The organism is Streptomyces sp. NPDC037288, assembly GCF_055603265.1.
The window spans coordinates 1-54,644 of sequence record NZ_JBVJVY010000046.1 but is presented as its reverse complement, the minus strand read 5'-3'; the positions used below and the strand labels follow the sequence as shown (position 1 = coordinate 54,644).

The window sequence follows — 54,644 nt, the reverse complement described above, 5'->3', positions numbered from 1 at the left end:
CCCCCCCACCCCCCCCCCCCCCCCCCCCCCCCCCCCCCCCCCCCCCCCCCCCCCCCCCCCCCCCCCCCCCCCCCCCCCCCCCCCCCCCCCCCCCCGCTGCTGTGCCCGGTGATCGGCCTCCGGCGAGGGGACATCACCGCATAGGCGGGACCCCACGCCGACCACCGCGCACCACCGCGTGCGGCGATGTGCGGCCCCCTGCCGGGCGAACCACCCGACTCCTGCGCCGTGTCGGCCCCGGCGTCCGTCGGGGCGGGCGGATGAGCTGCGCGAACGGTGTGCCAAGCTGCGGGGGTCGACTTGCGCACGATGGAGGGAGCAGCGCGATGGCCATCATTCACCACACCACGCTCAAGCCCACGAAGCTGGAGCTGCTCACCGACTGGCTGCCCACCCGCCCCTGGTACCGCGGCGGCCCGGACGCCCCGGTGCTGACCAAGTCCGGCGGCTTCCGGCTGGAGGACCCCGAGGGCGAGGTCGGCATCGAGTTCATGGTGGCCACGGACACCTCCACGCCCGAACCGACCGCCTACCTGGCCGTGTTGACCTATCGCGGCGCGCCGCTGGAGGGGGCGGAGCGCGCTGTGGTCGGCACGATAGAGCACGGTGTGCTGGGCAAGCGCTGGGTCTACGACGGCTGCCACGACCCGGTGCTGGTCGCCCAGTTGCTGTCGCTGATCGAGGGCGGGGCGCAGGCGCACGCCCAGAGCATCGACGGCGCCCTCGACCCCGAGGTGGTCCGCTCCTACACCGGCGCCCCCTTCAGCCCGGGCGGCTTCACCCCCGAGCCGGCCGACGACCAGGACGGCACCCACCTGCGCACCCCGCACGGCACGGTCCTCCACCTGCACCGCGTCCTGAACCCCGTCCCCGGCGACCCGCCGCCGCGCCCCGAGGGAGCGATCGGCCACGTGGCGCGCGGCTGGCAGGACCCGCAGGGCACCCCGCTGACGGCCGTCTTCGTGACACTGCGCGCCTCCTGACCGGCACCTGACCCGGCACTCTCACACAATGCGCCGCACCTTCTGGCATGGTCCGGTCAAATCTGGCACTCTCTCGAACGTCCGGCAGTCCGCGCCCTGACGCCTGTGAGGGCGCGGCGCACCGCTCGGTGCAGCGATCGCGCAAGCCCCGTCCGTGGCCGTCCCGGCTCACCCCAGCCGGCCCGGCGGCCATCGAGCAGGCCGGGAATCCCGGCCGCCGCAAAGGAGTAGCGTGTGAGACCGACCCCCCACAAGGCCCTCGGCGCCGGTGCGCTCACCGTCGTCGCGGTCGCCGCCCTCGTGCTCCCCGGCACGCCCGCCGCGGCCCGCCCGGCCACGGCACCCGCCGCCTGCACTCCGGCGCAGGTCGTCGGCAACGGCGGCTTCGAGAGCGGGACATCGCCCTGGTCGACGTCCTCCTCCACCGTCATCACCAGCCGCTCTGGTGAGGCCGCCCACGGCGGCAGCTCCTATGCCTGGCTGGATGGAACCGGCAGCACCCACACGGACACTCTCGGCCAGAGCGTCACGATCCCGGCCGGGTGCGACGCGGCCACCCTCACCTTCTGGCTGCACATCGACACCGACGAGACGACCTCGTCCATCGCGTACGACAAGCTCACGGCCAAGATCGGCAGCACCACGCTGGCCACCTACTCGAACCTCGACGAGAACACCGGGTACGTCCGGAAGTCGGTCGACGTGTCGGCGTACGCCGGGCAGACCGTCAGCCTCTCCTTCGCCGGGACCGAGGACTCCAGCCTCCAGACGAGCTTCGTGCTCGACGACATCGCGCTCGACACCTCCGGCGGCACCACACCACCGCCGGGCGACTCCACCCGCACCCCGGCCGCACCCTCGTACACCGTCAGCCTCAGCAGCGACACGAGCGGCACCGCCTGGACCGGGCACGAGAGTGTGACCTTCACCAACGCCTCGGCCACCGCGCTGAACGAGGTCTACCTGCGGCTGTGGGACAACTACCACGGCACCTGCGACGCCATGCCGATCCGGGTCACGGGCGTCACCGGCGGCAGCGCGGGCGCGCTCTCCGTGGACTGCACCGCGCTCAGGATCGACCTGCCGGGCCCGCTGGCCCAGGGCCAGAGCGCCACCATCGGCTTCGACCTCGGCATCACCGTGCCCAGCGGCGCCGACCGCTTCGGCCACGACGGCGCCTACAGCTTCGTCGGCAACGCGCTGCCCGTCCTCGCGGTCCGCGACAGCAGCGGCTGGCACCTGGACCCGTACACGAACAACGGCGAGTCGTTCTACTCCCTCGCCGCCGACTTCAAGGTGACCCTCGACCACCCGAGCGGCCTGCTGGTCCCGGCCACCGGCACCTCCACCGACACCCCCGGCTCCAGCGGCCGTACCGTCACCACGGCGACCGCGTCCAGGGTCCGTGACTTCGCCTGGGCCGCCGGGCCCTTCAGCAAGATCTCCGGCACCTCGCCGGCCGGCGTCGCGGTGAACGTCTACTCCGTCTCGGGCATCAGTTCCTCCAGCGCCCAGTCCATGCTCAGCACCGCGAAGACCGCCGTCGACGCCCACGCGGCCCGCTTCGGCGCCTACCCCTACGGCGAGCTGGACGCCGTCATCGACAACAACTACTGGTTCGGCGGAATGGAGTACCCCGGTTTCGTCCTGGACCTGGTCAGCACCACCGCCCTCACCCACGAGATAGGCCACCAGTGGTGGTACGGCATCGTCGGCGACGACGAGTACACCAGCCCCTGGCTGGACGAGGCGTTCGCCGACTACGCCACCGACCTCGCCCTCGGCAAAACCGGTACCAACTGCTGGAACAGCGTCTCCTGGGCCTCCAGCGCCGAGAGGATCACCAACTCCATGGCCTACTGGGACGCGCACTCCTCCCGCTACTCCACCGTCGTCTACGGCTACGGCAAGTGTGCCCTGCACGACCTGCGCCGTGTCCTCGGTGACACCGCCATGGCCAAGCTGATGAAGGACTACGCGACCGCCCACTGGTACGGAGTGTCGGCCACGGCCGAGTTCAAGGCCGCCGCCCAGGCCGCCACGAGCACCGACCTCACCTCCTTCTGGACCCAGCACCGCATCGACGTCTGATCCGCCGCGGGCCGGTCACGGGAGCGCCCCGGGTGACTCCTTCGACCGGCCCGCCTCCGCGGACCACCCCGAGACGACCCCGAGGCCACCCGAACGGACCAAACGCGGCCCGCGATGCATTCGTTGGGCCGTACCCGAAGTGCGGCGCGGCCCGACCACGGGTCAGATGGTGTTCGTGCGAAGCGCCATGTCCCTCTCCCTCGGCCGCTCACGCCTTGTCGTCACGGGCGTCCTGACCGGCCTCCTGCTCTCTCTGCCCGGCCCCGCGGCCCAGTCCGCGTCGGCCCCGGACGTCCCTCCGCGCGGCAGCGCGTACATGGGCATCGGCGTCCTCGCCCACGACGGACGCGCCAGCGGCCCCGACGCCACGCCCGCCCCCGCCCGCGAGAACCAGATCGAGGGCGTCGACGTCTCCAGCTACCAGGGGAACGTCGCCTGGGCGACGCTGTGGGGTGACGGCGTGAAGTGGGCGTACACGAAGGCCACCGAGGGGACGTCCTACACCAACCCCTCCTTCAGCCAGCAGTACACCGGCTCCTACAAGACCGGCATGGTCCGCGGCGCGTATCACTTCGCGACCCCGGACACGGCCGGCGGCGCCGCCCAGGCCGACTACTTCCTGGCGCACGGCGGCGGCTGGTCCAAGGACGGCAAGACCCTGCCCGGCGTGCTCGACATCGAGTGGAATCCGTACGGCGGCTCCTGCTACGGCAAGTCGAAGAGCTCCATGGTCAGCTGGATCCGTGACTTCGTGAACCGTTACAAGTCCCGCACCGGCCGGGACGCGGTCATCTACACGGCGACCAACTGGTGGACCGAGTGCACCGGCAACTACTCGGGCTTCGGCAAGACCAACCCGCTGTGGATCGCCCGCTACGCCTCGACCGCCGGGACGCTGCCGGCGGGCTGGCAGTACCACACGATGTGGCAGTACACCTCGTCCGGCAAGACCGTCGGGGACCACGACCGCTTCAACGGCACCCTGGACCGGTTGAAGGCGCTCGTGAACGGCTGACCCGGCAACCGGGCGCGTGCGGCCGTGGCTCAGTCCACATCCACGTCCTCGAACAGCGCGTGCATCGCGCCGAGCACCCGCAGACACGCGTCCACGTCCGCCGGGGTCAGATCATTGCCCACGCGGCGCAGCAGCGCGTGCTCACGGGCCCGTACCGCGCCGATCGCGGCCCGGCCCGGGTCGGTGAGCCGGATGAGTGAGGACCGGCGGTGGGCGGGGTTCGCGACGCTCTCCACGAGCCCGAGCCGCGCGGCGTCGTTCACCATGCGCTGGACGAACTGCCGGCTGAGCGCCTGGGCCCGCCCCATCTGCGGCACCGTCAGGGGCCCCTGCGCGCGCAGCAGATCGAGTACGGCGCGCACGCCGACCGACAGACCCTCGATCGGCGCTGCCTGCTCCACCTTGCGGTGCACCCGCCGGTAGAGCGGACCGACCAGGTCGAACACCTCCGTGAGGCGTTCGGCCAGTTCGTCCGGGGAGGGCTCGCCGGTGACTGCGGTGCGGTGGTCCTTCATGGCACCAGGATGACACCTCGGTTGCCAACACGTGCAAGAAATGACACCTTGGTTGTCATGACCGTAGACTTCGCCTCCCTGCCCACCCGTTCGCTGCCGACCGCCGACGGCTCCCTCGCCTACCGCGAGGCGGGCTCCGGCGCGCCCTTGGTGTTCCTGCACGCCGGCTTCCTCGACCACCGCATGTGGGAGGAGCAGATCCGCGCCTTCGCGCCCCGCCACCGGGTCATCACCTACGACGCCCGCGGCCATGGCGGCTCGGCCAACGCGACCGGCCCCTTCCGGCACGTCGACGACCTCGCCGCGCTGCTGCGCGGCCTCGACGCCGCTCCCGCCGTGCTCGTCGGCGTCTCCATGGGCGGGGCCACCGCGGTCGACTGCGCGCTGGAGCACCCCGAACTGGTCCGCGCCGTCGTGGTCAGCGGCGTCGGCACGAGCGAGCCCGTCTTCGAGGACCCCTGGGCCCTGGACGTGTTCGCCGCCCAGCAGCAGGCCCTTGCGGCCGGTGACGTGCCCGGCTGGGTGGACGCCTTCCAACGCTTCACCGCCGGCCCGCACCGCGACCTCGCCGACGTCGCCTCCGAAGTCGTCCGCCGGATAGGGGAGATGGCCCACGGCACACTCGCCAAGCACACACCCGGGGAACCGGACCACCGGGTGCCCGTCACCGCCACCTGGGAGCGCGCCACGGGCATCACGGTCCCCGTGTACGCGATCAACGGTGCCCTGGACGCCGCCGATCACCTCGCCGCGGCCACCCGGCTGACCCGTCTCGTGCCCGGCGCCCGGGCCGCCACCGTGCCGGGTGCCGCGCACTACCCCAGCATGGAGGACCCGGCACGCTTTGACGCCGAACTGTCGGCGTTCCTGGAGCGGTTGCCCGACTAGGAGGCGTGTGCGAAGAGCATGCGAAGGGCGAGCGCGGTCATCACCGCGCTGGACGCCAGGGCCGTGCAGAGGCGCCCACGGCTGCCGGTCAGGAGCCGGCCGAGCAGGGCACCGCTGCCGGCCAGGAGCAGCTGCCAACTGGCGGACGCCGCGAAGGCGGCCACCACGAACACGGCCCGCTCCAGATGACCCGGCTCCGCCGAGGTCTGGCTGCCGAGCACCAGAGCCGCGAAGTAGAGCACGGTGAGGGGGTTCATCATCGTGACGCCCCACAGCCCGATGAAGGCCCGTGCCGGGTGGGGCGGAGCCTCGTCGCTCCGGGCGTCCGTCCGCGGCTCCCGGTAGTGGGCGATCGCCTGTGCTGCGCCGCGTACGGCCAGGACGACGAGCACCGAGCCGGCGATCCAGCGCAGGGGGTGTGTGACCGGTTCGAGGGCGTGCGCCAGCGCGGAGCCTCCGAGTACGGCGATCAGCGCGTAGAGGCCGTCAGCGGCCGCCACCCCCAGCGCGGCGCACGCGCCGGTCTTCCATGAGGTCCGGGCGGTCAACGCCACCAGATACGTCCCGACGGCCCCCACGGGTACGGCGATGCCGTACCCCGCCAGGAGCCCCGCGACCAGCGCCGCCGTCATGCGTGGACGGGCGTCGGTCTCCGTGATCGACCGGGCTGCTGCTGCCGGTCGCACACCGGGCGGTCGGCGGTGGTCGGCGGCAGGAAGACGGTCGGCGAGGTCATGCGCCGATCGTGGCGGCAGCCCGGCCGCCCGGACAACTCCTTTTCTCTCTGCTTCAGCGGCAGCGCGGCGCGGCGGGTCCCGTGTGGCAGGTGTGCATCCCGTTGTCGGCCGACCTGTCGTCGTGGGCCTGGGCCGTGGCACCGGCGTACACCACGACGGTGATCAGGAGGGCCATGACGAGCTGGCCGACGACGGTCGCGAACGCCCGGGCCCGGGCCGCGACCAGCGCCGCCACCAAGGCGAAGGCGGCGACTCCCGCCGCGGCGGTCAGATAGCCCCACAGCGGGTCGGCCTTCACGGTCTTGGCCTGGTCCAGATTGATCCCGGACAGAAACCACAGCCCGAAGTCGCACGCCAGCGCCGTCAGTTCCAGCAACACCAGGCCGCACCCGGCTCCGATGTCGGCACCGGTGTCGGCGCGGTCGTGCCGTCGGGGACCGTGGGTGGCGTCGAACGCCGGTGGGGCGACGGGAAGATTCATGGTCCTCACGCTGCCCGGCCGACGGGGCGGACACATGAGTACGGCTACTCAGCCTCCACCCGGCCGGGCACCGGATCCGCTCTCCCAGGCGCACCCCCGACGGCAGCGCCGCGGTGCGGGAGAGGCGGCCCCGCGTCGCCCTTGACCGCTCATGCGTAGGAGTCCCGAAGGCGGAAGCGCGCACCTCGTGGATGGGATCCACAGTGGGCGAACCCCGGCTGCGTGGCCCCGCGCGTACGGGCCATCCCCCTGCCCGCCATACGCGAACGCCGCTGTCACGGTGACGTACCCGTCCCACCCGGTGGTGGACTCCCTCTTCGAGTACCTGGGCGGGGTGCTCCCGGTCGCGCCCTGAGCGACGAGACCCGCATCCTGCGGCCGGCCTGCGGCTCGGGCAAGGTCCCGGGTGGCCGCGGTGCGGTACCAGCCGGCGGTGGCGGTGCGCCGCGCACTGGGCGCTGCCAGGCCGTACCCGGCCGACGAGCCGATGACCACGCAACCGGCCCGTGGCCGGTAGGCACTTCACGGCCGCAGACACAGGCAGAGGTCTCGTCCGGCACAACAATGCCGCAGCGATCTTGGCGCGTTCCACCACTTCCGGCTCCGCCAGCTCGGTGTCGGGGGGCTGACGAGTACGGCCCCCTCGGCTTGTTGGGTGTCACGTGCCCGAGGCGGCCAGCTGGTCGGCCAGCCGGTGTGCCTGGGCGAGCAGTGCGCCGTACGTGGCGACCTCGTCGGGGTCGTCCGTCGTGGCGCGGACCAGGTCCCGGCGTACCTCGTCCAGCGTCTCGCGCAACCGCGCGATGGCAGCGCGCAGTTCGTCGTCGCACGCCTCGTCGCCGAACCGGCTGTGGCTGTAGAGCCGCAGCGCGTGCGCGGTGCGGTGCAGGAACTCGGCGTAGCGGCGGGCGAGTTCGGGGTGCGGCCGGGGGGCCGCACGGTCCTCGGCGGCCGCCTCCAGCACCGTGCGGGTCACGCCCGCCGTGTGCACGGCCGCGTAGTCCAGCACCACGATCGCGTCGTCGTACCCCTGGCTGGGCGGTGGCTCGGCACGGGTGCGGCGGCGGCGCAGGTTGCCGCGCAGGCTCTCCCGGCTCCACGCGAGTGCGGAGCGGGCCTGCTCCACGAGCCGGTGCAGCCGCAGGGCCCGTTCGTGCCGGGCCCCGGCCTCCTCGGTGTCCCAGCGTCCCTCGGCCAGCCCCTGCGCCACGGCCCGCAGGATGTCGTGGGCCTCCTCGGTCGCGTCCTTGAGGACGGCCCGGCTGTCCCGCAGGTACAGCGGCGGCCGGACCAGGGCGTTGACCGCGATGCCGACTACGGCTCCGAACAGGGCTTCGGCGAGCCGGGCCGCGGAGGTGGTGACGGTGACGGACCCGTTGGTCAGGACGAACAGGGCGCCGGTGGCGGCGTAGATGCCCTGGCTGCCCAGGCGCCGCCACTGGCCGAGCAGCAGCGCGAGGGGCAGGACGACGGCCATCGCGGCCACCGTGGTGTGCAGTGGCAGCGCGACCGCGGTGGCCAGGATCGTGCCGGCCGCGATCGCCGCGAGCTGCTGCAGCCCGTGTGCGATCGACCGGTACACGGTCGACTCCACCAGGACCACCGCCACCCACGGCGCGACGAACGCCACCGGTGCGTGCAGCCACCAGCCCGCCACCGCCCAGGCCAGCCACGCGGCCAGGGCCGCCTTCATCGCCTGGACGGCCAGATCCCGCTCCCGGCACGGCCCCGCCCAGGCCCGTGCCGCGCCGCGCGCCGCGGCCCTCGTCTCACGCCGCAGCGCCTGCCACGTCACTCGCATGCCACGCACCGCGCCCGGGTGCCACCCCGGACACCGCTCCATGCCGGCCGCCCGTATCGCGGATGCCCCGGCCGCCCACGCACCGCGGGCTCCCAGGGGCCCGAGGGCCGGGGCAGCGCGGACGGGCCGCACGGCGGCCGAGCGGGAGCGGGCCTCCGGCCCGCCCGCACGTGTGCGGTCGGGGCATCGTCGTCGCCCAGTGTCCACGGGCTGTTCGTGGCGTGTCCGTACGGCACCCGGCCGACCCGGACCAGCACCGGCAGCCGCCGGTCAGGCGATCGGCCGTGCGGTGGCCGGTGCCGGGCGGCGGAAGGGCTACGGGGGACGAGCGCTGAGCACCCGGTCGGCAGGTCAACCGAGGTGGGGCGGCGTCCAGTCGGCGTGTCGCAGGATCGCCCGTGTCGTCGCCCGGGACGGGGCCAGCCGTAGCGCGCTGTTGCGCAGGGTGACGGCGAGCGGATGGGACAGCCGCTGACCCAGCCGGCCCGCCTGCCGGGCGGCACGGGCGACCGCCTGGGAGCGCGGGCGGCGCTCGGCGTCGTAGCGGGCCAGTGCCGAGCCGACCGACGGCTCACCGGCGAGCGCGGGGGCCAGCGTGACCGCGTCCTCCAGCGCCTGACAGGCGCCCTGGCCGAGATGCGGTGTCATGGCGTGCGCCGCGTCACCGAGGAGCGCCACCCGGCCCGCGACGAACGACCGCAAGGGCGTGGCCAGCTCGTGGATGTCGTGGTGGAGCACGACCTCGGGCCGGGTCGCGTCCAGGAGCGCGGGGATCGGATCGTGCCAGCCGCCGAAGCACCGGCGCAGCATGCCGAGCGGGTCGGCGTGGCGGACGCCGGCCGGGGCGGTGAGCACGGCGTGCCACTCGGCCAGGCCGTCGGCGAAGGCGATGTGCCCGAACTCCGCACCCCCGCCCCAGGACAGTTCGAAGTCACCGCTCAGCTCCAGCGGCCGGCCGGTGACGGCCCGCAGTACCGTCGAGCCGCCGTAGACCGGGCCGGGATGGCCGGGGAACAGCAGTCCGCGCAGCCGGCTGCCCACCCCGTCGGCCGCGACGACCAGGTCGGCGTCCAGAACGCCGCCCCCGACCGGCACTCCCACCCGGTCCGGGGTCGACCGGTCCAGTGCGGGCACGGTGACCCCGATGTGCAGGCACTCGGCCGGCAGGGCGGCGCGCAGCAGGCGGTGCAGGACCGCGCGCCGGATACCGACGATCGGTGTGCCCAGCGCGCGTTCCAGGGCGGCGCCGTCCATACGGGCCAGCCAGCGGCCCCCAGGGGTGCGGGTGCCGCCGCTGTACTGCGGTCGGGCCGCCGCGCGCACGGCCGCTCCGACGCCGAGCGCGTCCAGGGCGCGCAGACCGTTCGCGTGCAGCGAGATGCCCGCGCCCGCGTCGGCCAGGGTGGCGGCCCGCTCCACCACCCGTACCTCCCAGCCGATCCGGCGCAGCCCGATCGCCGCCGCCAGCCCGCCTATGCCACCGCCGACCACCACCGCCGTACCGCCCATGCCGCAGCCCCCTTCGACCCACACTCACCTGATCTTCTACAGCTGTAGAAGACCCTACGGCAGATGCTCTACAGCTGTAGAAGCGGGGTGTAGAAAGAGGGGATGTCCACAGACCGACGTACTGTCCTCGCCGACGCCGCCATCGCCGTCCTCGCCGACGCCGGGATGCGGGGGCTGACGCACCGCGCCGTGGACCGGGCGGCGCGGCTGCCTGCCGGTACCACCTCCGCCTACTACCGCACCCGCCAGGCCCTGCTCACCGCCCTGGTCCGGCGCCTGGTGGCACTCGACCAGGCCGAGCTGCAGGAGATCGGAGCCCGGGTGCCGGTCCCGCGCACCGTCGGTGACATGGTCGCCGGACTGGCGCAGTTCTCCGCGGCGCGGCTCACCGGGGAGGGGCGCAGGCGTTCCCTGGCGCGCTACGCGTGTGCGGTCGAGAGCGCGCGTCATCCCGAACTGCGCGAGATCCTGGTGCCGCGGGAGAACCGGGCGCGGCAGGCGGCACGCGACTTTCTGGCCGCTCAGGGCGTGGCGGACCCGGAAGAACGCACGGTGACGCTGCTGACCTGTGTGGACGGCCTCATCTTCGACCGGCTGGTGAACGGCGGAAGCGTGTCCGAGGAGGAGATCAGCGGCCTCGTGGCGGCGGCTCTGCGCTGAGCGCTACCGCGACGGCGCCGTTCCGCTCCGTCACGGCGGCACCGCGCGCAGTGCGCGCAGCACGGCCCACACGACCGAGACCAGCGGCACGGCCACCACCGCGCCGATCACCCCCGCGATGATGCTGCCGGCGATCACCGAGACCGCGACGACCAGCGGATGCAGCCGTACGGCCCAGCTCATCACCAGGGGGTGCAGCACGTGTCCCTCCAGCTGGCCGATGACGACGATCAGCGCCAGTACGGCCAGCGCCGTGATCGGCCCGCGTCCGGCCAGCGCTACGACCGTGGCGACGGCGAGCGCGACCGGCGAGCCCACCAGCGGCACGAACGCGGCGAAGAACTCCAGCAACGTCAGCGGCAGCGCGAGTGGCACCCGCAGCACGAGCAGCGCGATGCCGACGAGGACGGCATTGGTGGCGGCCACGATGATGATGCCGCGCGTGTACCCGGCGAAGGCCCGCCAGGCCGCGTGCCCCGCGCGGTCCCACGCGGGACGGGCGCCGATCGGCAGCAGCTGGTCGCGCATCCAGCCCCACAGGCGCTCACCGGAGTGGATGAAGAACACCGAGGCGAACAGCGCCAGCGCGACCCCGGTGACCAGCTCGACCACCCGGCTCAGTCCGCTGACGGCTCGGCTGAGCAGGCTGGACCGGTGCGTTGCGAAGTAGTGCGTCACCTGGTTCTCCAGCTCGGACAGCCGGCCGGAACTCATCCGGAACGGCGGCCGCCGTAACCACTCCTCGATGCGGTGCACCCCGCCCCGGAACTCACCCGCCAGCCGGGTCGACTCGCCCGCCACGGCGTTGCCCACCAGGGCCAGCAGGCCCAGCAGGAGCAGCACACTGCCCACCAGTGCCACGGCGACGGCCAGCGGCCGCGGCAGGATCCGGCTGAGCAGGTCCGTCAGCGGGCGCAGGACGGAGGTGACGACCATGGCGAGGAAGAGGGCGACGGCGATGAGCTGGAAGCTGCCGAGGATGCTGAAGACGCCGTAGACGAGGATCCCGACGAGGATGAGCCGCCAGGAGTAGGCCGCCCCGACACGCAACCAGGGCACCGTATGCTCGGCCACCGGCACCGGTCCGGGTCGCGGGGTGGCCGGGATCCGCACCGAGTACGCCGGCCGGCTGCCCAGCACCCGCCTCCCGCGGCGCCGGCCGCCCGCTCCGGCCGCCCGCCGACGCCCATCGCCCTCCACCTGTCCAGGCTCCTCTCCGCCACCCTGATGACGGTCGGTCACATGTACAGCACCGTAAGCGCACGTCGCTGACGGAGCGCGCGGAACGCGCCCGCGCGCGGTGTCCACCGGATGGCGCGTTTCGCCGTGCCGGGAGGCGGACGGGGACACCGCCCAGGTCCACGACGGGGCGTGCCGACGCGGGGCCGCGCCGTCGGCGCCGCCGTCTGCAGACACATCCGAAGCAACCGAGCACTGACGGAGACCGGCGCGGACAGCGGGCGGTCACAGGACTTTCACAACCGCCCGGGGTGGGCCGGACCGGGCGGGGCACCCGGCAGACGTCGTCGGCAGAGAGGGATCCGCCAGTGATCACCATCGCCGTACTGCTGCTTCCGGTCCTCAGCATCCTGCTGTACGGGCTCGACCAGGTCGAGGACCGGTGGATCCTGCGTCCTCCGGCCGCCCGCCCCAGCAGGCACCGCCGACTTCGCCGCACGAAGGCGGGCCGTCACTGACCGGGCGGTCACTGGTCCGGGCCGTCATCTGTCGGTAGCCGGGTCCTCCGCCGCCGGGGCCTCGTTCAGGTCGGCGCACCGCCGGTAGCGCGCGATCGCCCTGCCGAGTTCGAGCCGCTCCGCATCGGTGAGCGTCCCGCCCTGGGCGTACCGCAGGATGTGCTCGGCGACCGTCCGCAGTTTGGTGTTGGTGCGCTGGGAGACGTCCCGCAGCGCCCGCCAGGCCTCTTCCGGAGCGATCCGTCCGAGGACGACCACGGCTCCGATGGCCTGGTCGATCACCGCGTGCGAGGACACGGCGCGCCGCAGCTGCCGGTTCTCGGTCATCAGCCGGTCGTACTCGGCTGCCAGGTCGGTGGAGGAGAGCAGAGCCAGCGGTTGGTGCCGGGAGAGAGCGAAGAAGGCCATGGAGCACCTTTGCGGGGATGGGGGGCGTCACTGATACGCCTGCCCTCGGCGGGCGCCGGCACACAGATTGAACCAGCGGCGCGGGATACCGTCACGCCGCGCGGGCCGTGCCGCACAGGTGTCCCGGCGTCACCCCTCCTGTCCCGCCCGGCCGTTGCTCTCGGTCGCCCGGCCCACCGGCAGCAGGTCACGGATGTCCGCAGGCAGGGCGCCGGCCATCCGCTCGGTCAGCTCCGGGGCGAGTGCGGCGTCGAGCACTTCCAGTACGGCGGCGGCCTCCCGCAGGGCCGTGTCCTCGTCGGTGCACGCCCGGTCGGCGATGCGTCCGGCGAACACGGTCAGCCCGAACCGCTCGCCCGCCGCGCCGGAGTCGGCGTCGGCCGAGGCGTCGGCCGCCTCCAGCATCGCCGTCGCCATGTCGGGCGGCAGCTGGGCGGCCACGTGCCGGGCCAGCCCGGACGGCAGCCGTTCCGACAGCGTGCTGACGACGGCGTGCGCGGCCCGTTCGGCCGAACCGCGGTCCGGCAGCTGGGCCAGTGCCTGCACCTTTCCGATCATCTCGTCGTGCCGCATGACGCCGGTTCCTTCCTCACGAAGTCCTGGCGGTGTGCCTCACCCGCGGCGAGGGACGCCCGTCCGGGTACCTGGTCATGTCGAGTAGCCGGTTGCCACGGCCGAGTACCCGGTCGCGGCCGGTATCCGCCCACGGTGGAGTCGCGGTCCCGTCGCGGGGTAGGCGTCGGCGGCGGACGATCGAACGACCGGGCACCGGCGGAGCCGAGATGTGAGGTGTGCATGATAGGAGCGGGGCTGGCGGCACCCTTGTGGGACGTGCACAACGGCCAGGGCCTGCGGCAGCTCGGCGAGCTGGGGCTGGCGCTGCTGCTGTCCAGCCTGATCGGCTGGGAGCGGGCAGCCCAGCAGAAGAGCGCCGGACTGCGCACCCACACGCTGGTCGGCATCGCGAGCGCGCTGATGATGGAGGTGTCCCAGCACGGGTTCACGGCGGTGCTGGGGCTGGAGAACGTCTCCTTCGATCCCTCCCGCGTCGCGGCGCAGATCGTGTCCGGCATCGGCTTCATCGGCGGCGGCCTGATCTTCGTACGACGGGACGCCGTACGGGGCCTGACGACGGCCGCCACCATCTGGCTGACCTGCGCGGTCGGCATGGCCTGCGGCGGCGGGCTGCCCATCCTCGCGCTGGCGGTGACCGCCCTGCACTTCCTGGTGGTGCGGGGCTATCCGCTCGTCACCGCCCGTCTGATCCCCGACACGGCCGCCGGCACCTTCGAGGCGCGCCTGACCTACCGGACCGGCGTGGCACTGCTGCCACGACTGATGGAGACCTGCACCCGGCGCGGCTTCCGGATCGTGCAGGTCAAGGTCGAACGGCTGCCCGGCCGCACGGAGGACGCGGCCCGGGTGCTGCTGGAACTGGAGGGCACCGGGGACTCGTCGGGGCTGGCGTCGGAGTTCTTCCAGGACGAAGGGGTGCTCGACGTCGAGGTGAGCGCTGCGGCGGACGACGAGTAGCGGGTACGGCCGTTGCGGCGCGGGATTCACTGGTCGGCGGCTGCCGGTCCGGCTCCGCTCAGCTCTTCTCCGTCTGCTGTGTCCATGTCCAGGCGTACTGCAGCCAGTCCGCGACCGTCAGCGCGCCGAGGCCCCCGCAGACCAGGCGGGTGAGCCGGGGCGTCACGGCGTACGAGCACACCAGGGCGCCGGCGGCCCAGGCCGAGGCGCAGAACGGGCAGGACAGCAGATCGCCCACGGCCCGCCGCATCCCGTGGCCCCGCGGTTCGTCGATGACCTCGTTCGCCGCGCCCTCGTCCGCGCGGCGGGTGAAGGGCGCCCGCAGAAAGCTCGTGATCTTGTCCCGGGCCAGCAGCCTGGACGCCTTGTACGCCCCCGCGCCCATCAGTACGACGTCCCACGGCGGCATCTCGTCCGGCAGCCGGACCCCCCGCCGCCGGGCCAGCACCGCGAAGGTGCCGGCCCCCGCCGTGAAGACGGAGGCGAGGGCGGCGTACCCGGCGAGAGGGACGTCGCCCTGGTCGTCGTACCGCACGGAGTCCGTCGTCATGAGACCTCCCGTACCTCCCCGAACGCGTGCCCGGCCGGCACCGGGCCCGCCTCGAGTTCCCCTGGCCGGGGCGGCGACACGCACGCAAGGGGGCCCGGGTTCGGTGAGCGGTGGCGGAGGGACCGGGGGCGAGCGGCGGCGTAGCGGTTCGGGTGAGCGGCGGGGGGCGGGTTCGGGCGAGTGACGATGGCCGGCGCGGGCGAGACCGCGCCGACCCGCGCGGGCGGGGCGGCGTCCAGCCGGCCGGCGTCGCGATGCCCTGCATGACGTAGTGACGTGGGCAATGCCACATATGACCTGGTTCGCAACCCCTCCCTGCCCTGCCCGGTGCCGGGCTACCGTTGCGGCGAGCCCTTGTTCCCCTTCCCCTCGCATCTCGGACGGCCCGGCTGTGCTCACTGACCTGTCCCCCCTCATCGCCGCGACGGCACGCTGGCTGACGGTCGCCTATCCGCCCAGTGGCGGCGCACTGGCCTCCGCCCTGTGCGAGGCGCAGGCCCGGCAGGCCGTGACCGTCGCCGCATGGCTGCGCTACCCGACGGAGATCGACGCCGCCCTGGTCACGATGGCCGGTCCCGGCGGAGCCGGGCGCCTCGACTGGATCACGGGTACCGAGCGGGCCGGTGAGGACGGCCCGGTGGACGACTGGGCCTGGCGCACCTGGGTGGACGAGGTCGTCGCCAGCTGGGCGGCCGGCCTGCTCACCGATCCCGAGCTGGCCGGGATGGCCGTCTCCGCACTCGCCGACGGCCAGCACGCCTCCGGCGCACCCGTGGAGTTCCGGCGACTGCTCGCGCCCGACGACGGTGACCGGCGCGCCGCCGCGCTGCTGCGCCACCCCGATCTCGTCGCTCCCGTGGCCGAGCTGCACCTCGACCAGCTCCTGGACCGGCTGGGAGCGGACGGCGCCCTCGCGGCCTGAGCCCCTGCTCCGCCGTACCGGTTCCGGCGCCCCGCCCTCGTGCCTGAACGGCGCCTCGCAAAGTAGACCCCGTTAGTGCAGCTCCGGTCAGGCCGACCCGCAGCCCAGCCCGTACGCCCGGCCCCGCCCCATATGGCCCGGGGCCCCGCCCGGCCCGCAGGCTTATTTGGCCCGTCGGCCCCGCCAGGCCCGCTGCCCCGTTGGGCCCACAGGCCCCGCCGACCCCGTGAGTCCCGCGAGGCCCGGTCTGCGGGGGCCAGCCCGGCTCTCAGGCCCAGCCCGGTCCGCAGGGCCAGTCTGGCCTGCAGGCCCAGCTCGTTCTGCGGGGCCAGTCCTACCCGCAGGCCCAGCTTGACCTGCCGGCCCAGCTCTGTCCGCCGGAGTCAGACCTACCCGCAGGTGCAGGTCCGGCCCTCAGTCCCGGCCCGCAGGCCCGGCCCGGCCCACAGGCCCGGCCCGACCCGCAGGCTCAGCTCGGTCCGCCGGAGCCAGCCCGACTCGCAGGCACAGGCCCCGCCCGCCGGCCCAGCCCCACCCTGACCCGCCGGCCCAGCCCTGCCCGCCGAGGCCAGTCCGACCCGCAGCCCCTGCCCGATCCGCCGTACCAGCCCGTTCCGCAGCCCGGCCCGACCCGCAGGCTCAGCCCGGTCCGCCGGAGCCAGCCCGACTCGCAGGCACAGGCCCCGCCCGCCGGCCCAGCCCCACCCTGGCCCGCCGAGGCCAGTCCGACCGGCAGCCCCAGCCCGTTCCTGAGCCCCTGAACCGACCCGCCGTACCGGTCCGCCCAGGCCACCCAGTCCAGTCCACCCAGCTCACCTGCCCCGCCCAGCCGACCCGACCCGACGGGTCGGCCCCTGTGTCGTACGGCCCCGCAGGGGTACTGCGGAGCTGATCCGTGGGCCGTTCGCCGGCGGCGGCCGGCTTCGAGCGACGGCAGGCAGGAGAAGGCGATGGGCGCGCAAGGCGACGAGACATCGGCGGCCGGCGGCGTCGGGGACGCCGGCGAACCGGCCCGCCAGGAGATCGGCGCCGTACGGGACGACGTCATGACCGCCCTGAAGCGGCTGGACGCCGACGGGCTGCTGCTCGCCGGAGCCGGCACCTGCGGAGTGCTCGCCCTGTCGGCCGCCCACACGACCCTGCTGCGGGCCCTCGGCTCCGTCCTACCGGAGCGCACGGCCTCGGCCGAACTCGGCTGCGCGTACGCCGCCGGGGCAGCGGGCCTGGGCGTTGGAGCGCTGAACCGGATACGGGCCGCGGCCCGGGCCGCCGCGTGACCGCGCGGCGGCCGGTGGGCCGGTTGCGCCGGCCGAGTGGGAAGGCCCGGTCATGACCTTCAAGAACCCCGTGCACCGCGGCGGGGCGCGCCGCGGCCGGTTCGAGCAGTTCGCGGAGTACGCCTCCAACTTCACGAGCTCCCCGGTGTTCTTCCTCTTCTGCCTGCTCCTCGTCGGCTTCTTCGTCGCCGCGCACCTCGCGCATCTGCGGATCGAACTGCTGCTGCTCGCGGGCGAGTCGATGACCGCGGTCACCCTGCTGCTCCTCGCGCTGCTGAAGAACGCCGAGATGCGCGCCGAGCACGCGATCCAGCGCAAGCTCGACGCGATCGCCGGGGCCCTGCTGGAGGCCCACTCCGACGACCGGAGCCAGGCCTTCGAGGATCTGCGCAATGCGATCCGTATGGAGGAAGAGACCTGACAGAGGCGGACAAAACCGCGCGGCGGTTCTTCACGGCACCCCGGTCGGCGACGACCATGCCATGTCATGGACATTTTGCTCGTCGCCAGCGCGTTCAACAGCCTCTCCCAGCGTGTGTACGTGGAACTGTCGGACCTCGGGCACCGCGTCGACGTCGTCCTCGCCACACAGGGCGCCGACCCGATCCGCGCCGCCGTACGCGAGCTGCGGCCGGAGCTGGTCGTCGCGCCGATGCTCAGGACGGCCCTGCCCGAGGACGTGTGGCGGGAACACACCTGTCTGATCGTCCATCCGGGCCCGCCCGGCGACCGTGGCCCGTCCTCGCTGGACTGGGCCATCGCCGAGGGCACGGCCCACTGGGGGGTCACGGTCCTGCAGGCCGAGGCGGCGATGGACGCGGGCGCGATCTGGGCGGCGGAGCCGTTCCCGGTGGCGCCCGTCGGCAAGAGCGACCTGTACCGCAACGAGGCCTCCGACGCCGCCGTCACCGCCGTCCTCACCGCCGTACGCCGCTACGCCGAAGGCTCGTACAAGCCCCAGCCGCAGACCGACGACTCGATCAGCGTGCTCTGGCGCGACGCCTTCCGGCAGGAGCGGCGCCGCATCGACTGGGAGCGGGACGACACCGAAACGGTCCTGCGTAAACTCCGTGGCGCCGACTCGCAACCGGGCGTGCTGGACGAACTCCTCGGCCGTGAGGTGTTCCTGCACGGCGGGCACCCGGAGGACCAGCTGCGCGGGCGCCCCGGTGAACTCCTGGCCCAGCGGGCGGGCGCCGTCTGCCGGGCCACCCGGGACGGCGCCGTCTGGATCCCTGAGCTGCGCCCCCGCAGGAACTCCGGCGACCCCGCGCCCTTCCGCCGCCCGGCCGCCTCCGTGCTCGTCGCCTGGGAACCCTCGCTCGAGCTCCCCGAGGCCGTCGCCCCGCTGGAAGTGCCGGCCGGCCGACGCACCTGGACCGACATCCGCTACCGGCAGCACGGCGACGCCGGCATCCTCCGCTTCTCCTTCCCGGGCGGCGCCATGAGCACCGACCAGTGCCGCCGCCTGCTGGCCGCCTACGAGCACGCGCTCTCCCGGCCCACCCGCGTCCTCGTGCTCGGCGGGGCCCGCGACTTCTTCTCCAACGGCATCCACCTGAACGTCATCGAGGCGGCCCCCGACCCGGCCCAGGAGTCGTGGACCAACCTGAACGCCATGGACGACCTGGTCGAGGCGGTGCTGCGGACCACCGACCGGCTGGTCGTGGCCGCGCTCGCCGGAAACGCGGCGGCCGGTGGCGCCATGCTCGCCCTCGCCGCCGACCAGGTGTGGTGCCGCACCGGCGCCGTCCTCAACCCGCACTACCGGCGGATGGGCCTGTACGGCTCGGAGTTTTGGACGTACACCCTGCCGCGCCGCGCCGGGGCGGAGCAGGCCCGCCGGCTGACCACCGAGGCGCTGCCCGTCAGCGCCGCCTCCGCCGAGCGGCTCGGGCTCGTGGACCGGCTCGTGCCGGCCGGCACCGACGGCTTCCCGGCCGAGGTCGAGCGGCTGGCGGCCGAACTCGCCGCCTCCCCCGGCCTGACCGAGCGGATCGCCGCCAAGGCCGCCGCCCGTGCCACGGACGAACGCGAGCGCCCCCTCGCGCGGTACCGCGAGGCCGAACTGGCCCGCATGCACGCGATCTTCTTCGACCCGCAGGCCCCCTACCACGCCCTGCGCTCGGCCTTCGTGCGCAAGACGCCGTCCGGCTCCCCCCGGCCCCTGGCCGCGCCCACCGCAGGCGTCCGGTGACGCCGCGCCTGCTGGTGGCGGGCGTCGGCAACATCTTCCTCGCCGACGACGCCTTCGGCCCCGAGGTGATCCGCGCCCTCGGCGAGCGCCCGCTGCCGTCCGAGGTGCGGGTGCACGACTACGGCATCCGCGGCCTGGACCTCGCCTACGCCCTGCTGGACGGCTGTGCCACCGCCGTCCTGGTCGATGCCGCGCGGCGCGGCCACCGCCCCGGCACCCTCTCGCTGATCGAGGCCGAACCGCCCGACGGCACCGCCGTGCCCGAGGCCCACGGCATGGATCCGGCGAAGGTGCTGGCCCTGGCCGCGCACCTCGGCGACGAGCCCCTGCCCCGGGTCCTCGTCCTGGCCTGCGAGCCGGACGTGTTGCCGGCCGGCGACGAGGACATCCTGCCGGGGCTCAGCACACCGGTCCGGGAAGCCGTCCCCGGGGCCGTCGACGCGCTCCACACGCTGATCCCGGCCCTGCTCGCCGACCCCGCCGCACCCGCACCCCCGTTGGGCCGCCCGATGGAATCCGGGCCCCCGCGCCCGGCTGCGCTGCCCGGCACGACGGCCGGCTGAGCGGAAGATCGGTGGAGCCCGGGCCCGAGGGACGCGGCCCGGGCTCCACCGCCGTATCCGAGGAGCTGCGCCCATGTGCCGGTCCGATGTCAAACAGGCCGTCCTGGCGAAGAACGACGACCTGGCCGCGGACCTGCGCGGCGACCTCGCCCGACAGGGCGTGACCGTCGTCAACCTGCTGTCCAGTCCAGGCAGCGGCAAGACCGAACTCCTCGGCCGGGTCCTGGCCCGCGCGGTGGAGCAGGGCGTGCCGGTGGCCGCGCTGACCGCGGACCTGGCCACCGAGAACGACGCCGTCCGGCTGGCCCGTTCCGGCGCCCCCGTCCAGCAGCTGCTCACCGACGGACTGTGCCACCTGGAGGCCCGTCAGGTCCGCGCCCGCCTGGACGGCTGGCTGCCGGCGGACACCTCGGTGCTGTTCGTGGAGAACGTCGGCAACCTCGTCTGCCCGGCCGCCTACGACCTCGGCGAGACCCTGCGGGTCGTGCTGATGGCGGTCACCGAGGGCGAGGACAAACCGCTGAAGTACCCCACCGCCTTCGGCTCCGCCCATCTGGTGGTGATCACCAAGACGGACCTCGCCGAGCCGGCCGGGTTCGACGAGACCGCCTTCCGGACGAACGTGCACCGGGTCAACCCGGGCGTGGAGATCGTACGGTCCTGCGCCCGCACCGGCGCCGGAGTCGGCACCCTCCTGGAGCGCGCCCTCGCCGCCCGGGACGGCGTCCCGCACCGGCCGCCCCTGGCCCCGCATCCGCACGGCCACCACCACGGCGCATCCGCTCCCGTCGCATGACCGCCCCCGCCACCGGACCGGTACGCCGCGTCCTCACCGTACGGGGAACCGTGCAGGGGGTCGGCTTCCGGCCGTATGTCCACCGGCTCGCCGCCGGGCTCGGTCTGGCCGGGTTCGTGGGCAACACCGGGGACGGCGTGCACATCGAGATCGAGGGCCCGGCGCCGGAGGTGGACCGCTTCTGCGTCCTGCTCGCCGAACAGCCGCCGCCGCTCGCCACCGTCACCGCCGTCGAAGACGCGGCCCTGCCCGCGACCGGCGACACCGGCGCCTTCGCCATCCGCTCCACCGAGCGGGCCGCCGGCCGCACCCAGCTCCCGCCCGACACCGCCACCTGCGCGGACTGCCTGCGCGAACTGGCCGACCCGGCCGACCGCCGGCACCGGCACCCCTTCGTCACCTGCACCCACTGCGGCCCGCGGTTCACCATCGCCACCGGGATGCCGTACGACCGCGTGGCCACGACCATGTCCGGCTTCCCGATGTGTCCCTCCTGCGCCCGCGAGTACGGCGACCCCGTCGACCGGCGCTTCCACGCCCAGCCGGTCGCCTGCCCCGACTGCGGCCCGCGGCTCGGCCTGGTCCCTGCCGAGGGTCTCGGCGTCCGTCCGGCCCGGGGCGCGGACGCCCTGTCGGCGGCGCGGGCGCTGCTGGCCGCCGGGCGGATCGTCGCCGTCAAGGGCCTCGGCGGCTACCACCTGGCCTGCGACGCCACCGACGCCCGGGCCGTGGCCGCACTGCGCGACCGCAAGGAACGCGGCGGCAAGGCCTTCGCGGTGATGTGCGCCGACCTCGGCACCGCCGAGCGGCTCGGGGTCCTGTCCGCCGCCGAACGCGCCGCGCTGACCAGCGCCCGGCGTCCCATCGTCCTGCTCCGCAGGCGCGCCCCGGCAGACGGCCTCCGCCTCGCCGACCAGGTCTGTCCGGGCAGCCCGCACGTGGGCGTGATGCTGCCCTACACCCCCGTCCACACCCTGCTGTTCGGGCTGCCCGGCGATCCGCCCGGTCCGCGGGTGCTGGTCATGACGAGCGGCAACCGCTCCGGCGAGCCCATCGTCACCGACGACGCCGAGGCGCTGACCCGGCTGGCCGGACTGGCCGACGCCTGGCTCGCCCACGACCGGCCCATCACCTCGCCCTGCGACGACTCCCTGCTGCGGGTCCGCCCGGACGGCACCGAACAGGTCCTCAGACGCTCCCGCGGCTACGTTCCCCGCCCCGTGCGGCTCCCGGTTCCGGTGCGGCCCGTCCTCGCGGTCGGCGGCGACCTGAAGAACGTCCTGTGCCTGGGCGAGGGCGACCACGCCTGGTTCGGGCCGCACATCGGCGACATGGGCGAACTGGCCACGCTGGAAGCCGCCGAGCGCGCCGAGCGGCACCTGGCCCGCCTGACCGGCGTCAGCCCGGCCCTCGTCGCCGCCGACCGGCACCCCGGCTACCACTCGACCCGCCGGGCCCGCCGCCGCGCCGCCCAACTGCCGGACGGTTCCCTGCAGTTGGTTCAGCACCACCACGCCCACATCGCCTCAGCGATGGCCGAGCACGGCCTGGACGGCACGACCCCGGTGATCGGCGTCGCCTTCGACGGCACCGGGTACGGCGACGACGGCACCGTGTGGGGCGGCGAGATCCTGCTCGCCGACTACACCGGCTACCGGCGCTTCGCCCACCTCGCTCCCGCACCGCTGCCCGGCGGGGACGCGGGCGTGGCCAACCCCTGCCGGCTGGCGCTGGCCCGGCTGTGGGCGGCAGGGCTGGACTGGGATCCGGATCTGCCCAGCGTTCAGGCCTGTACGGACGTCGAACGGGCCGTGCTGGCACGGCAGTTGGACCGACAGGTGGCATGTGTGCCGACATCCGGCATGGGCCGGCTGTTCGATGCGGTGTCCTCCCTGGTCGGAGTGTGCCACCGGGCGGGACACGAGGCGCAGGCCGCGATGGAACTGGAGGCGACGGCGACCGAGGCCCGGGACGCGGACGTGGTGGCGTACCCCTTCGGGTTCACCCGGCAGCGGGGTATCGACCCGACACCCATGCTGCGGGCACTCCTGGAGGACCAGCGGCGCGGCACCCCCGTACCGGTCCTCGCCGCCCGCTTCCACCGGGGTGTCGCGGCGGCCGTCGCCGGGATCTGTCGCCGCGCCCGCGCCGAGACCGGCCTGACCACGGTCACCCTCACCGGAGGCGTCTTCGCCAACGGCCTGCTGGAGGAGGAGTGCACCGCACGGCTGACCAGGGCCGGCTTCACGGTCCTGCGGCACGGCGAAGTACCCCCGAACGACGGAGGGTTGGCGCTCGGTCAGCTCATGGTCGCGGGAACAGCGAACAACCACGAGACGGAGTGACCCATGTGTCTGGCAGTGCCCGGCAAGGTCGTGTCCATCGACCATCGCGCCGACCCCCTGACCGGGCTGATCGACTTCGGTGGGGTGCGCAAGCAGGCGTGCCTCGAGTACCTGCCCGATGTCCGGGTGGGGGAGTACGTCATCGTCCACGTCGGCTTCGCCCTGCAGCGGCTGGACGAGGAGTCGGCCCGGGCGTCCCTGGAGCTGTTCGAGCAACTGGGGCTGCTGGAGGAGGAGTTCGGGGACGCCTGGGAGCAGGCGGCCCGGCAGGAGAGCGGGAGTGAGGCCCGGTGAAGTACATCGACGAGTTCAACGACCCGGACCTGGCGCGCCGGCTGCTGGACGAGATCCACGCCACGGTCACCCGGCCGTGGGCGCTGATGGAGGTCTGCGGCGGTCAGACCCACTCCATCATCCGGCACGGCATCGACCAACTCCTTCCGGAAAAGGTGGAGTTGATCCACGGTCCCGGCTGCCCGGTGTGCGTCACGCCGCTCGACGTCATCGACCAGGCCCTGGAGATCGCCGCCCGCCCCGGGGTGATCTTCTGTTCCTTCGGGGACATGCTGCGCGTGCCCGGCACCGACCGCGACCTGTTCCGGGTCAAGGGCGAGGGCGGTGACGTCCGCGTGGTGTACTCCCCGCTGGACGCGCTCCAACTCGCCCGCAAGCACCCGGACCGCCAGGTCGTGTTCTTCGCCATCGGCTTCGAGACGACCGCACCCGCCAACGCGATGGCCGTCCACCAGGCCCGCCGCCTCGGCCTGGACAACTTCAGCCTGCTGGTCTCCCACGTCCGGGTCCCGCCCGCGATCGAGGCCATCATGACGGCACCGGAATGCCGGGTGCAGGGCTTCCTCGCCGCCGGGCACGTGTGCAGCGTGATGGGCACGGCCGAGTACCCGGAGCTGGCCGACCGGTACCGGGTGCCGATCGTCGTGACCGGCTTCGAGCCGCTGGACATCCTGGAGGGCGTCCGCCGCGCCGTCCACCAGCTGGAACGTGGCGAGCACCGGGTGGAGAACGCCTACCCGCGCGCCGTACGGGAGCAGGGCAACCCGGCCGCCCTGCGCATGCTGGAGGAGGTCTTCGAGGTCGGCGACCGCAACTGGCGCGGGATCGGCCGCATCCCCGCCAGCGGCTGGCGGCTGTCCGACGCCTACCGGGCCTACGACGCCGAACACCGCTTCGACGTCGCCGGCATCCGCACCGAGGAACCCGCCGTGTGCCGCGCCGGCGAGGTGCTGCAGGGCCTCATCAAGCCCACCGAGTGCGAGGCGTTCGGCACGAGCTGCACCCCGCGCACCCCGCTCGGCGCCACCATGGTCTCCAGCGAGGGCGCCTGCGCGGCCTACTACCTGTACCGCCGGATGCACAACGCCCCCACGCCGCAGGGATCCGGCATGCCGCAGTCCCAGCAGGAGGAGATGAACCCCGTTGGCTGACCTCGCCACCGAAACGGCCGTCGACCCCGCGAACTGGACCTGTCCCGCGCCCCTGCGCGACCAGCCGGTCGTCGTCATGGGCCACGGCGGAGGCGGCGCCCTGTCCGCCGAACTGATCGAGCAGGTCTTCGCCCCCGCCTACGGCAACCCCACCCTGGCCGCGCTGACCGACTCGGCCGTCCTCGACCTGGGCGGGGCCCGGCTGGCCTTCTCCACCGACTCCTACGTCGTACGGCCGCTGTTCTTCCCCGGCGGCAGTCTCGGCGACCTCGCCGTCAACGGCACGGTGAACGACCTGGCGATGAGCGGTGCCCGGCCCGCCTACCTGTCCACCGCCTTCGTCCTGGAGGAGGGCGTGGCACTGGACGTCGTCCGCCGTGTCGCGCAGTCCATCGGCGCGGCGGCCGAGGCGGCGGGCGTCACCGTCGCCACCGGCGACACCAAGGTGGTCGAGTCCGGACACGGCGACGGCGTCTACGTCACCACCGCCGGCGTCGGCCTCGTGCCGGACGGCGTCGACATCCGCCCGCAGCGCGCCCGGCCGGGCGACGCCGTCATCGTCAGCGGTCCCATCGGGCTGCACGGCGTGGCGGTCATGAGCGTCCGCGAGGGCCTGGAGTTCGGCGTGGAGATCGTCTCCGACACCGCACCCCTGGCGGACCTCGTGGCGGCCATGCTGGCGGTCACCACGGACCTCCACGTGCTGCGCGACCCGACCCGGGGCGGACTCGGCGCGTCCCTGAACGAGATCGCCCGTGCCTCCGGCACCGGCGTCCGGCTGCACGAGCGGGCCATCCCGGTCCCGCAGGAGGTCGCGAACGCCTGTGGCTTCCTCGGCCTGGACCCGCTGTACGTCGCCAACGAGGGCCGGCTCGTCGCCTTCGTGCCCCCGGGGCACGCCGAGGCGGTCCTGGCGGCGATGCGGGCGCACCCGCAGGGCGCCGGCGCCGCCCTCATCGGGGAGTGCGTGGCCGACCACCCGGGCATGGTCGTCGTCGCCACCGGCCTCGGCGGCACCCGGGTGGTGGACCTGCCGCTCGGGGAGCAGCTGCCCAGGATCTGCTGAGCGGACCGGCCCCGCCCCAAGGGCGGGGCCGGGTCACCGGGTCACGCCCGTGATCTCCAGTTCCCTGCCACTGCGCAGTTCCTGCGAGGGCCGGTCGCACGACGGGCACCAGAAGAACGGCGGCATGCCGACCGCGAACTCCTCGGCACACCCGCCGCACCAGGCCCGCGCGGTGACCTCTTCCACGACCAGCCGGGCCCCCGCGAGGGCCGTGCCGTCGCGGGCCACCTCGAAGGCGAAGTGCAGGGCGTCCGGCACGACACCGGCCAGCTCGCCGACGCGGACGGTCACCGCTGTCACCCGGTCCGTCCCGTCCGCGCGGGCGATCCACTCGGCCTGTTCCACGATCGCGGTCGCGATCGACAGTTCGTGCACGGCCGGCTCAGGGGTACCGGCGGTTCGCGCGCAGGCCACCGGTCATCCGGTAGATGCGCAACTCCCGCAGGATGCCCGGGAGTTCCCTGACGAACAGGGCTGCGAGCAGGCTGCCGGCCACCGCGGCCTGGGCCGTGAGAAGCTGCCGTCCCGACATTCCCGCCCGACCGGTGCCTCTTCTCATGCCAACGTTCATTACGGTCACGTCCTGCTCCCTCATCCCGGTGAGATGTTCGGCATGTCCTTGATCAGCGCGTCATGCCGTTTCCAGTGGATACCGGTGGAGCGGCGCGCGTCGGAACTGCCGTCCTTGTGGTGTCCGGTCTGGTGCTTGTACGGGCCCTTGTTGCCCTGGTGCAGTCCGCGCACGTGGGAGGGCGTGTCGGGCTTCGCCTGGGGGCGGCCCACTCGGATGCTGCCCATGTGGTGCTCCTTCCGGGTCTTCACGACCGCTCGGTCAGCTCCCTGAAGAACTGTTCTACGGCCGGCCAGACCCGGCCGCCACCGGAGAGGCCCCGCCACTCGCGGCGGACCAGGGCGATCATCCGGTAGCAGTCGTCGACCGGCACGATCCAGTGTTCGTCGAGGCCGCGTACGGTGTTCACCAGCAGCGCCTCCACGTCCGGCGCCATGGCGGCGAGCCGCGGCACCGCGGCGGCCAGTCGCCGCCAGGCCTCCGCGTCCACCTCCCAGCGCATCGCCCCGGCCGGGCTCGGTCCCTGCGCCGTGACCGTGCCGTCGGAGCCCGGGACGAAGAACACCAGGCCCACCGGGACCCCCAGCACCGCCGTGTCGACCGGCGGCAGCCGCAGCCGCCGTCGGGGCACCAGCCGGTAGCGGCCCGCCCCGTCGTCGGCGAACAGCACCGAGCAGGCACCGCACACACACCGCACCTCGGCGGCACCGATGTCGTACAGGTGGGGATGGTCGTCGGCCACACGGGCGGCGCACAGCTCACATGTCTCGGCCTCGGCCGTCGCCGCACGGGCGGTCGTCGAGCGGATGACCCGGGCGAGTGCCCCGTCCACGGTCACCGTGCCTCCTGCGGCGTGGCCCGGCGCCTGATCGTGGTGAGCGGTACGAACGCCGGTGCCGCCCTGCGCTCGCTCCCCACCGTCTCCACCGAGGTCAGCTCGGGAGCGACGGCCAGCACCGCCGCCCGGACCGCCTCCGTCACGTCGGAGGAGCCGCCGCCGCACCCGGAGCCACAGCCGCCGCCGGTGCTCAGCCGCACCCGCGCCACCTGCCCGTCCGTCCCGGCCCACTCGAGGTCGCCGCCGCGCTCGCGCACCGCCGGCCTCAGCTTCTCGACCGCGCGGGCGGCCCGGCGCTCCGGGGACTCCGGGTGGATCTCGTGCAACACCAGCAGATGCGCGAGCAACTCGTCGTCGGCGAGCCGCCCTTGCAGCCGCTCGTCCGCGTGGTCCAGCACCCGGGCGAGGGCCTCGCCGTAGACCTCGGTCAGCAGCCGCACCGCCTCCAGGGCCGGGCCGGGCGTGGCCTCCAGCGCGGCCAGCACCTCGTCGAGACGGGCGAGCCGTGCCTCCACCGCCCCGTCCGGCAGCCGTACGACGCCCTCAGCCATGGTTGGCCCCGTACGTCGGCGAGTGCACGGTGGTCAGGGTCTTGCCCTTGCCCATGTACATGTGCACACCGCACGGCAGACAGGGGTCGAAGCTGCGGACGGTGCGCATGATGTCGACGCCCTTGAAATCGTCCGGACCGTTCTCCTCGAAGATGGGCTGGCCCTGGACGGCGTCCTCGTAGGGGCCCGGGGTGCCGTAGATGTCACGAGGGCTGGCGTTCCACGGGGTCGGCGGGTACGGGTGGTAGTTGGCGATCTTCTGGTCCCGGATCACCAGGTGGTGGGAGAGGACACCGCGCACGGCCTCGTGGAAGCCGCAGCCGATCGACTCGTCGGGCACCTCGAAGTTCTCGAACACCTTCGTGTCTCCGGAGCGCAGCATGCCCATCGCCTCCTCCAGGAACTGCAGGGCCATGGCGGCGGCGTAGGCGATGAAGTAGGGCCGGGCACGGTCCCGTTCGAGGGTGTTGCTCCACTTCGGGGGCCGCCACTCCAGGGTTGTCTCCGGCAGCCTCTCGCCCTTCGGCAGGGTGATGCGGATGCCGCCGCCGGTCGCCTTGACGTACGGCGTGTCGACCAGGCCGCTCAGCGCGGTCGACCACAGCCGGGCCAGTGGCCCGCCGCCGGTGTCCAGTGCGAGGTGCTCGCCGGTGTCCGGGTGGTACCAGCGGGGGCTCATCACCCAGCTGTAGTTGCCGTCGAACTGCCGCTTCTGGGGCACCGGGACGGTGGTCTGGTTCCAGGGGTGACGCATGTCGATGGGGTTGCCGAGCGGGTCGTGGGTGACGAACGGGTCCTCGTTCACCCAGTCCTCGTAGAAGGAGCTGCCCAGCATGATGCGCAGGCCGAGGTTGATGTCGATGAGGTTGTTGGTGAGGAGCTTGCCGTCCAGGACGATGCCCGGGGTGACGTACATCGCCCGGCCCCACTCGTTCATCGTCGCGTAGCGGTAGTCGACGACGTCCGGGTTCTGGAAGGCGCCCCAGCAGCCCAGCATGATCCGGCGCTTGCCGACCTCCTCGTAGCCCGGCAGGGCCTCGTAGAAGAAGTCGAAGACGTCGTCGTTCATCGCCACCGCCTTCTTGATGAAGTCGATGACGCGCATCAGGCGGCTGAGGTAGTCGGTGAAGGTGTTCGGCTGCGGCATCGTGCCGACCCCGCCCGGGTACAGCGTGGAGGGGTGGACGTGTCTCCCCTCCATCAGGCAGAACATCTCCCGCGTGATCCGGCTGACCTTCAGCGCCTCCTTGTAGACCTCGCCCTCGAAGGGGTTGAAGGCCTTCATGATGTCGGCGATGGTGCGGTAACCGTGCACGTCCCCGCGGGGCGCGTCGGTGCGTTCGGCGCGGGCCAGGACACCGGGGTTGGTGGCCTTGACCATCGCCTCGCAGAAGTCCACGAAGACCAGGTTGTCCTGGAAGATCGTGTGGTCGAAGATGTACTCCGCCGCCTCACCGAGGTTGGTGATGTGCTCGGCCAGCTTCGGCGGCTTGACCCCGTAGGCCATCTGCTGGGCGTAGTTCGAGCAGGTGGTGTGGTTGTCGCCGCAGATGCCGCAGATCCGCGAGGTGATGAACCCGGCGTCGCGCGGGTCCTTGCCCTTCATGAACACCGAATAGCCGCGGAACAGCGATGAGGTGCTGTGGCACTCCACGACTTCCTGGTTGGCGAAGTCGATCTTCGTGTAGATGCCCAGATTGCCGATGATCCGGGTGATCGGATCCCAGGACATGTCCACGATCTGGGCGGGTTTGCGTCCTGTCGGCCGCGATTCGGTGGTGGTCATCTGCGGTAGTGCCCCTTGCTGTTCGGGTCGGGCGGATCGTTGGCGGGAAGGGCGAGGGCGGCGTCAGGCACGCCAGTGCGGGTCGTAACCGCTGGTGAGCTTGCGCTTGTTGTGGCGCCACTTGGGCTCGTGGTTCACCATGTCGTTGGTCAGGCCGCGCAGTCGGCGGATGACCGCCCCGTAGGGCCGGATCACCATCGTCGACAGCGTGCCGCCCGGTGGTTCGTCCATGAACGGCATGAAGGCGTCGGGGAAGCTGGGCATCGTGCAGCCGATGCAGATGCCGCCGACGTTCGGGCAGCCGCCGATGCCGGCCATCCAGCCGCGCTTGGGCACGTTGCAGTTGACGACCGGCCCCCAGCAGCCCACCTTCACCTGGCACTTGGGAGAGTTGTAGTCCCTCGCGAAGTCCGCCTGCTCGTAGTACGCGGCCCGGTCGCAGCCCTCGTGGACCGTCTTCCCGAACAGCCACTGGGGACGCAGCATGTGGTCCAGCGGCGGCGGGGGAGCGGCACCGGCCGCGTGCTGGAGCACCCAGACGAGGGTCTCCATGAAGTTCTCCGGCTGGATGGGACAGCCGGGCACGTTGACGACCGGCAGCCCGGAACGCGCCTTGAACTCCCAGCCCAGGTAGTCCGCGAGGCCCATACAGCCGGTCGGGTTGCCGGCCATGGCGTGGATCCCGCCGAAGGTGGCGCAGGTACCGGCGGCCACCACCGCCCAGGCCTTGGGCGCGAGCTGGTCGATCCACCAGTTCAGGGTCTGCGGCTCACCGGTGTCCGGATCGTTGCCGAACGACGTCCAGTAGCCATCGCCCTCGATGATGTTCTGGTTCGGGACCGAACCCTCGATCACGAGGATGAACGGCTCCAGATCGCCGCGTGCGGCAGCCCGGTAGGGGGCCAGGAAGTCCTCGCCGCCCAGGCTCGGCGACAGCACCTTGTTGACCAGGTTCACCTTCGGCAGACCCGGGATGAGCCCGAGTACCACGTCCTCGATGGACGGCTGGCCCGCGGCGGTCAGCGACACCGTGTCGCCGTCGCAGCTCATGCCCTCCGAGATCCAGAGGATGGTGATCTCGTCGAAGCCCTGTCGCGCCTCGGCCCGGCTGGGCTCGCCGCGGACGTCGGTGGTACCGCTCTGTGTGCTCATCTCTGCAACCTCCGTCGCAGCCGGTCTCGGAGTGGGTCGTGGGCTGCCGCGTCACAGGCGCGGAACAGCCGCTCGGGCATGCGCTGGTCGTGGGTCGGCATCTCAGGGGCGTCCGTCGCGCCCTCGCTCCTCCGGCCGGTCGGCCGGACGCTGTGGCCGCGGGGAACGCGGCCCGGGCGATCCCCCGGGGACCGCGGGGTCCGCCGTGTCGACGCCCGTGAGCGGCTCGACCTCGTCGGTCCGGAAGTAGTGGAAACGGCCGTACCAGCCGTGCAGTTCGGCGGCCGGGTCGTCGTCGACCGTGACCGCCAGGTGGACGCTGCCGTCGACGTCGTGGAAGACCGCGGCGACCCGCGCCGTCCGCCCGTCCAGGAACATGTCCTGCGCGTCGGCGCCCCGGCCGCGCGGGCGCAGCCGCACCCGGCTGCCGCCGCCGACGGACACCCCGTCCACGAGCACCGTGTCGGTCGCCGGGGACAGCCCGTCGTCGCCCTCCCGCCACCACGCGGGCCGTTCGGCGGGCGGCGGCACCGGCGTCAGGGAACGGATCGCGCCGTGCAGGCGCTCGAAGACCTCCCGGGGCATGGTGTCGACCCGGTCGAGGATCCGTGCGGCGCGCGGATCGGTGGCCCGGGCCTCGGCCTTCTCCTCGTCGGTCAGCAGCATGGTCCGCAACGTGAGGATCTCGTCGATCTCCGCGGCGTCGTGCAGATCCCCGGGACTCTCCGGCGCCACCTGGGGATGGTCGGGGAGGATGATCGGGGCGGAGAGCATGATGCCGGCGGTCCCCGTCCGCGCGGGCGGGCCGCCGAGAACGGGAAACGTGAACGCGTTCCGGCACCCCCGCGCCTGCTCCGCCAGGCCGTCGGGCGGATCGACCAGGGACACGAACTCCACGCCGTCCCCGCCCATGAGGGTGTGGGTGGCGATCAGCGCCTGCCGCAGTGCCTCGTGGCGGGGGGCCCGGGGATCCAGTGCCTCGCCGGTGTTCTCGGTGCGTACGCGCAGCCGGTACAACTCCGGCGCGAGCGGTTCGGCCACCACCGTCGTCGCGGCCCGCACCTCCCGGCGCCGCCGTACCGTCCGCCCCGCACCGTCCGGCAGCGGATCGGACTCCGCGCCGCCGGGCGCCCCCACCAGGGCGGTACGACCGCCGCGCAGCAGCTCCGCCAGCGGCAGCACCAGCTCCGACTCGTGCGGCACCGCCTCCTCGAACGACAGATGCGCGGCGCCGTCGGCCGTCCGCAACGACTCCACCGGGTGGTGCCGTCCGTCCGCGCCGGCCTCCTCGACCCGCTTGTCCTGCATCTGCAGATACCGCACCCGGATCCGGACGACCGCGTCGGCGCGCGGTGCCCGCAGCAGGCACTCGGTCTGCTGGTACCACGAGTCCGCGGAGCCGGAGATCCCCGGCGTGACCGGCCCGTCCCGCTCCACCCAGGTGCGCGGCAGCAGCACGCCGAACTGCCAGCGGACCCGGTTCTTCGGCGAGGACCGGCGGTAGGGGTAGAGCAGATACCCCTCGTACAGCACGGCGTCGGCGACGGCCCCGACCTGCTCGAAGGCGCCGCACGCCACGCCGACGTCCTCGCCGTCCACCAGGGCGGCGAGCGCCGCGCCGTACTCGCCGGTTCCGACCGACATGCCGCCTCCTCGTCAGGGTCCGTTCGTACATGCCTTCCACCACGGTCACACCCGTCACGGCCGCTCGCCCCTCCGGCGCACTGCCGTTGCGCCGAGCAGGGGATAGCGGCGCGTCCGGCGGGTGTCGCGCGCCGCTCCCGCTCCCGATGCCTCGCACGCCGCGCGGAGCCGCCTTCCCCGTCGCCGTGCGCGTGGGGAGCATGTTCCGGGTCCGCCCACGACCGAGGGAGAGGAACCCGACGTGTTCGACGCCCTGAAGAACCTCAAGGACAAGGCCGAGGACATCGCCGAGGCACACGGTGACAAGATCGCCGACGGTCTGGAGAAGGCCGGCGACCTCCTCGACGACAGGACCGGGGGCAAGCACAGCGACACCTTCGACACCGCCGTCGACCAGGCGCAGGACCTCGTCGGGAAGCTGGGCGAGAACGGCGCCGGGCACTGATCCCCGGTCCTGGGTCAGCCGTCCGGGCCATCCCTCAGGCAGGCCGTGCGAGGTCCAGGCAGCAGCGGACGAAGTCCCGTACGACCGGATTGCGGTCGTCGGACGCTGCCCAAGCCACGCCCACCCGCGTCGGGCTCACTCCGGTGACCGGGATGTAGACCACGCCCGGGCGGGAGTAGAACCGCGCCGCGGACTCGGGGGCGAGCGCGACGCCGTACCCGTTGGCGATCGCGCTCAGCCAGTCGTCGGGCTGCTCGGTGACCGCGCCGACGCGCACCGGGCGGCCCTCGCGCTCGTCGGCGGCCAGCCAGTGGTCGCGCCACGCGCCGGTCTCCTCGGGCGCGGCGACGAACGGCTCGTCCCACAGCTCGCGGAAGGCGATCTCGGCGCGCCCGGCGAGCGGATGCCCGCTCGGCAGCGCCACCCACCGCGCCTCGCTGAACAGCACCTCCACCCGCAGGGCGGCCTGACCCGGGAAGGGCAGGCGCAGCAGTGCCGCGTCCACCTCGCCGTCGGCCAGCCCCGCGCTCGGGTTCGACCAGGCCGCCTGCCGCAGTTCGGCACGCCACCCGGGGCGCCGCCGGGCGAACTCCGCGACGATCTCCCGGGTCGCCTCGTTGGCCGCGCTCGCGAGGAAACCCACCCGCAGGACGCGCGCGGCCCGCCGGCCGGCGGCCTTCGTGGCGTGCAGGGCGTCGTCCCAGGCGGCGAGCACCGCAGGGGCCCGGCGCGCGAGTTCACGGCCGGCGTCGGTGAGCGCCATGCCGGTGCGCGAGCGGTCGAAGAGCCGTACGCCGAGCCGGGTCTCCAGCTGCCGGACCTGCTTGGTCAGGGCGGGCTGGGAGACGAACACACGCTCGGCGGCGCGGGTAAGGCTGCCGTCCTCGGCGACGGCGAGGAAGGACCGCAACAGCCGCGTGTCGACGTCCATTCCGGCAGGTTATAGACCCTGGTATTGGACGTCACGCCGACCTTCCGAGGAGGGTGGAGACACACCTGGGGGCATCTCGGGCATGTCCGCCGGGCCGCCCCTTCGCTCGGAAGGCCTGCTGTCGTGGAACTCGTCCATGTGACCGTCACCTGCGCCGCGGTCCTGGCCAACGCCGGCATCGCGGCGGCCGACCTCGTGAAGGCGCCGTTCGTGCGCGCCAACTCCGCCGAAGTCGGCGTGGCCCCCGCCTGGCTGCCCTCGCTGGCCCTGCTGAAGGCGGCCGGAGCGGCCGGTCTGCTCCTCGGTCTGCTGGGGGTACGCCTTCTGGGGGTCGCGGCAGGCGTCGGCCTGGTGCTGTTCTACCTCGGGGCGATGACCGCCCATGTGCGGGCGCGGGTGTTCCACAACATCGCGTTCCCGGGCCTGTTCCTCGCGTTGGCGGCCGGCGCCCTTGCCCTTGCGGCGACGCGGTGACCAGCGGTTGACCCGGTTCACATGACTGCGCGGCCTCTCACGGCAGGCGCTCCAGGGCGACCAGGGGCGCGTCGTCGTCGAGGTCGCCGTGCACGTGGTGCAGGAGCTCGCGGCGCAGGGCGGCCACCATCACCTCCAGCGGCCGGCCGGCGTGCGCGCGCACAGGAGCGGCCAGGTCGTGGAAGCGGCCCCGGCGGTCGCGGCCCTCGATGAACCCGTCGGTGTACAGCACGAGGCGGTCGCCCGGCACGAACGGAACGGTCTGGGCGACCGGTTCCGCCTCCAGCAGATCGCCCAGCCCGAGCGGCGCGCCGGGCCGGTCGGGCTCGTACGGCCTCACCTCGCCCGCGTGGACGACGTACGACTCGGGGTGGCCGCAGTGCACGATGCGGGCCACGGGCTCGCCGGGCGGGAACTCCACCAGGAGCGCCGTCGCGAACCGTTCCGTGAACAGCGCGCCCGTGTCGTCTCCGCCGGGCTCGCCCGGGTCCGATGCGCCGTCCAGCGCGGCGATGTGCCGACGGGCCCGTTCGTCCAGTTGCTCCGCCACCCGCGTCAACGACGGCTCCCCCCAAGCCAGTTCCCGGAACGGGCCGAGCAGGGTCGCCGAGGCGCCGACGGCCTCCAGCCCCTTGCCCCGTACGTCGCCGATCACGATCCGCGTGCCGTACGGCGTGGGCAGCGCCTCGTAGAAGTCGCCGCCGATCCGTGCCTCCGACTCGGCCGGCAGATACATACCGCCCAGGGCGAACGAGTCGAGCCGGCGCGGCAGCGGGTCCATGAGGGCGCACCGGAAGTAGAGCTGGAGCGTGTCGTCCACCGCGGGTGCGGGCCCGGGAGCCGGCTCCTGGTCGACGAGGTCCTCACGTCGGCGGCGGGCGGTGTCCGCACGGGACCCGCCGGCAGACCCGTGCGGCCCAGCCGCTCGGTGCGGGCCCGCCCGCCGAAGACGTGCTGCTTGACCGGAGTGGTGAGGCTCAGCGGATACCAGGTCACCGACTCCGGCATCTCAGCCGGCCGGGTTGTCGACGCGTATGCGCACCTGCTCCTCCAGGCGCCTGAGGCTCCCGTCGAGCGCGTCGTACACCGCCTGCTCCCCGGGGTCGTGACCGTCGTCGAAGAACGACAGGTGCACCGTCACCTCGCTGGCTCCGCTGCCGATCCCGGCCACCTGCAGCCACCCGGCGTAGCTGCCCTGCTCCCGGGTGCCCCACTCCAGCCGCATCTGGTCGGGCTCGGCCCGCAGCAGCGCGGGCATGTCCTCGCCGGAGGTGTCCTCGTGCACGGTCACGGCGGGCGGGTCCTCGGCGTCCACGTGCAGGGCGTCCGGGAGCCACGCGTCGAGCTGGCCGAGGTTGGCCGCCTGGTCGAAGACCTGCTCGGGCTGTGCGGGCATCGTGCGGGACCGTTCGTACTCGCCCATGGTGCCACCGCCCCTCCACTCGGAAGTCGTACCCCCACCGCGTGCCCCTTCCGGCGCGACCGAAAAGCCCGGCACCGCCCTCGCCGCGGACCGAGCCACGCGCGGCCCCCAACTTGTCTGGTCAAGTTTGGTCGCGGTTCTTCCGCTCGACAGCGTCGTCCCGTACTCATGTCCCGTTCGTTGCGCACAGTCAGGCCGTGCGGACATCACCCCTCACGGCATCCTCACCCACAGGACGAGGTACCACGTATGCGACTGCGCTGGAGATCCCTCGGCGGGCTCCTGGCCCTCCTCGGCGCACTGATCGTCGCCGCCCCCGCCCCCGCCCGGGCGGCCGGGAGCAGCGGCAACCTGATCGTCAACGGCGATGCGGAGAGCGGCGGTTACTGCACCCAGGACTGGGCGGCGGCCACCACGGCCCCCGGCTGGACCACCCAGGCCGGCGGACCGGACGTCATGTGTCACAGCGTCGCCTCCTTCGGGCTGCCGAGCGACGGCGGGACACCGGGCAAGGCGTTCTTCGGGCCCGGCAACTTCGGCGACGGCTCCATGAGCCAGACCGTCGACGTCTCCTCGGCCGCCGCCGCCATCGACGGCGGCGGTGTGCACTACGACCTCTCCGGCTGGCTCGGCGGCTGGACCACCTACAGCGGATACGCCGCCGTGAGCCTGCACTTCCACGACGCCGGCGGCCGCCCCGTCGGCGCCACCGCCAAGCTGCCCACCGTGTCCGCCGGCGACCGGGGCCACGCCACCGCGTTCCTCTCCCGCAGCACCACCGGCGCGGTGCCGGCCGGCACCCGGTCCGTCCAGGTCGAGGTGCAGTTCCTGTCGACGACCAGCGAGACCGGCTACCTCGACAACCTCTCCCTCACCCTGGACACCCCGGTCACCGCGCCCGCCCCGCTCACGCCGCCCGTCTCCAAGGTCCCCGGCTACGACCACGTGTTCATGGTCATGATGGAGAACACGGACTACTCCGAGGTCATGAACGACCCGACGGACACGCCGTACATGCACGGCCTCATGACCCAGGGCGCCACGCTCACCGACTTCCACGGCGTCTACCACCCGAGCGACGAGAACTACCTCGCCATCGCCGGCGGCGACACCTACGCCAAGGGCGCCACCTACTTCCCCGACATCAACTCCCCCCAGCGCAACCTCGGCGACACCGTCGAAGCGGCCGGCAAGACCTGGAAGGCCTACGAGCAGGGCATGGGCACCCCCTGCAACACCAAGAACAACAACGACAGTTACTACGAACCCGACGACGCGCCCTTCATCAACTACACCGACATCAGCGGTGACGCCACGCGCTGCGCGGCCCACCTGTTCGACACCACCCAGCTGACCACCGACCTGAAGTCCGCGGCCACCACACCCGACTTCTCCTGGATCGCCGCCGACGACTACTACGACGGTGAGGCCTCCGGCAACGGCAACGCCACCAGCCTGAAGACACAGGACGGCTGGCTGAAGCAGACCCTCGCCCCGGTCCTCGCCTCCCCGGCCTGGACCCAGCAGCGCTCGCTGCTCGTGCTCACCTGGGACGAGAGCGCGAACGAGGGCTACAACCACATCGTCACCACCCTCGTCGGCTCCCGGGGCACCGTCCCGGCCGGCACCAGCAGCCCACTGCACTACGACCACTACGGCATCGGCCGCACCATCGAGGCGGCCCTCGGCCTGCCCGGTCTCACGGCCAACGACACCTACGCGACACCGCTCAACGCCGCGTTCGCACCGTCCGGCGCTAGCACACCCACGCTCACCGGCGACCTGAACGCGGTCGCGGGCGGCGGCAACGTCACCTTCCGCTACTCGGTGCCGTCGGCGGCCCAGGTGAACACCAGGAACTGGATCGGCGTCTACCCGGCGGGCGTCACCCCGGGCAAGCAGTCCGCACTCACCTGGTCCTACGCCCCGAACGCCAGCGGTGCCCTGACCTTCCCGACCGGCAAACTGAGCGGAGCGGGGAAGTACGACGTGTACTACCTCGCCAACGACGGCTACTCGGTCCTGGCCGGACCGTTCTCCCTGACCGTCGGCTGACCGGCCACGACGGAAACGGGCCCACGCGCAGCCGCGCGGCGGAGCGGCCCACGGGGTGAGCCCCACCCCCGGCCATCGCCACTCGGTGAGCGCGCGGGCCCGGTGGTCGCACGCGAAGGCCTCGCCGAGCGGTCCGGCCCGTTCGACGGCCGCACCGGCGGCGGGGTCCTCGCAACAGCCCCCTGGGCCACCGCGGCGGACACGTCGTGCGGAACAGGAGGAGAGGAAGGCAGGCCCGCGCGAGGTGCCGGCCCCGGCCGCGTCAGCCGTCGGCGCCGGCCGGTGGCCGAAGTGGCCTGAGGGGCGCCGCGTCCGCGGCGAGCCCGGCACGATGGGCGAACAGGGCGGCCTGCACCCGGTTCTCAAGACCCAGCCGGGTCAGGATGCGGTTGACCCGGCTCTTGACGGTCGCCTCGCTGAGTCCGAGATCCGCGGCGATCCGTGCGTTGGACAGTCCCCGCGCGACCAGCACGAGGACCTGGACCTCGCGCTCGGTGAGCATGCCGGCCTCCGGTGCGGGGGCCGGCGCGGGGCCGAGGAGGGCGGGCGGCAGCGCGGTGACGGTGTCGATCAGACGCCGGGTGACGCTCGGGGCGAGCACGGACTCGCCGTCGGCCGCGGCGCGGATCGCCTACGTGCCCGTGCGAGGCGTCACCACGGTCTACGACCGCGTCGGGGACACCTTCGCCTGGCTCTGTCTGGCCGCTCTGGCGGCGCTCACCGGCACCGCCCTCGTCCGCCCGCGCCGCCCGGTGGACCGGTGAGGAGGGGCGGGTTCACACGACGGCCTGGCGGGCGGTCTTCTCCACCAGGGAGATCCCGTCACCCATCGAGGCACTGCCGTTCGACAGGACCGCGACGAGGTAGCGGTGCCCCTTCACGGTGACCTGGCCGACGCTGTTGACGTCCCACAGTCCGGAGGTGTTGCGCTGCAGCCAGCCGTTCTTCAGCGCCCGAGGGGAGCCGGAGCCGCCGGCCGCGGAGACCCCCCAGCTCTGCTCGGGGACGACGTGACCCATGAGGGTACGGATGTAGGCCCGGGACTCCGCGGTCAGCCCGCCGGAGCCGGACTTGGCCGGCGTACCGCTGTCGAACGCGGCCCTGAGCAGCCGTATCTGGTCGCTTGCGGTCGTCCGCGTCAGCCCCCACCTGACGCCGGGCCCACCGGTGGTCGCGGTCAGCCCCAGCCGCTTGTTGGCGGCGGCCAGCCCGGGGGCCTGGCCGATCTGCCGCCACAGCGCGTTGGCCGCCGTGTTGTCGCTACGCTCGATCATCGGCTCGGCGCGCCCGCGTTCGTCGGCGGTGAGCCGCCGTCCCGCGTCCTGGGCCTGGAGGAGCAGTGCCGCGAGGATGTCGACCTTGACGATGCTGGCGGTGTCGTACGCGCTGTCCTTCCCGTGCACCACGGGGGTGCGGCCGGTTCCGTCCAGGTCGAGCACGGCGGCTGTGGCGTGCGGGGACGCGACCGGAGCGGAGGCGGCCGCGGCCGGGTGCAGGGCGCCGGCGGAGAGGAGGGCCCCGACCGAGGCCAGGAGAACACCGGTCCGTGTGCGTGCGGTGGTGGGGGAGGGGCGAGACGGCATGGCCCCGAACGTAAACAAAACGTGCACCGGGCGAAGTGGCAGCCGTCACCTTCCCACCCTGTGGCGGTGAATTGTGAGAAGAGCCACCGACGCCGCCGGCACCACCGACGCCGCCAATGGGACGCATTGCGGCGCATGAGCCGGTCATGCGGCGGCGTGTACGCGCGGCCGGACCGCGTGTCTCGCTTATCGTCGGCCAGACACCGACATCCGGAGTGATAATGGAAAAATCGGATGAATTGGTTGATGTGGTCGACGGCGTGGCGGTCGTCCCCGTCGGCTCGCCGCCCGTACACCGCATCCGGCCGTGGCCGCTCGGCGCCGCCCTCACGATCGCGGCCGGCGCCGCGGCCGTGCTGCTCCTCGTCGGCGCCCGGTGGCTGAACCAGCCGGCCGTCCAGGCCTGGCGCACCGTCTGCCTGGCCATCACCGTCCAGGCCCTGCCCTTCCTCCTGCTCGGCACCGCCCTGTCCGGTGCCATCAACGCGTTCGTGCCGGCCGGACTGTTCACCAAGGTCCTGCCGAAGCGGCCCGCTCTCGCCGTGCCGGTCGCCGGTGTCGCGGGCGCGGTGCTACCGGGATGCGAGTGCGCCTCCGTCCCCGTCGCCCACAGCCTGATCCGGCGGGGAGTCACGCCGGCCGCCGCCTTCGCCTTCCTGCTCTCCGCGCCCGCCGTCAACCCCGTCGTGCTGACCGCCACCGCCGTCGCCTTCCCGGGCAACCCCGCGATGGTCGCCGCCCGGCTGCTCGCCTCCCTCGCCGCCGCGGCCGTGATGGGCTGGCTGTGGCTCTGGCTGGGCAAGGAGGAGTGGCTGCGGCCGGTCCTGCGGCACCGGCACACCGGCCACGAGCACGGCCGCAGCCGCTGGAACGAGTTCCGGCTCGGATTCCAGCACGACTTCCTGCACGCCGGCGGCTTCCTCGTCCTCGGTGCCATGGCCGCCGCCACCTTCAACGTCGCCGTGCCGCGTTCCGTCCTCGACGCCTTCTCCGGCTCGCCCTGGCTCTCCGTGCTCTTCCTGGCCGGGCTCGCCGTGCTCCTGGCGGTCTGCTCGGAGGCCGACGCGTTCGTCGCCGCCTCCCTCACCGGGTTCTCGCCGACGGCGCGGCTCGCGTTCATGGTGGTCGGCCCCATGGTCGACCTGAAGCTGATCGCCCTTCAGGCGGGCACCTTCGGGCGGGCCTTCGCCTGGCGGTTCTCCACGGCCACCACCGTCGTGGCGATTGCCGCGAGCGCACTGATCGGAGGCGCGCTGCTGTGAAACGCCCCGTCCAGACCCTGCTCCTGACGCTGACCGGCACCGGCCTGCTGCACACCGCTCTCTTCACCGACATCTACCTGCGCTACGTCAAGGCCGGTCTGCGCCCGCTGCTGATCGTCTCCGGTGCCGTCCTCCTGCTGCTCGGCCTGGCCGCGGCGGCCGTACGCGACCAACCCCGGCACACCGCCCATGACGGCCACGACCACACCGGCACCCCGCGCGTCGCCTGGCTGCTCTTCCTACCGGCGATCAGCTTGCTGTTCTACGCGCCGCCCGCCCTGGGCGCGTACACCGCGGCACGCTCCGGCACCAAGCCCGTCGCGGCGCAGAAGGGGTTCGCCGCGCTGCCCGCGACGTCGCCACTGCCCCTGACCCTCACCGACTTCACCAAACGCGTCCAACAGGACCGCAGCCGCGCCATCAGCAGCCGGATCGTCCAGCTCACGGGCTTCGTCACCCCCGCCGAGGACGACGACGACGGCTTCTACCTGACCCGCATCATCTTCACGTGCTGCGCGGCGGACTCGCAGTCCGTCAAGGTCCGCGTGTACGGCACCGAGGCGCCGCCCGCGAACACCTGGCTCGCGGTGACCGGTACCTGGCACCGGCGGGGCGCCCTCGGCACGAGGACCGCGCAGGCGGCCCTCGACGTCAAGGACACCCGCCCCATCGCCCAGCCGGTGAACGCCTACACCGACGACCTCCCGCTCACGCCGTCCTAGCCGTCGTACCGGAGTGGTCCCGGCGGCCGGGGCGCCGGACGGCGTTCAGTGTCCGTGGCCCCGCGCCGTGACGGCTGTGGCCGGCGTGTCGGTGAGCAGCACGCCCGTGACCAGGCAGGGGCGGATGCGCACGGCCTGGTCCATGCCCTCCTGCGACGACCAGGGGGCGAGCCGCTTCCGGATCCGGGCCAGGTCCGCCGGGTCCGTGACGAGCCGGGCGTAGCCCGTGACCACCACGCTCCAGCCCAGGTGTGTGTCCGGGTCGAGGGCGTCGGCCTCGTAGGCGACCACCACGCCCTGGCCGCCGCCCTGCCGCGGGTGCGCGGTCAGTGCCGCACCCTCGTGGGTGCGGATGACGATGTCGCCGTCGTCCAGGACGTGGTTGACCGGGCGGACGGTGGGCAGCGCCTGCCGGGTGAAGACGATCCTCCCCAGGGACACACTGCCCAGCAGCCGCAGCGCCTCGACCGGGTCCAGGTCGACGCGGTGGTGCGCCGGGGCGTCGTTACGGATCATGGCTGGCTTCTCCGGGGTGCGTGACCGTCTCCTCGGGACGGAGCGGCACCGCGGGGGTCGGTGCCGCTCCTGAACCAACGGTCCGCCGGCTTCCCGCCGTCCGCCCAGTGCCCTTCGGTCCTCGGTCGCAGGGCCGGACGTCCCGACCCCGCGGGCCGGCCGGGGGGTCCGCGCGAGGCCGATATGCCCCGCTTCGGCGCTCACACCGCCTTCTGCCGGAATGAGGTGCACGATGGTGTCGTGGGACTCCACGGACGGGCCCGCGAGACCTCCCCGGGACCGCCCACCACCCGCCCGGCGCGATCCCGCGCGGTGCGGCGGACGCGGAGTGTGCGGCGAAGCCGCCGGTGCGCGAGAGGAGGCGGTGACGATGAACCGGACACCTCCCACGACGGTCGCCCGGGTACGGCTGTGGCGCTGGCGACGCAATCCGCTCAGGCGGCACAGCGACGTGGTCGAGGCCTGGATCGTCCTCGTGACCTGGGTGCTCGCCGTGTTCGGCGGGGCCGTCGCCGGTCTCGCGGCGGCGCAGACCGCCGACTCGGCGTTCTCCGCCCGGCAGGCCCAGGTGCACGCCGTGCCCGCCGTGCTCATCGACGGCGCGGCGAGGACCCCGACCTCGGGGAGCGGCTACGACGACGGGCGGGTATGGGCAGCCGTGCGCTGGACGGACGAGCACGGCAGGGTCCACACCGACCATGCGAAGGTCCGGCCCGGCGCCCCCACCGGATCCCAGGTGACCGTGTGGACCAACCGCGCCGGCCGCGTGGTCTCGGCGCCCGTCACCGGCGCCGCGGCGGACCTGCAGGCGGCCCTCACCGGCGCCCTCGTCGCCCCCTCGGCCGGCGCGGCGGTCTGGGCCGGGGGCTGGCTGGTCCGCAGCCGGCTGATCCGGCGGCGCATGGCCGAGTGGGACGAGGAGTGGAAGCAGATCGGGCCGCGGTGGGGGAACCTCAGCGGCGGACGAGGCTGAGCGGCTCACACCGGGCTGTGCGGGCTTGGCCGCCTACGGGGAGCGCACGGACACGGTCCTCGTCCCGGCCGTCCGCTGACGCGGGGAGCCGCGCCGGCACCCAGACGGAACGACAGGGCGGGAAGGGCCACCCGCTTCTCGCGGATCCGGATTGCGCGGTGCACGGCTCCCAGCCGCTTCCCCGCGTCTGTTCTCGGTCCTTCCCGCCACTACCAGCACACCACGGATTCCGCCCCCTCACCAGGGCCGCCAGCCACCGTCCGGTGACTTTGTGCCCAGCGAGTCCGGCCGCGGCCGTGCCGCGGGCGGCCTCAGCCGGCCACGGCCGCGCTCACCGTCGGGTAGCAGTCGACGAGGTCGGTGACGCCGACGATCTCCAGGGTCCGCAGGACGGCCGTGCGCACGCCGGCCAGCCGCAGCCAGCCGGCCGGGCCGTGGGCCTGGCGGGCGGCGATGAGGACGTTGATGCCGCTGGAGTCCATGAACGCGACGCCCGTGAAGTCCGCGACGGTGTGAGCCGTCGTCGCGGGGGCCTCGGGTGTCAGCGCCTGGCGGAGCAGATCGGAGGTGTGGTAGTCGATCTCGCCGGACACGGTGACGACCGTGATGCCGTCCACGGTGGCACGGTTGATGCTCAGCCGGTCATGTGCTGCCGGCTCGTAGGTGTCTGCGGTGTCTGCCACGCGTTCCTCGTCCTCGTTCGGCGATCCCTGACCTGAGGTTGCCTCTCCGTGGCGGCTGCCCAGGATCCGGCCGTGGATGCATGCCGGTGCCGGCCGTACGCCGCCGGGCCGCCGGGAGGTGAACCAGCACGCCACGACCGCTCACACCTTGTCCAGTACGACGAGGAGCACCAGCAGTACGGTGGCGCCGGCGGTCGTACCGTGGGCGACCACGGCCGTGAGCGGGAAGTGCCGCTCGGCCGTGGCGCCGCCGTGGGAGTGGCGGCCGGAACTGGGCAGCCAGCGCAGCAGCATCATGAAACCGAACGCGGCCACGACCAGCACGACCGCGCAGGCGGCCCAGGCCGAACTCCGCACCCCGCCGACCACATAGGCGGTCCAGGCGGCGAGTCCGGCCACGGCGAGGGCCACATGGCCGAGCACGAGCCACAACGGCAGTCGTGTCACACCGGGCGTGCGCTGCCGCAGTCCGCCGTGCCGGACCCACACCGCGGCGAGGTACCCGCCGAGACCGGCGGTCAGCAGCCACGCGCACAGAACGAAGACACCCATACGGTCCCGCTCCCCCTGTCCTTGTACGGACGGTCCCTGTGACGGCGTCAGGGCTACGTGGCCCAGCACACCGCACAGAGGGGGAGGAGTCCGGACATCCATCCGCCGATTCATCCGTAGGGATGAAAATGCTGCAGCTTAGCCCACGACTCGTCACAGGGGTGCAAGGGAAAACCGCAACAACAGGCCTCTGACGCGTCCTTGGCGGATGGGGGCAGGCACTGCCGCACGACTTCTTACTTCTACAGTACTGTAGATCCAAGTCGGATCAGTCGCGGGAGTCTCCGAAGAGGATGCGGTAGCCGATGAGCAGCACCAGGGAGCCGCCGATCGCCGCACCCCAGGTGTAGAGGTCGAAGAAGTGCTTCTCCACCGGGCGGTCGAGGAAACGGGCGGAGAGCCAGCCGCCGATGAAGGCGCCCGCGACGCCGATGAGGGTGGTGCCGATCAGGCCGCCCGGGTCGCGGCCGGGCAGCAGCACCTTGGCGATGGCTCCGGCGAGCAGGCCGAGGATGATCCAGCCGATGATGCCCACGGTGTTGTCCTCCAGTCGGGTCGGGATCCGCGCCGAATGCGCCGGACACCGACACGTGAATTGCTTGTTTGCGCAAGCCTAGGGGGCTGGTGAGGTGGCCGGGCGAGCGGAGTCGGCAGTTGGTGATGGTCCGTCGAGGTACTGGTACATGATTAAGACATTGCGCAATCGAGGAACTGAGAGGGACTCAGAGGCGTTGACCATGACGGATGCGGGATGTGTGAGCGGCTGGGGAGGGCGTGGATGAGTGTGTCCCTGACCAAGGGCGGCAACGTGTCGCTCGGCAAACAGGCCCCCGGGCTGACCGCTGTGACGGTCGGACTGGGCTGGCAGGCGGAAACCGGGTGCGAACTGGACGCCAGCGCCCTGCTGTGCGACGCGTCGGGCAGGGTGCTGTCCGACGAGCACTTCGTCTTCTTCAACAACCTGAGCAGTCCAGACGGTTCGGTCCGCCACGGTGGTGGTGGCAGACCGGCCGACGGTGACGACCAGCGGATCCAGGTCGACCTGACCGGGGTCCCGGACCGGGTCGAGAAGATCGTCTTCCTGGTGTCCCTCTACGAGGGTGCGAGCCGGGGCCAGGCTTTCGGGCAGGTGCGCCGGGCGCACATCCGCGTCCTCGACGAGGACGGCGGCACCGAACTGGCCCGCTACGACCTCGCGCCGGGCGGCCTGTCGACCGAGACCGCGCTGGTCTTCGGCGAGCTGTACCGGCACGGTGCGGACTGGAAGTTCCGTGCCGTCGGCCAGGGTTACGCGTCGGGGCTCGCCGGCATCGCCACCGACTACGGCGTCACCGTGCTGCGGGACACGCCCTCGAATCCGGCCCCGAGCCCCGCACCGGGCCCGGCCCCGGGCACCCCTCCGGGCCCAGCCCCGGTCACCCCACCGCAGACGGGCGCCGCTGCGTACGTGCCGCCCGCCCCGCTGAATCCACCGGTCGCCGCCCCGCCGGTCCCGGCCCGCACCACATCCCCGCAACTCACCGGGAGTTCCGCCATGACCTGCTTCTTCGACCCCCAGCACGGCCCCGGCACCCTGACCGTGACCTGGTTCCCGCAGTGGGGCGTGCCCCGGCCGGTCCAGGCCTGCGGGGCCTGCGCGCAGCGTGTCCAGACCACGGCACCGCCGTTCTACACCCCGCCTCAGCAGGGGTATCCGCAGCAGGGGTATCAGCCGGGCTATCCCCAGCAGGGGTACGCACAGTCGTACCCGGACCACGACCATGACCACCAGCAGCAGGGTGGCGGCCGGCGCTTCGGCGCGGGCGCGCTCATCGGGGCCGGCGCGGCGGGCCTCATCGGTGGCGCGCTGCTGAACGAGGCGTTCGACGACGACGAGCCGGAGGTCGTGGTCAACAACTACTACGAGGACTGACCGGCGGGGCCCGCCCCCGGAACCCGGACGCCTACACTGGGTGGGCGCGTGTGCGTCGGCTGTGACGAGGGCGGGGACGGGAGAGGGCCGTGACGGAGAACGCCGCTGGTTTCCAGGACCCTCCCGCCGAGGTGCTCGCGGAGGCCGCCGCGGCGTTCGGCCTGCTCGCCTCGCCCGCCCGGCTGCACCTGATGTGGGCCCTGTCACAGCGCGAGAGCGATGTCACCCGTCTCGCCGACCGGGTGGGCGGTGCGCTGCCCGCGGTCAGCCAGCACCTGGCGAAGCTGAAGCTCGCCGGACTCGTCCGCTCCCGCCGCGAGGGCCGCCGGCAGGTCTACTACATCGACGACCCCGACGTCGTCACCCTGGTCCGCGTGATGGTCGGGCAGCTGACCGCCCGCTCGCGGCACGCCTCGCTCCCCGTCCAGGGCCTGCGCAGGATCGGCGGCTGACGGCATCGGCCGTTCTCACTCACATCCGGGTCCTTTCTTGTACAGGGCGCGTAGACTCCCGCTCCCGTACCGTCCCGGGGGCCGCGTTCCGTCACATGAGATGCCTCACCCGTGAATCGTGGGTGGATCTGTGCTGCTCGGGCCACGGGTTTGTTAGATTGCGCAACTACGCAAGCAAGGCGGAGCCGCGTGCTTCGCCCGCCCGTCCATCGCCGCGCGGGCCCGGCCGTACGCCGCACGGCCCGGCCTGACGGTCAGACCGTTCAGGGGAGTGGGAGATGAGCGACCCGTGGGACGGGCCCGCCGGCCAGGCCACCCGGAGCCGTAGCGCGCGGGTGCCCGGACAGCGAGCGGCCGAGCCCGACGGGCCGCGTCCGCCGGGCGGCCGGGCCGCGGTCCGGGCGGCTGCCCGCTCGGGCGGCGGCAGGCGGGGGCACCGCCGGGGCCGCACGGCGGGCCGCGGCAGGCGAGTGCTGAAGATCCTCGCGATAGGCCTGTCGACCCTCATCGTGGTCACGGCCGGCGTCGGCTGGTGGTTCTACGAGCACCTGAACGGCAACATCCACAGCGTCGCGCTCGACGGCAAGGGCGGCTCAGAGAAGGCCGACGCCTTCGGCCGCACCCCGATCAACATCCTGGTCATGGGCTCGGACGGCCGCACCAGCGCGGCCGACTGCAGGCTCGGCGGCGGCTGCTCGAAGACCGGCGTACAGACCGGGAGCAACGCGGACGTGCAGATGGTGGTGCACATATCCGCCGACCGCTCCAACGCGACGGTGATGAGCATCCCCCGGGACACCATGACCAAGGTCCCGGCTTGCAAGAACAGTGAGACGGGGCAGTCCACGTCCGGTTACTACGGCCAGATCAACAGTGCCCTGCAGTACGGCCCCGCCTGCCAGGTGGCCACCGTCCACCAGCTCACCGGCATCCCGATCGACCACTTCGTCAAGCTCGACTTCTCCGGCGTCGTGAAGATGTCCGACGCGGTCGGCGGCGTCTCCGTCTGTGTCAGCGACAACGTCTACGACACCTACTCGCACCTGAAGCTGTCCAAGGGCACCCACACCCTCAAGGGCGTCGCGGCGCTGGAGTTCGTCCGCTCCCGGCACGGCTTCGGCGACGGCAGTGACCTCGGACGTACGATCTCGCAGCACATCTTCCTCAGCGCGATGATCCGCAATTTCAAGAGCGCGGGCACGCTCACCGACCCCAGCGCGGTCTACGACCTCGCCGACGCCGCGACCAAGGCGCTGACCGTGGACGACGGCCTGGGCACCGTGAAGAAGCTGATCTCGCTCGCGTCGGACGTGAACAAGGTGCCGACGAAACGGATGACGTTCACGACGATGCAGACCGCCCAGGACCCGAACAACAAGGACCGGGTGGTCGTGGGCGCGGGCGCCAAGAGCCTGTTCTCCACCATCGCGGGCGACCAGTCGCTGACCACGGGCTCCGGCAAGAAGTCCGCGGCGGCCTCGGCGACCGCGAAGGCCACCGCCCCGGCCGTACCGGCGTCACGGATCGCCGTCACGGTCGAGAACGGCACCTCGGTCACCGGACGTGCCTCGGACGTCGCGACCGCGCTGACCGACCAGGGCTTCAGCTCCGCCACGACCACCGCCAACGCGCCGAGCCCCGCGACCACCACCACGCTCACCTACGGCACCGGTCAGAATGACGAGGCGAAGACGGTCGCCAAGGCGCTCGGTCTGTCCTCCGCGCACCTGAAGCAGGGCACAGGCACGGGCCTGACCCTGGTGATCGGCAGCGACTGGCCCAGCGGCACCGGTTACCCGGGCGGCAGCTCCTCGCCCGCGCCCGCCGACACCCAGGCCGCCGTTTCCAACGCCCACGCCTCCACCGCCGACCAGGCCAAGACCTGCGCCAAGGTCAGCCCCTACAAGACGGTCGAGCTCAACGGCGTCTCCATGACACCGTCCCAGGCCTACGAGGCGGCGCGGGGCAAGCCCGACTCGGACGCCTGACCGCCGGCGGTGGGGTCCGCCTCGGATGCCTCCCGCCGGTCAGGGGCTGGTTCAGGGACTGGCGACGTCGAAGCCGTACCGCAGCGGCTCGCTGGTGACGGTGTAGTCGCGGCGGTACAGGTACACCGCCTCCGCGCGTATGCCGCCGGGCGGTGCGGCCTCGACCGGGCAGGGGTATGTCACCTGGATCACGCGCGGCCGGTCGGAGACCTTCATCCGCAGCCCGGCCGCCGGCCCTCCGTCGAGCACGGCGGTCTCCCAACCCGTCACTTCGGTAGTCTCCACGACGGAAATTTTACGGCTTGCGCAAGTCTTGAGTCGGTGAGTCGGATCACTGGGCGCCGGGCTACGCGGGCCGCTGGGAGGCCGCCGCTTCGGGGCGCAGGTCGGACAGGGTGAGGGGGTGGGCCGGGGGATCGGCGAGGGCGATGCGGGAGGCCGCCCGCAGGTCGGGGCCGACGTGGAGCAGTTCGCCGGGCGCCATGAGCTGCCAGTGCGGGCTCTCGTCCATGCGCTCGCTGGCCACGACGACGGACGGACGCTCACCCAGATGCGCCGAGCGCACCCGCAGATGACCGCCCCGGCCGGCGTGGTCCAGATGCCGTGAGCCCTGGTGACCGCCCGCCGGGCGCCGCAGGACGTACAACTCGTGGGTCGCGGGATAGCGCAGCGCCCACAGCTCCCGGGCGGTGACGAGGACGACGTTGAGCGCGAACACGGGCAGGTTCCCGGCCACCCAGCGTGCCGCGGACTCGAGGCCGGCGGACACGTCCCCGCCGCGTGCCGCGGTCTCCCGTGTGACCAGGGCGAAGAAGCGCTCGGAGTCGGTGTCGCCGTGCACCAGCGCGCGGTCCTCGCCCAGATGGCGGTCGAGGTCGTCCAGTCCTTCGATCACACCGTTGTGGGCGAACAGCCGTCCCTGCTGCTCGAAGGGATGTGTGTTGCGCACGTCCAGCCCGCCGGTCGAGGCGTACCGGATGTGCGCGAGGAAGGTCGCCGACTCGACTTCCCGGGCCTCCCTGGCGAAGACGCGGTCCTCATAGGCCGCGATCGGTGCCTTGTGCACCTCGGGTGTGCCGTCCGCGTCGAAGTAGCCGAGTCCGGTGCCGTCGGGTTCGCGGTGACTCTGCGCGCTGAGGCTGTCGGGAGCGTCCAGCAGCCAGAACGTGGCGTGCGTGCGCAGCGGGGAGCTGATCAGCCCGAACAGTCGGCACACGGCATCCTCCTCGTCACCCGTCCTGCGCCCAGAGCCGCCGCGGGCGCCCGGATGCCCATGTTCCCGCGCGGCGGACGTTCCCGCACTGGGCGCCGCGGCCGGTTTCCGGCCCCGCACGCGCTCGCCGGGGGCGGCGGCGGGCGTCGGGCGGTGCAGGGCGCGGCCCAGTGCCCGGGTCACCTCGCGGTCCGTGAGGGCTCGGGTGCCGTGAAGATGAAGGGCCGCCGCGCGGGTGCACCACGCGTGTGCAGGCCTGCCGAGCCGGACCGGCGGCCGTCTCCCGGTCGACGCAGACGGAGGACGGCAAGTCGTCACCGGCCGAGGCGCGCGCGATGGTGTCGGTGCCGCGCAAGCGGCTGCCGCGGATCCCGGGCGCCCGTCCAGTGACAGGAGCCACACGCCTCGCCGGGAACTCGCGCCGCCCGCGGCCCGACCTCTGAATCGTCGCGGCGCCGTCCGGCTGCCGCTCAACGGCAGGAAAAGGAGAGGCAGTTGAGGGACGAGCCCCGGCGATCCGGCTCGGCAGAGGTGTGGCGCAAGGCCGTACCGCCGCCCGCCCTGTGCGGTTTCCTCCTGTTGCTGGCGCTGATGTTCACGGTGGCGTACGCCGTCGGCGCGGCGGCCGGACCCGTCGCGCCCGGCCTGCACGGCACCACATCCGGCGGTGCGGGCGACGGCGGCATGGACATGGGCGGGATGCACGGGGGAGCCGGCCGATGACCACGGAGTCCGCCGTCCCCCTGACGACGACCGACCTGACCGTCGGCGGAATGACCTGCGCGGCCTGCGTCAAGCGCGTCGAGAAGAAGCTCGGCAGGCTCGACGGTGTCACGGCGACCGTCAACCTGGCCACCGGGCGGGCCCGGGTCAGCCATCCGCCGCACATCCGCCCCGCCGAACTCGTCGAGGCCGTGCGGAAGGCCGGCTACCCGGCCGCGGTGCCCGAGCCGGCCAGGACACGGCGAGACGAGGACGCTGAGGACGAGGAGTCGGAGGCCGTCGGGGAACGGGACCGGCTCCTGGTCACCGCGCTGCTCGCGGTACCGGTCCTGGTCCTGTCGATGGTGCCGGCCTGGCAGTTCCGGAACTGGCAGTGGCTGTGCTTCGTCCTGGCCGCGCCCGTCGCCGTGTGGGGATCCTGGCCGTTCCACGTGCGGGCGGTGCGCGGACTCCGGCACGCGGCCGCGACCATGGACACGCTCGTCTCCCTCGGCGTGACGGCGTCCTTCTCCTGGTCGGCGTACGCGCTGTTCCTCGGCGGTGCCGGTGCTCCCGGGATGCGCATGCCGTTCGCGCTGGTGCCCTCCGCGACGGACGGCCCCGCACACCTCTACCTGGAAGCCGCCGTCGGCGTACCCCTGTTCGTGCTGGCGGGCCGGTACCTGGAGGCCCGGGCCCGGCGGGGCACCGGGGCGGCCCTGCGCGCGCTCGCCCACCTCGCGGTCAAGGAGGTGGCCGTACGGGAAGGCTCCACCGAACGCCTCATCCCCGCTGAGGAGTTGGGTGTCGGGCAGGTCTTCGTCGTGCGTCCCGGAGAGCGGGTCGCCACCGACGGGCGGGTGACGGAGGGCAGTTCCGCGGTGGACCTCTCCCTGGTGACCGGCGAGAGCCGGCCCGTCGAGACCGGGCCGGGCGCGGCGGTGGTCGGCGGCGCCGTCAACCGCGGCGGGCTGCTGCTCGTACGGGCCACGGCGGTCGGCGCCGACACCCGGCTCGCCCACATCACGCGGATGGTCACCGAGGCCCAGGCCGGCAAGGCGCGGGCGCAGCGGCTCGCCGACGCGGTGGCCGGTGTCTTCGTACCGGTCGTCCTGGTGCTGGCCGTCACGACGCTCGGATTCTGGCTGGGTGCCGGAGCCGATCCGCAAGCGGCTGTCACGGCGTGCGTGGCCGTGCTCGTGGTGGCCTGCCCCTGCGCGCTCGGACTGGCGACCCCGACCGCGCTGATGGCCGCGACGGGCCGGGGCGCCCAGCTCGGTGTGCTCGTCACCGGTCCGCGGGCCCTGGAGGGGCTGCGGCACCTCGATGTGGTCGTCCTGGACAAGACCGGCACGCTCACCGAGGGCCGGATGAGCGTCGCCCGGGTCACCCCCGTACCGGACGGACTCGGCAGGGAGACGGTTCTGCGCCTGGCCGGGGCCGTCGAACAGGGCTCGGAGCATCCTCTGGGCCGGGCGATCGCGGCGTACGCGCGGGAGAACGCGTCCCGACCGCCGGGTGCGACCGCCGCGAGTGCGGACCGGGACGGGCGGGTACGAGGTCCGGCCCTGCCCGAGGTGACGGAGTTCAGGGCCGTACCGGGGCTCGGCGTGCGGGGCCGGGTCGAGGGACGGTTGGTCGAGGTCCTCGCCCCCGACGGCGCGTTGCCCGGCCCGCTCGCCTCGGCGCTGCCTGCCGCCGAGGCCGCCGGCCACACGTCCGTCCTCGTCCGTGTGGACGGCTCCGCCGAGGCCCTGGTGGAGCTGGGGGACACCGTGCACTCCGGCAGCTACCGCGCCGTCCACCGGCTGCGGCGCCTCGGCATACGCCCGGTGCTCGCCACCGGTGACCGCGAAGGTCCCGCCACCGCCGTCGCGTCGGAACTGGGCATCGAGGAGACCCACGCCCGCTGCACCCCCGAGGACAAGGCCGACCTGGTGCGCGCACTCCGGCAACAGGGCTGCCGCGTGGCGGTCGTCGGGGACGGGGTCAACGACGCGGCCGCCCTGGCCCACGCCGACCTGGGCATCGCGCTCGGCGGCGGAACGGACGTCGCGATCGGCGCCGCCGACGTGACCCTCGTACGCGGGGACATCGACGCGCTCGCCGACGCGGTGCGGCTGGCCCGGCGCACGCTGGGCACGATCCGCGCGAACCTCGCCTGGGCCTTCGGCTACAACCTCGTCACGCTGCCGCTCGCCGTGACCGGCCTGCTCACCCCGATGCTCGCCGCGGCGGCCATGTCGGCCAGCTCCCTGCTGGTCGTCGGCCACAGCCTGCGCCTGCGCGCCTGGCAGCCGTCGCCCGCCCGGAGGACCACTCGATGACCACCAGCACAACCGATGACGTGGCCGGCACGACCGGCGACGCGGCCGGAGCGGCCGACGGCATGGCCGGCACCTCGTGGCGTCCCGACCGTCGCCGGGTGACCGACGCGCTGCTCGCCGCACTGGCGCCCGTGGCCGCCTTCAGTGTCGCGCTGGCCGGCCTGACCACCTGGGTGACGGCGGGCCAGGCGGGCCGGCCGGCCCGGATCGCCGTCTCGTCGGGGCGGGTCCTGCTGCCCTACGGCGGCACCACCGAGACGGCTGCCTTCTTCGTCATCACCAACAGCGGTGGCGCGGAGGACCGGCTGCTCCGGGTGACGTCCCCCGGTACCGACGGGGAGACCGGCCTCAGCCGGCACCGGATGAGCGGCTCCGCCACCGCCTACCGGGACGTGGTGGACTCCGTGCCGGTTCCCGCGGGCCGCGCGGTGTCCATGGCGCCGCGCGGCCTCGACGTGACGCTGAAGGCGCGCCCCGGATGGCGCGCGGGCGACCTCGTGCCGTTCACGCTGCACTTCGCCCGCAGCGGCGCGGTCAGGACACTCGCGGTGGTGGTCCGACCGGGCGACGGCGCCCTCTGACGATCCCACAGGACCCCTGCCGTAGAAGTCGGGTGCGACGACCTGCCGGTTCCCGCACATATGGGTGACGTGTGTCACCTCCGGTACGGTGAGTGTGACGGCGGGGCAGTATCCGTACCTCCGTATGACGGCGAAAGCCGGGATGCGAGGATGGGGCGGGATGACAACAGGGTGGTGTTCGCGCACGGTACGGGCCGCGGTGTTCGCGGCCGTCTGTGTCGTGCTCGCCGCCCTCGGCCACGTCCTCATGTCCGGCCAGGACGTTCCCGCCTGGGCGCTGGCCGCGGGCCTCGCCGGCACCGGCTCGGTGGGCTGGTGCCTGACGGGCCGTGAGCGCGGGCCGCGGCTGATCGTCCCGCTCGTGGTCGCCGCCCAGACGGCACTGCACTCGGCGTTCTCGCTCGCCCAGTCGGCATCCGGGAGCACTCCGTCCGCGGCGTCCCGACACGCGGGCACGGCCATGGGCACCGGCATGGACATGGGGTCGATGCCGATGGACTCCATGGACATGGCCCACATGGGGCACATGTCAATGAGCGCCATGCCGCACATGGGGCACTCCATGGGCGGCGGCACCTCGTCGTCCGGGATGCTGGCCGCCCACCTGCTGGCCGCGCTGTTCACCGGACTCTGGCTGGCGTACGGCGAGAAGGCGGCGTTCCGCATCCTGCGGACCGTGGCCGGACGGCTGGCCGCGCCGCTGCGGCTGCTGCTGGCGGCCTTGCCCGCCACCGGCGACCGCCCGGACCGGCGTCTGCGCCGGCCCCGTTCCGAACGGGCGCCGAGCCTCGATCTCCTCATCCACGCGATCACCTCGCGCGGGCCTCCCGTGGGGACCGCTGTCGTCTGAAGACAGCCGGTATCCCGGGGCCGCCCCTGTGCGCCTCGGGCCACGGTCGTACGTCCGCGCGCGTGTCGTGGCACGCCCGTGCCACAGCACCTCCGTGCCGTGGCACTCCGCCGTGCCATGGCGATCCGGCCGCAGCCCCGTGCTGTGGTGCCACGCGTCGTAGGACCGTCTCCTCACTCACCGGACCGTCCGCGCTCAGCCGCGCCCCGGTCCGGTCACGGTTGACCCGAGAAGGACACCAGGTGATCACTCCTGTCCTGCCCGCATCCCGGACCGCGTGCGACCCGGCGGTATCCGCCGACGAGTCGATAACCGCCTGGGCGCTGGCCGCCCGTGGCGGCGACGCGGACGCGGTCGAGCACTTCGTCCGTGCCCTGCACCGAGACGTCCAGCGCTTCGTCGCCCACCTCTGCACCGATCCCCAGGCCGTCGACGACCTCGCGCAGGACACGTTCCTGCGGGCGATCAGCAGCCTGCACCGCTTCGAGGGCCGCTCCTCGGCGCGTGCCTGGCTGTTGTCCATCGCGCGTCGCGCGGTGATCGACAGCTACCGGCACGCCGCCGCGCGGCCCAGGCTGTCCGACGTGGCGGACTGGCAACTGGCGGTCGAGTCGGTCCAGCCGCGCGACCTGCCCGGGTTCGACGACGGCATCGCCCTGCTGGACCTGCTGGCCTGTCTGCCGGACGAGCGCCGGGAGGCGTTCGTCCTCACCCAGTTGCTCGGCCTGCCCTACGCGGAGGCCGCCGAGGTCAGCGACTGTCCCGTCGGCACGGTCCGCTCCCGAGTGGCCCGTGCCCGGGCCACGTTGATGGACCTGCTCGACGCGGCGGAGCGGCCCGCCGCCACGCTGGTGGCCTGAGCCGTCCGAAGGACGGTCCGGGCCGTCAGGAGGGTGGGGGGGGGGGGGGGGGGGGGGGGGGGCGGTCCCCCCCCCCCCCCCCCCCCCCCCCCCCCCCCCCCCCCACCCCCACCACCGAG

General features: G+C 73.2%; 59 protein-coding genes and 1 pseudogene. 32 read left to right on the top strand and 28 right to left on the bottom strand.

Annotated elements, in window-relative coordinates:
• Positions 1-326: 326 nt before the first annotated feature.
• The 3 genes from ACZ7GZ_RS35220 (at position 327) to ACZ7GZ_RS35210 (ending at position 4,089) form a co-directional block, all read left to right on the top strand.
• Entirely contained in the window at positions 327-983 is a 657-nt protein-coding gene (locus ACZ7GZ_RS35220) for a maltokinase N-terminal cap-like domain-containing protein (RefSeq protein ID WP_471030627.1), read from the top strand.
• 234 nt (positions 984-1,217) lie between these two features.
• The gene (locus tag ACZ7GZ_RS35215; RefSeq protein WP_471030625.1) at positions 1,218-3,074 is read left to right on the top strand and encodes a M1 family metallopeptidase; all 1,857 of its coding nucleotides are present in this window, start codon (positions 1,218-1,220) and stop codon (positions 3,072-3,074) included.
• 187 nt (positions 3,075-3,261) lie between these two features.
• The gene (locus ACZ7GZ_RS35210) at positions 3,262-4,089 is read left to right on the top strand and encodes a lysozyme (RefSeq protein ID WP_471030632.1); all 828 of its coding nucleotides are present in this window, start codon (positions 3,262-3,264) and stop codon (positions 4,087-4,089) included.
• A gap of 29 nt (positions 4,090-4,118) precedes the next feature.
• Here the strand turns inward: ACZ7GZ_RS35210 and ACZ7GZ_RS35205 are convergent, their stop codons facing one another.
• Complete coding sequence (locus ACZ7GZ_RS35205; protein WP_471030622.1) at positions 4,119-4,604, bottom strand: MarR family winged helix-turn-helix transcriptional regulator; 486 nt, start codon at positions 4,602-4,604, stop codon at positions 4,119-4,121.
• A 57-nt stretch (positions 4,605-4,661) separates the two neighbouring features.
• On the opposite strand from ACZ7GZ_RS35205, the gene ACZ7GZ_RS35200 reads away from it, so the two are divergent.
• On the top strand, positions 4,662-5,492 hold the full coding sequence (locus ACZ7GZ_RS35200) for an alpha/beta fold hydrolase (protein ID WP_471030620.1): 831 nt from the start codon (positions 4,662-4,664) through the stop codon (positions 5,490-5,492).
• Here the strand turns inward: ACZ7GZ_RS35200 and ACZ7GZ_RS35195 are convergent.
• The 4 genes from ACZ7GZ_RS35195 to ACZ7GZ_RS35180 all read right to left on the bottom strand — a co-directional run bounded on the left by ACZ7GZ_RS35195 (position 5,489) and on the right by ACZ7GZ_RS35180 (position 10,020).
• Positions 5,489-6,124, bottom strand: coding sequence for a LysE family transporter (locus ACZ7GZ_RS35195; protein WP_471030618.1), 636 nt, complete (start codon positions 6,122-6,124; stop codon positions 5,489-5,491). The two genes, ACZ7GZ_RS35200 and ACZ7GZ_RS35195, sit on opposite strands and share 4 nt — an antisense overlap.
• A 157-nt stretch (positions 6,125-6,281) precedes the next feature.
• Positions 6,282-6,710, bottom strand: coding sequence for a DUF6234 family protein (locus ACZ7GZ_RS35190; protein WP_471030615.1), 429 nt, complete (start codon positions 6,708-6,710; stop codon positions 6,282-6,284).
• A 658-nt stretch (positions 6,711-7,368) separates the two neighbouring features.
• Positions 7,369-8,511: an FUSC family protein gene (locus ACZ7GZ_RS35185; RefSeq protein ID WP_471030613.1), complete on the bottom strand. Its 1,143-nt coding sequence runs from the start codon at positions 8,509-8,511 to the stop codon at positions 7,369-7,371.
• Between the two features lie 351 nt (positions 8,512-8,862).
• A complete protein-coding gene (locus ACZ7GZ_RS35180; RefSeq protein ID WP_471030611.1) occupies positions 8,863-10,020 on the bottom strand; it encodes an FAD-dependent monooxygenase in 1,158 nt (385 codons plus the stop codon).
• Between the two features lie 102 nt (positions 10,021-10,122).
• Between ACZ7GZ_RS35180 and ACZ7GZ_RS35175 the strand changes: the two genes are divergently transcribed.
• Positions 10,123-10,680: a TetR/AcrR family transcriptional regulator gene (locus tag ACZ7GZ_RS35175; RefSeq protein ID WP_471030608.1), complete on the top strand. Its 558-nt coding sequence runs from the start codon at positions 10,123-10,125 to the stop codon at positions 10,678-10,680.
• Positions 10,681-10,710: 30 nt separating this feature from the next.
• On the opposite strand, the gene ACZ7GZ_RS35170 is transcribed toward ACZ7GZ_RS35175, so the two are convergent.
• Complete coding sequence (locus ACZ7GZ_RS35170; protein ID WP_471030607.1) at positions 10,711-11,880, bottom strand: AI-2E family transporter; 1,170 nt, start codon at positions 11,878-11,880, stop codon at positions 10,711-10,713.
• 347 nt (positions 11,881-12,227) lie between these two features.
• On the opposite strand from ACZ7GZ_RS35170, the gene ACZ7GZ_RS35165 reads away from it, so the two are divergent.
• The gene (locus ACZ7GZ_RS35165; RefSeq protein ID WP_471030606.1) at positions 12,228-12,377 is read left to right on the top strand and encodes a hypothetical protein; all 150 of its coding nucleotides are present in this window, start codon (positions 12,228-12,230) and stop codon (positions 12,375-12,377) included.
• A 24-nt stretch (positions 12,378-12,401) separates the two neighbouring features.
• On the opposite strand, the gene ACZ7GZ_RS35160 is transcribed toward ACZ7GZ_RS35165, so the two are convergent.
• Both ACZ7GZ_RS35160 and ACZ7GZ_RS35155 read right to left on the bottom strand, forming a co-directional pair.
• Positions 12,402-12,785: an ANTAR domain-containing protein gene (locus tag ACZ7GZ_RS35160; RefSeq protein WP_471030604.1), complete on the bottom strand. Its 384-nt coding sequence runs from the start codon at positions 12,783-12,785 to the stop codon at positions 12,402-12,404.
• 129 nt (positions 12,786-12,914) lie between these two features.
• Positions 12,915-13,358: a DUF2267 domain-containing protein gene (locus ACZ7GZ_RS35155; RefSeq protein ID WP_471030603.1), complete on the bottom strand. Its 444-nt coding sequence runs from the start codon at positions 13,356-13,358 to the stop codon at positions 12,915-12,917.
• A 222-nt stretch (positions 13,359-13,580) separates the two neighbouring features.
• Between ACZ7GZ_RS35155 and ACZ7GZ_RS35150 the strand changes: the two genes are divergently transcribed.
• Positions 13,581-14,318 carry an MgtC/SapB family protein gene (locus ACZ7GZ_RS35150; RefSeq protein WP_471030601.1) on the top strand — a complete coding sequence of 246 codons (738 nt, stop codon included), beginning with the start codon at positions 13,581-13,583 and terminating at the stop codon, positions 14,316-14,318.
• A 58-nt stretch (positions 14,319-14,376) separates the two neighbouring features.
• Here the strand turns inward: ACZ7GZ_RS35150 and ACZ7GZ_RS35145 are convergent, their stop codons facing one another.
• Positions 14,377-14,868 (bottom strand): DUF1360 domain-containing protein, encoded by a 492-nt coding sequence (locus ACZ7GZ_RS35145; RefSeq protein WP_471030598.1) that lies wholly within the window; start codon positions 14,866-14,868, stop codon positions 14,377-14,379.
• A gap of 391 nt (positions 14,869-15,259) precedes the next feature.
• Between ACZ7GZ_RS35145 and ACZ7GZ_RS35140 the strand changes: the two genes are divergently transcribed.
• From ACZ7GZ_RS35140 to hypE, 10 genes are all read left to right on the top strand, one after another.
• A complete protein-coding gene (locus ACZ7GZ_RS35140) occupies positions 15,260-15,790 on the top strand; it encodes a hypothetical protein (protein ID WP_471030596.1) in 531 nt (176 codons plus the stop codon).
• 950 nt (positions 15,791-16,740) lie between these two features.
• Positions 16,741-17,067, top strand: coding sequence for a hypothetical protein (locus ACZ7GZ_RS35135; RefSeq protein ID WP_471030594.1), 327 nt, complete (start codon positions 16,741-16,743; stop codon positions 17,065-17,067).
• A 52-nt stretch (positions 17,068-17,119) separates the two neighbouring features.
• On the top strand, positions 17,120-17,488 hold the full coding sequence (locus ACZ7GZ_RS35130) for a hypothetical protein (RefSeq protein ID WP_471030592.1): 369 nt from the start codon (positions 17,120-17,122) through the stop codon (positions 17,486-17,488).
• 66 nt (positions 17,489-17,554) lie between these two features.
• Positions 17,555-19,264: a hydrogenase maturation protein gene (locus ACZ7GZ_RS35125; protein WP_471030590.1), complete on the top strand. Its 1,710-nt coding sequence runs from the start codon at positions 17,555-17,557 to the stop codon at positions 19,262-19,264.
• Positions 19,261-19,827 (top strand): hydrogenase maturation protease, encoded by a 567-nt coding sequence (locus tag ACZ7GZ_RS35120; protein ID WP_471030589.1) that lies wholly within the window; start codon positions 19,261-19,263, stop codon positions 19,825-19,827. The genes ACZ7GZ_RS35125 and ACZ7GZ_RS35120 overlap by 4 nt, the downstream gene beginning before the upstream one ends.
• 73 nt (positions 19,828-19,900) lie before the next feature.
• Positions 19,901-20,623, top strand: a complete 723-nt coding sequence (gene hypB, locus ACZ7GZ_RS35115; protein WP_471030586.1) for a hydrogenase nickel incorporation protein HypB — start codon at positions 19,901-19,903, stop codon at positions 20,621-20,623.
• On the top strand, positions 20,620-22,968 hold the full coding sequence (hypF, locus tag ACZ7GZ_RS35110) for a carbamoyltransferase HypF (protein ID WP_471030585.1): 2,349 nt from the start codon (positions 20,620-20,622) through the stop codon (positions 22,966-22,968). Before hypB ends, hypF begins: the two co-directional genes overlap by 4 nt.
• 3 nt (positions 22,969-22,971) lie before the next feature.
• Entirely contained in the window at positions 22,972-23,262 is a 291-nt protein-coding gene (locus ACZ7GZ_RS35105) for a HypC/HybG/HupF family hydrogenase formation chaperone (protein ID WP_076096141.1), read from the top strand.
• Positions 23,259-24,413: a hydrogenase formation protein HypD gene (gene hypD / locus ACZ7GZ_RS35100; RefSeq protein WP_471030583.1), complete on the top strand. Its 1,155-nt coding sequence runs from the start codon at positions 23,259-23,261 to the stop codon at positions 24,411-24,413. The genes ACZ7GZ_RS35105 and hypD overlap by 4 nt, the downstream gene beginning before the upstream one ends.
• Positions 24,406-25,479, top strand: coding sequence for a hydrogenase expression/formation protein HypE (gene hypE, locus ACZ7GZ_RS35095; protein ID WP_471030581.1), 1,074 nt, complete (start codon positions 24,406-24,408; stop codon positions 25,477-25,479). Before hypD ends, hypE begins: the two co-directional genes overlap by 8 nt.
• A 33-nt stretch (positions 25,480-25,512) precedes the next feature.
• Here the strand turns inward: hypE and hypA are convergent, their stop codons facing one another.
• The 8 genes from hypA to ACZ7GZ_RS35055 all read right to left on the bottom strand — a co-directional run bounded on the left by hypA (position 25,513) and on the right by ACZ7GZ_RS35055 (position 32,021).
• Positions 25,513-25,854 (bottom strand): hydrogenase maturation nickel metallochaperone HypA, encoded by a 342-nt coding sequence (hypA, locus tag ACZ7GZ_RS35090; RefSeq protein WP_471030578.1) that lies wholly within the window; start codon positions 25,852-25,854, stop codon positions 25,513-25,515.
• 7 nt (positions 25,855-25,861) lie between these two features.
• The gene (locus ACZ7GZ_RS35085) at positions 25,862-26,038 is read right to left on the bottom strand and encodes a hypothetical protein (protein WP_471030576.1); all 177 of its coding nucleotides are present in this window, start codon (positions 26,036-26,038) and stop codon (positions 25,862-25,864) included.
• A gap of 32 nt (positions 26,039-26,070) precedes the next feature.
• Positions 26,071-26,277, bottom strand: a complete 207-nt coding sequence (locus tag ACZ7GZ_RS35080; RefSeq protein ID WP_471030573.1) for a hypothetical protein — start codon at positions 26,275-26,277, stop codon at positions 26,071-26,073.
• A 20-nt stretch (positions 26,278-26,297) separates the two neighbouring features.
• On the bottom strand, positions 26,298-26,888 hold the full coding sequence (locus ACZ7GZ_RS35075) for a DUF5947 family protein (RefSeq protein ID WP_471030570.1): 591 nt from the start codon (positions 26,886-26,888) through the stop codon (positions 26,298-26,300).
• Positions 26,885-27,439 carry a NifU family protein gene (locus tag ACZ7GZ_RS35070; RefSeq protein ID WP_471030567.1) on the bottom strand — a complete coding sequence of 185 codons (555 nt, stop codon included), beginning with the start codon at positions 27,437-27,439 and terminating at the stop codon, positions 26,885-26,887. The genes ACZ7GZ_RS35075 and ACZ7GZ_RS35070 overlap by 4 nt, the downstream gene beginning before the upstream one ends.
• Positions 27,432-29,225, bottom strand: coding sequence for a nickel-dependent hydrogenase large subunit (locus ACZ7GZ_RS35065; RefSeq protein WP_471030565.1), 1,794 nt, complete (start codon positions 29,223-29,225; stop codon positions 27,432-27,434). Before ACZ7GZ_RS35065 ends, ACZ7GZ_RS35070 begins: the two co-directional genes overlap by 8 nt.
• 63 nt (positions 29,226-29,288) lie before the next feature.
• The gene (locus tag ACZ7GZ_RS35060) at positions 29,289-30,377 is read right to left on the bottom strand and encodes an NADH-quinone oxidoreductase subunit B family protein (protein WP_471030562.1); all 1,089 of its coding nucleotides are present in this window, start codon (positions 30,375-30,377) and stop codon (positions 29,289-29,291) included.
• A gap of 102 nt (positions 30,378-30,479) precedes the next feature.
• Positions 30,480-32,021, bottom strand: coding sequence for a hypothetical protein (locus tag ACZ7GZ_RS35055; protein WP_471030559.1), 1,542 nt, complete (start codon positions 32,019-32,021; stop codon positions 30,480-30,482).
• 241 nt (positions 32,022-32,262) lie between these two features.
• Between ACZ7GZ_RS35055 and ACZ7GZ_RS35050 the strand changes: the two genes are divergently transcribed.
• Positions 32,263-32,466 carry an antitoxin gene (locus ACZ7GZ_RS35050; RefSeq protein ID WP_471030557.1) on the top strand — a complete coding sequence of 68 codons (204 nt, stop codon included), beginning with the start codon at positions 32,263-32,265 and terminating at the stop codon, positions 32,464-32,466.
• 34 nt (positions 32,467-32,500) lie between these two features.
• On the opposite strand, the gene ACZ7GZ_RS35045 is transcribed toward ACZ7GZ_RS35050, so the two are convergent.
• Complete coding sequence (locus ACZ7GZ_RS35045; RefSeq protein WP_471030556.1) at positions 32,501-33,397, bottom strand: LysR family transcriptional regulator; 897 nt, start codon at positions 33,395-33,397, stop codon at positions 32,501-32,503.
• 123 nt (positions 33,398-33,520) lie between these two features.
• Between ACZ7GZ_RS35045 and ACZ7GZ_RS35040 the strand changes: the two genes are divergently transcribed.
• A complete protein-coding gene (locus ACZ7GZ_RS35040; RefSeq protein ID WP_471030554.1) occupies positions 33,521-33,871 on the top strand; it encodes a DoxX family protein in 351 nt (116 codons plus the stop codon).
• A 37-nt stretch (positions 33,872-33,908) separates the two neighbouring features.
• Here the strand turns inward: ACZ7GZ_RS35040 and ACZ7GZ_RS35035 are convergent, their stop codons facing one another.
• Both ACZ7GZ_RS35035 and ACZ7GZ_RS35030 read right to left on the bottom strand, forming a co-directional pair.
• Positions 33,909-34,691, bottom strand: coding sequence for a PP2C family protein-serine/threonine phosphatase (locus tag ACZ7GZ_RS35035; protein WP_471030551.1), 783 nt, complete (start codon positions 34,689-34,691; stop codon positions 33,909-33,911).
• Between the two features lie 189 nt (positions 34,692-34,880).
• Complete coding sequence (locus ACZ7GZ_RS35030; protein WP_450802485.1) at positions 34,881-35,294, bottom strand: SRPBCC family protein; 414 nt, start codon at positions 35,292-35,294, stop codon at positions 34,881-34,883.
• A gap of 249 nt (positions 35,295-35,543) precedes the next feature.
• Here ACZ7GZ_RS35030 and ACZ7GZ_RS35025 point away from each other — a divergent pair, with 249 nt between their 5' ends.
• Positions 35,544-37,349: an alkaline phosphatase family protein gene (locus ACZ7GZ_RS35025; protein WP_471030549.1), complete on the top strand. Its 1,806-nt coding sequence runs from the start codon at positions 35,544-35,546 to the stop codon at positions 37,347-37,349.
• Positions 37,350-37,611: 262 nt separating this feature from the next.
• Here ACZ7GZ_RS35025 and ACZ7GZ_RS35020 read toward each other — a convergent pair whose 3' ends face one another.
• A complete protein-coding gene (locus tag ACZ7GZ_RS35020; protein ID WP_471030546.1) occupies positions 37,612-37,950 on the bottom strand; it encodes a response regulator transcription factor in 339 nt (112 codons plus the stop codon).
• Positions 37,951-37,984: 34 nt separating this feature from the next.
• On the opposite strand from ACZ7GZ_RS35020, the gene ACZ7GZ_RS35015 reads away from it, so the two are divergent.
• Complete coding sequence (locus ACZ7GZ_RS35015; protein WP_471030544.1) at positions 37,985-38,113, top strand: hypothetical protein; 129 nt, start codon at positions 37,985-37,987, stop codon at positions 38,111-38,113.
• A gap of 12 nt (positions 38,114-38,125) precedes the next feature.
• On the opposite strand, the gene ACZ7GZ_RS35010 is transcribed toward ACZ7GZ_RS35015, so the two are convergent.
• The gene (locus ACZ7GZ_RS35010; protein ID WP_471030542.1) at positions 38,126-38,932 is read right to left on the bottom strand and encodes a serine hydrolase; all 807 of its coding nucleotides are present in this window, start codon (positions 38,930-38,932) and stop codon (positions 38,126-38,128) included.
• Between the two features lie 221 nt (positions 38,933-39,153).
• Here ACZ7GZ_RS35010 and ACZ7GZ_RS35005 point away from each other — a divergent pair, with 221 nt between their 5' ends.
• Together ACZ7GZ_RS35005 and ACZ7GZ_RS35000 are read left to right on the top strand one after the other, a co-directional pair.
• On the top strand, positions 39,154-40,194 hold the full coding sequence (locus ACZ7GZ_RS35005) for a permease (RefSeq protein ID WP_471030540.1): 1,041 nt from the start codon (positions 39,154-39,156) through the stop codon (positions 40,192-40,194).
• Positions 40,191-40,916 (top strand): TIGR03943 family putative permease subunit, encoded by a 726-nt coding sequence (locus tag ACZ7GZ_RS35000; protein WP_471030537.1) that lies wholly within the window; start codon positions 40,191-40,193, stop codon positions 40,914-40,916. The genes ACZ7GZ_RS35005 and ACZ7GZ_RS35000 overlap by 4 nt, the downstream gene beginning before the upstream one ends.
• Positions 40,917-40,961: 45 nt before the next feature.
• Here the strand turns inward: ACZ7GZ_RS35000 and ACZ7GZ_RS34995 are convergent, their stop codons facing one another.
• Entirely contained in the window at positions 40,962-41,432 is a 471-nt protein-coding gene (locus ACZ7GZ_RS34995; RefSeq protein WP_471030534.1) for a pyridoxamine 5'-phosphate oxidase family protein, read from the bottom strand.
• Positions 41,433-41,802: 370 nt separating this feature from the next.
• Between ACZ7GZ_RS34995 and ACZ7GZ_RS34990 the strand changes: the two genes are divergently transcribed.
• Positions 41,803-42,405 (top strand): Rv1733c family protein, encoded by a 603-nt coding sequence (locus ACZ7GZ_RS34990; RefSeq protein WP_471030532.1) that lies wholly within the window; start codon positions 41,803-41,805, stop codon positions 42,403-42,405.
• A gap of 311 nt (positions 42,406-42,716) precedes the next feature.
• On the opposite strand, the gene ACZ7GZ_RS34985 is transcribed toward ACZ7GZ_RS34990, so the two are convergent.
• The 3 genes from ACZ7GZ_RS34985 to ACZ7GZ_RS34975 form a co-directional block, all read right to left on the bottom strand.
• Positions 42,717-43,088: an STAS domain-containing protein gene (locus ACZ7GZ_RS34985; RefSeq protein WP_471030530.1), complete on the bottom strand. Its 372-nt coding sequence runs from the start codon at positions 43,086-43,088 to the stop codon at positions 42,717-42,719.
• A gap of 141 nt (positions 43,089-43,229) precedes the next feature.
• Entirely contained in the window at positions 43,230-43,640 is a 411-nt protein-coding gene (locus ACZ7GZ_RS34980) for a hypothetical protein (protein WP_471030527.1), read from the bottom strand.
• 268 nt (positions 43,641-43,908) lie between these two features.
• The gene (locus ACZ7GZ_RS34975) at positions 43,909-44,175 is read right to left on the bottom strand and encodes a GlsB/YeaQ/YmgE family stress response membrane protein (RefSeq protein ID WP_471030525.1); all 267 of its coding nucleotides are present in this window, start codon (positions 44,173-44,175) and stop codon (positions 43,909-43,911) included.
• Positions 44,176-44,418: 243 nt separating this feature from the next.
• Between ACZ7GZ_RS34975 and ACZ7GZ_RS34970 the strand changes: the two are divergent.
• The 3 genes and pseudogenes from ACZ7GZ_RS34970 to ACZ7GZ_RS34960 all read left to right on the top strand — a co-directional run.
• Positions 44,419-44,976, top strand: a pseudogene (locus ACZ7GZ_RS34970) (TerD family protein); the annotation flags it as partial.
• Positions 44,977-45,641: 665 nt separating this feature from the next.
• Positions 45,642-46,004: an ArsR/SmtB family transcription factor gene (locus tag ACZ7GZ_RS34965; RefSeq protein ID WP_471030523.1), complete on the top strand. Its 363-nt coding sequence runs from the start codon at positions 45,642-45,644 to the stop codon at positions 46,002-46,004.
• A gap of 278 nt (positions 46,005-46,282) precedes the next feature.
• The gene (locus ACZ7GZ_RS34960; protein WP_471030521.1) at positions 46,283-47,992 is read left to right on the top strand and encodes an LCP family protein; all 1,710 of its coding nucleotides are present in this window, start codon (positions 46,283-46,285) and stop codon (positions 47,990-47,992) included.
• 51 nt (positions 47,993-48,043) lie between these two features.
• On the opposite strand, the gene ACZ7GZ_RS34955 is transcribed toward ACZ7GZ_RS34960, so the two are convergent.
• On the bottom strand, positions 48,044-48,277 hold the full coding sequence (locus ACZ7GZ_RS34955; RefSeq protein WP_471030519.1) for a hypothetical protein: 234 nt from the start codon (positions 48,275-48,277) through the stop codon (positions 48,044-48,046).
• Between the two features lie 61 nt (positions 48,278-48,338).
• On the bottom strand, positions 48,339-49,208 hold the full coding sequence (locus ACZ7GZ_RS34950) for a class II glutamine amidotransferase (RefSeq protein ID WP_471030517.1): 870 nt from the start codon (positions 49,206-49,208) through the stop codon (positions 48,339-48,341).
• 492 nt (positions 49,209-49,700) lie between these two features.
• Between ACZ7GZ_RS34950 and ACZ7GZ_RS34945 the strand changes: the two genes are divergently transcribed.
• From ACZ7GZ_RS34945 to ACZ7GZ_RS34925, 5 genes are all read left to right on the top strand, one after another.
• On the top strand, positions 49,701-49,928 hold the full coding sequence (locus ACZ7GZ_RS34945) for a hypothetical protein (protein WP_471030515.1): 228 nt from the start codon (positions 49,701-49,703) through the stop codon (positions 49,926-49,928).
• Positions 49,925-52,234: a heavy metal translocating P-type ATPase gene (locus ACZ7GZ_RS34940; RefSeq protein ID WP_471030513.1), complete on the top strand. Its 2,310-nt coding sequence runs from the start codon at positions 49,925-49,927 to the stop codon at positions 52,232-52,234. The genes ACZ7GZ_RS34945 and ACZ7GZ_RS34940 overlap by 4 nt, the downstream gene beginning before the upstream one ends.
• Positions 52,235-52,296: 62 nt before the next feature.
• Positions 52,297-52,815, top strand: a complete 519-nt coding sequence (locus ACZ7GZ_RS34935) for a copper chaperone PCu(A)C (protein WP_471030629.1) — start codon at positions 52,297-52,299, stop codon at positions 52,813-52,815.
• A gap of 160 nt (positions 52,816-52,975) precedes the next feature.
• Positions 52,976-53,665 (top strand): hypothetical protein, encoded by a 690-nt coding sequence (locus tag ACZ7GZ_RS34930; RefSeq protein WP_471030512.1) that lies wholly within the window; start codon positions 52,976-52,978, stop codon positions 53,663-53,665.
• 242 nt (positions 53,666-53,907) lie between these two features.
• Positions 53,908-54,525, top strand: coding sequence for a sigma-70 family RNA polymerase sigma factor (locus ACZ7GZ_RS34925; RefSeq protein WP_471030509.1), 618 nt, complete (start codon positions 53,908-53,910; stop codon positions 54,523-54,525).
• Positions 54,526-54,644: the final 119 nt, after the last annotated feature.

Coding starts and splice junctions, on each gene's coding strand:
- ACZ7GZ_RS35220 (WP_471030627.1), top strand. CDS start 327: ATGGCCATCATTCACCACACCACGCTCAAGCCCACGAAGCTGGAGCTG.
- ACZ7GZ_RS35210 (WP_471030632.1), top strand. CDS start 3,262: ATGTCCCTCTCCCTCGGCCGCTCACGCCTTGTCGTCACGGGCGTCCTG.
- ACZ7GZ_RS35205 (WP_471030622.1), bottom strand. CDS start 4,604: ATGAAGGACCACCGCACCGCAGTCACCGGCGAGCCCTCCCCGGACGAA.
- ACZ7GZ_RS35200 (WP_471030620.1), top strand. CDS start 4,662: ATGACCGTAGACTTCGCCTCCCTGCCCACCCGTTCGCTGCCGACCGCC.
- ACZ7GZ_RS35195 (WP_471030618.1), bottom strand. CDS start 6,124: ATGACGGCGGCGCTGGTCGCGGGGCTCCTGGCGGGGTACGGCATCGCC.
- ACZ7GZ_RS35190 (WP_471030615.1), bottom strand. CDS start 6,710: ATGAATCTTCCCGTCGCCCCACCGGCGTTCGACGCCACCCACGGTCCC.
- ACZ7GZ_RS35185 (WP_471030613.1), bottom strand. CDS start 8,511: ATGCGAGTGACGTGGCAGGCGCTGCGGCGTGAGACGAGGGCCGCGGCG.
- ACZ7GZ_RS35180 (WP_471030611.1), bottom strand. CDS start 10,020: ATGGGCGGTACGGCGGTGGTGGTCGGCGGTGGCATAGGCGGGCTGGCG.
- ACZ7GZ_RS35175 (WP_471030608.1), top strand. CDS start 10,123: ATGTCCACAGACCGACGTACTGTCCTCGCCGACGCCGCCATCGCCGTC.
- ACZ7GZ_RS35160 (WP_471030604.1), bottom strand. CDS start 12,785: ATGGCCTTCTTCGCTCTCTCCCGGCACCAACCGCTGGCTCTGCTCTCC.
- ACZ7GZ_RS35155 (WP_471030603.1), bottom strand. CDS start 13,358: ATGCGGCACGACGAGATGATCGGAAAGGTGCAGGCACTGGCCCAGCTG.
- ACZ7GZ_RS35150 (WP_471030601.1), top strand. CDS start 13,581: ATGATAGGAGCGGGGCTGGCGGCACCCTTGTGGGACGTGCACAACGGC.
- ACZ7GZ_RS35145 (WP_471030598.1), bottom strand. CDS start 14,868: ATGACGACGGACTCCGTGCGGTACGACGACCAGGGCGACGTCCCTCTC.
- ACZ7GZ_RS35135 (WP_471030594.1), top strand. CDS start 16,741: ATGGGCGCGCAAGGCGACGAGACATCGGCGGCCGGCGGCGTCGGGGAC.
- ACZ7GZ_RS35130 (WP_471030592.1), top strand. CDS start 17,120: ATGACCTTCAAGAACCCCGTGCACCGCGGCGGGGCGCGCCGCGGCCGG.
- ACZ7GZ_RS35125 (WP_471030590.1), top strand. CDS start 17,555: ATGGACATTTTGCTCGTCGCCAGCGCGTTCAACAGCCTCTCCCAGCGT.
- hypB (WP_471030586.1), top strand. CDS start 19,901: ATGTGCCGGTCCGATGTCAAACAGGCCGTCCTGGCGAAGAACGACGAC.
- hypF (WP_471030585.1), top strand. CDS start 20,620: ATGACCGCCCCCGCCACCGGACCGGTACGCCGCGTCCTCACCGTACGG.
- ACZ7GZ_RS35105 (WP_076096141.1), top strand. CDS start 22,972: ATGTGTCTGGCAGTGCCCGGCAAGGTCGTGTCCATCGACCATCGCGCC.
- ACZ7GZ_RS35085 (WP_471030576.1), bottom strand. CDS start 26,038: ATGAGAAGAGGCACCGGTCGGGCGGGAATGTCGGGACGGCAGCTTCTC.
- ACZ7GZ_RS35080 (WP_471030573.1), bottom strand. CDS start 26,277: ATGGGCAGCATCCGAGTGGGCCGCCCCCAGGCGAAGCCCGACACGCCC.
- ACZ7GZ_RS35070 (WP_471030567.1), bottom strand. CDS start 27,439: ATGGCTGAGGGCGTCGTACGGCTGCCGGACGGGGCGGTGGAGGCACGG.
- ACZ7GZ_RS35065 (WP_471030565.1), bottom strand. CDS start 29,225: ATGACCACCACCGAATCGCGGCCGACAGGACGCAAACCCGCCCAGATC.
- ACZ7GZ_RS35060 (WP_471030562.1), bottom strand. CDS start 30,377: ATGAGCACACAGAGCGGTACCACCGACGTCCGCGGCGAGCCCAGCCGG.
- ACZ7GZ_RS35055 (WP_471030559.1), bottom strand. CDS start 32,021: ATGTCGGTCGGAACCGGCGAGTACGGCGCGGCGCTCGCCGCCCTGGTG.
- ACZ7GZ_RS35045 (WP_471030556.1), bottom strand. CDS start 33,397: ATGGACGTCGACACGCGGCTGTTGCGGTCCTTCCTCGCCGTCGCCGAG.
- ACZ7GZ_RS35030 (WP_450802485.1), bottom strand. CDS start 35,294: ATGGGCGAGTACGAACGGTCCCGCACGATGCCCGCACAGCCCGAGCAG.
- ACZ7GZ_RS35025 (WP_471030549.1), top strand. CDS start 35,544: ATGCGACTGCGCTGGAGATCCCTCGGCGGGCTCCTGGCCCTCCTCGGC.
- ACZ7GZ_RS35010 (WP_471030542.1), bottom strand. CDS start 38,932: ATGCCGTCTCGCCCCTCCCCCACCACCGCACGCACACGGACCGGTGTT.
- ACZ7GZ_RS35005 (WP_471030540.1), top strand. CDS start 39,154: ATGGAAAAATCGGATGAATTGGTTGATGTGGTCGACGGCGTGGCGGTC.
- ACZ7GZ_RS34995 (WP_471030534.1), bottom strand. CDS start 41,432: ATGATCCGTAACGACGCCCCGGCGCACCACCGCGTCGACCTGGACCCG.
- ACZ7GZ_RS34990 (WP_471030532.1), top strand. CDS start 41,803: ATGAACCGGACACCTCCCACGACGGTCGCCCGGGTACGGCTGTGGCGC.
- ACZ7GZ_RS34980 (WP_471030527.1), bottom strand. CDS start 43,640: ATGGGTGTCTTCGTTCTGTGCGCGTGGCTGCTGACCGCCGGTCTCGGC.
- ACZ7GZ_RS34960 (WP_471030521.1), top strand. CDS start 46,283: ATGAGCGACCCGTGGGACGGGCCCGCCGGCCAGGCCACCCGGAGCCGT.
- ACZ7GZ_RS34940 (WP_471030513.1), top strand. CDS start 49,925: ATGACCACGGAGTCCGCCGTCCCCCTGACGACGACCGACCTGACCGTC.
- ACZ7GZ_RS34935 (WP_471030629.1), top strand. CDS start 52,297: ATGGCCGGCACCTCGTGGCGTCCCGACCGTCGCCGGGTGACCGACGCG.
- ACZ7GZ_RS34930 (WP_471030512.1), top strand. CDS start 52,976: ATGACAACAGGGTGGTGTTCGCGCACGGTACGGGCCGCGGTGTTCGCG.